Origin of the sequence: Arthrobacter terricola, from assembly GCF_004354015.1 — a bacterium.
Classification (GTDB): domain Bacteria; phylum Actinomycetota; class Actinomycetes; order Actinomycetales; family Micrococcaceae; genus Arthrobacter; species Arthrobacter terricola.
Window position 1 is genome coordinate 1 of record NZ_SMRU01000014.1, and the last position, 56,808, is coordinate 56,808.

Sequence of the window (56,808 nt, forward strand, 5' to 3'; positions counted from 1 at the left end):
GATGAAGACATCGACGGATTCGTGGTCCTTGATCACGCAATAACCCCCAGAATTCCGTTCCGATCTAACAGCGCTGGCATGTCCTGCGGCCCCAGAGTTCGGCATCCACGTTACGGCCGGCCTCCCGCGGTAAGGTCTGCGGCTGGTCTGGTCCCCATTAGCGATCCCCTGGCGCCTATCGGAACCCGGTGACAACACCCCCCGGATCATGGTCGACTGGGGGACAAGATCATGCCGGGCCCGACAGGCCAGCAACCCCGATTCTTACTCATTTAGGGGCCACGAAAAAGGTAACGGGAGACGGCGGAGGGCTGGCTTGCGAGGTGTTACTGGTTGGTAGCGGTGCGCTGGGTGCCGGTGAAGGTGAACCCGACCACGCTGTTCAGGCCCTGGAAGGTGTTGTCCGCGGTGGTGGGCAGGGTGAGGGTGACGCGCAGGTTGTCGGTCTGCCCTGCGGTGAGCGATGACAGGTTGGCCAGGGCGAGGTTCGCTCCGACGGCTGCCCTGGTGGCGAGGACGTTGGTGGTGGTTCCGGAGCAGGTGTAGGTGTAGGCGGGGGCGGTGCCGGCTTCGGTCCAGGCGGTGGAACACTTGTCGACGACCACCTGCAGGCCGTTGGTGGCGTCGGTGTCCAGCTTCGAGCTCGTGGTTGCCGCGGTGGTGAGGGTGATGGCGGAGAGGTTCTGGTTGCCGGCGGCGTTGGTGAGCGTGGCCACGCGCTGGATGGTGTCGCCGGGGACGATGTTGGTGGCGGCCACGGACAGCCGGTTGGCGGCTCCCGAAGCGCCGAGGGCGATGTTGACGGTGCCGGATCCGACGGCGGCGGAAGCGGAGGTGGAGGAGGTGAAGGCGCCGTAGGTGCCCAGTCCTGCGACGCCGGCGGCGGTGCCGACGAGGGCCAGGGAGGCGATGACTTTGCCGGTGGTGGTTTTCAGGTTCAGGCCCATGATCGTTGTCCGTTTCTTGTGTTGTCTGTGGTGGCTGTGCTGCCTTTGTTGTTGTTGATTCCACTGTGATGGACGTGTTTTAGGACGGTGCAAGGGTCTGGTGAGGCTTGGTTCAAGATTCCTTAAAGATCCGCTCAAGGCCTTCCCAAGGCCCCCAGCCCCCGATGTCGGCTCACGTCATGGGCAAGAGCGTCTCGACAAATTCCCCTCCCCGGAGCACGATGGTTTTTAAATCTCGCGCCCAATTCCGACCCGGTATTTACCGTGTCGTCACCGCTCCGCAATGGGGTTTGCCCTGCCTACGGAACTGGCTGGTTGTCCCTCCGGGTAAGGGAGGAGCCTGCATGGCACCAACGTCGTGGCGCCGCACCGTATGCGGGGGATGGGCAGCAGCCGCGAGCTGAAGTTCATAGGGAAAATCAAGGAACCGAGTCACCGTCACACGACGCCATGGTCTCCGGCGCCTGCATATTTCCAGGCTGAATATCAGCCGCTCAGCTAGTTTCCAAAGGAATGAGTCTTATGACTGCTCATCCACAGCCCCTGAAAAAGCCGCGCTTTCGCGTGCTGATCGCCTTACTCGCTGCCCTCGTCCTGCCTATCGCCCTGAGCGGCACTGCAGCGGCCGACGGCGGGAAGTCGCCTCGGAATTGGACCGTCCAGGTCGGTTCCGAATCGCCGGACCAGGCGATCCAGGGAATGTCTTTCCTGCCGAAGAACATTTTCATCAATGCCGATGACAGCGTCACGTGGGAGGCCAATGCAGGCGAAATCCACACCGTCACTTTCCTGGCCGCCGGGCAAACGATCGAATCCACGCAACCCTTTGATCCGTTCAACCCTGTGTACGGGCTGCCCCAAGGTGGCACGAGCTACGACGGGCACTCGTATTACAACTCCGGGGTGATGTCCAACGTTTCGGATAGCGGCCTCCCAGCGGTGGAGACCTATACCCTGACATTCCCGAACACCGGTGACTTCACGTATTACTGCCTGGTGCACGGCATGGCGATGAAGGGTACCGTCCACGTGCGGGATAAGGGCACGGACTACCCATACACGCAGTCGCAGTATGACAACCGGGTGAACCGCGCTGAACAGGCCATCATCCGTGACGGCTACCAGCAGTGGAGCGAAGCCCGCGACCAAGCCGACAACCACACGGTCATCCTGGGCACTGACAACGGAACGTCCATGGTCATGCGGTTCATCGAGGACAACGTTGTGGTGCATGTTGGCGAGAGCGTGACGTTCCAGAACAGCGGCATGGGCGAGCCACACACGGTAACCTTCGGCACCGAGCCGGCCAACCCGTTCGCTCCGCTGGGCGATCCGGGTAACTACACCGGCGGACAGCTCAATTCCGGCATCTTGGCACCGAACTCCACGTTCACCGTGACCTTCAACAAGGCCGGAGAGTACGACTACATCTGCGCTTTGCACGACTACTTGGGCATGATCGGCACGGTGGTTGTGGAGGAGTAGCTGTTGTAGACCATTAGGACCCAATGAGCGTCGTTTTGGCCGGAAGCGGTCAGACGTGAGCGGGCGTTGGGGGATTTCCTGCAGGATGTGAGCGACGGTTGGTCCGAAAGGGGGATTAGGTGAGCGGGCGTCAGAGGCGGTGGGTTTTTTCCGACGCCGGCTCACGTCTGGAGGGTTTTTTCCCGACGCCGGCTCACGTGATGTGAGCGACGGTCGGCCCGAAAGGGGGTTTAGGTGAGCGGGCGTCTCGGAGAGAGAGGAGTGCGTCAGAAGCCGTGGGCGGCTACGTATTGGGCGAGTGTGTCGTCGCGAACCGCGGCGCCCACGGCTGCGAAGGCGCCGTAGTCCGGAATGACAATCGACTGCCCGTCCGCGGAGGTGCCCGTACCTAAATTGGGCAGGGTGAAGAACACCGAAGCGGCGGGGTCGATGGTCCGCATTCCGTAAGCCAGGATGGCCACTGAGACGGGATCAAAACCGCCGTCAACAGTGAGGTCGTTCGCGGCAAAGTTGACCAGGGCCAAGACGCTGACAGGGTCACGGACAGCTCCGGACAACTTACTCAGGAGCGCTCGCATGAAGATCTGGTTATCGCGCACGCGAGTGTAGTCTCCGTCGGCGAAGGCATGGCGTTCACGGACGAACTCGAGGGCCGCTTGGCCGTCGAGGTGGTTCATTCCGGCCGTGAATTGATGCTGTGTTTCGATGGTGGACGTGAAGGCCTGGGGGACGTTGATGTCGATCCCGCCCAGCCCGTCGACAAGAACTTTGAAGCCGTGCATATCAAGCATCACGGTGTGGTCGATGTGGATTCCAAAGAGTGATTCGACCGTGCGCGTTGTGAGGTCGATTCCGCCCAGTCCCAGGCCCGCGTTGACCTTGTACGCTCCGTAGCCGGGGATGTTCACCCACGTGTCCCGCATGATCGAGATCCCGTACACCATGCGCCGGTCGGCCGGAACGTGGATGAGCATGAGGGTGTCCGATTGTTGGTCGAATGGAACTCCCGTGGCAGCAGTCTGCGCGGCTTCCTGGTGCGCGTTGCCGTTGCTGTCACTTCCGATGACCAGGATGTTCATGGGCGCCGCCGGAAGGTTGGCGATGCTCGGCGGTGCGGGTGCCGCGGGTACGGGAGGCGGCGTCGAAGGCTTCTTCGTGGCGGGCGGGGTGGCTGAAGGGGTGGCGGAAGCGCTCGACGGCGTGGGGCCGGCCGTGGTCTGGCCGCTGCGGGTGAGGACCACGGCCAAAACCACGCCAATCACAAGCAGAACTGCCAATACAGATGCCAGCCACAGTCGCCGTCGCCCGTTCATGACCCGGACGCTACCACTCACGCGGGTTAAATACGGGGGAGGGAAGGCGTCATTTCGGATACAAATCGGTTGCGAAGGATGCGCATGTTCCTAAGGGATCGGAGGCTGCGTCACGGGCCGTCCGAAAAGCTGGAAGGGCCGAAATCCTGTGTATTCTGGGGATTACGTAAAATTAGTAAGCTTGCTTAGTAGTTCCGGTTTCCGATGAAAACAATGCCGGAACCGAATCCCCAGAAGGAGGTAGTCATGGCCATTCTAGACGGCCCCCATGCGTATTCCAGTGCGTTGGGCGCCGTCGGACTCATGGCGGGCAGTTTCCACTTCGATCCGCTCACCGGGAAAGCCGAGTGGTCCGACGGTCTCTTCAATTTACATGGCTACGAGCGCGGGGAAGTGGTGCCCTCGTTCGAGTTGCTGATGTCGCACAAGCATCCGGAGGACCGGCCGCGGATCCGGGCGATCCTCGAGGAAGTGTTCCAGAATGGCGGCCATTTCTGTATCTACCACCGGATCGTGGATGCGCGGCAGCACATTCGCCGTGTCATGACGGCCGGCGTGGGACGCCTCAACGACGACGGAATCGTCTCGCGCCTGGACGGCACCACAATGGACTTGACCTCCACAATCCACCGCGAAACCTCGCAAGCCGCGCGGGATGCGGTCGCCGGGGCTCATGCCACCCGCGGCGCGATCAACCAGGCCCGTGGCATCCTCATGGGCTGGTTGATGATCAATTCGGACGAAGCCTTCCAATTGCTCGTCAGTGCCAGTAGCCGCGCGAACGTCAAGGTCGCGGTGCTCGCGAACCAATTGATCCGCCTCGCCGACAGCAATGAGGGACCCAAAGCTGTGGAGGAGTTCATCCGCGCGCTCCGCGGTTGAGGCGTGCGGTTGGGGCGCGGTTGGGCCGAGGTTGCGGCGGGGCCCGGCATAAAGCCAGGGCAAGCAAGTTCCCCTGTCCCCGCGGCTCGAACACGCCTACCATACGGGTGTCGAATCCTCTGCATGGAAGGGCTTGAACGATGACCAACTATCAGCCTCAGAATCTCCCTCCAGCCGGTGTGCCGCTCGACTTGCCGTACTACGGGGCTCCGCCGGTGGAGGCGTTCAAACGTTTCTGGAAGAAGTATGCCGTCTTCCATGGACGGGCCAGCCGCAGCGAATATTGGTGGTGGGCCCTCGCGTCGGCCATTATCTCCGGCCTCATCAACGCGATCGGGTCGAATGGAAGCGGCAGCACCGGCGCTTCAACCGCTTTGGGCGGCGTCTGGTTCCTGGCGACCGTGGTGCCTTCCCTCGCCGTGGGGGCGCGGCGCCTGCACGACGTCAATCTTGGCGCGTGGTTCTTGCTGTTGATTGTTATCCCTGTGCTCGGTTGGATTGCGTTGCTCATCCTGATGATCCTGCCGCCCAATCCGAAGGGCCAGCGTTTCGACCGGCCCATGCAGGCATATCCGCCGTATCCGCAGCAGCCGTATCCGCCCCAGGCTTGAGCCCCCGCCGCCGGTACTCGCCCATGCGGGTGAGTCGCCGACGCCGGTGCTCGCCCTGCGAGGGCAAGACCCCGACGGCGGGTGGGTGGCTCCCGGAAGCCGCCCACCCGCCGTCGTACTCCTTTTTGTGACCCGTCCGAACGCTTGACGCATCTCGCGCCTTCCGCATATTCTGAACGAACGGTCGGTAAATATTTAGGAGCAATCATGGCATCGCAGAATCTGCAGTCTGTGCCCCCTGAGCTGTCCCCCGATGAGCGGGAGCGGGAGCAAGCAGGTCAGGCGTACTTTGACCGCATCATCTCCGAGGACTCGCGGATCGAACCCCGCGACTGGATGCCGGAGGCTTACCGCAAGACTTTGCTCCGCCAGATTTCGCAGCATGCGCACTCGGAGATCATCGGCATGCAGCCCGAGGCCAACTGGATCACGCGGGCTCCGAGCCTCAAGCGCAAGGCCATCCTCATGGCCAAGGTCCAGGACGAGGCCGGCCACGGCCTGTACCTGTACTCGGCCGCGGAAACGCTCGGCCAGTCGCGCGACAAGATGATGGATGACCTGATCGCCGGCAAGGCACGGTACTCGTCCATCTTCAACTACCCCGCGATTTCCTGGGCGGACATGGGCGCGATCGGCTGGCTGGTGGACGGGGCCGCTATTTGCAACCAGGTTCCCCTGTGCCGCGCAAGCTACGGCCCCTACGGACGCGCGATGGTGCGCATCTGCAAGGAAGAGTCGTTCCACCAGCGGCAGGGTTTCGAGATCCTCCTCGAACTGTCCAACGGCACGGAAGCGCAGAAGCAGATGGCGCAGGATGCCGTCAACCGCTGGTACGCCCCGGCGCTGATGATGTTCGGCCCGCCGGACGACGATTCCCCCAACTCCAAGCAGTCCATGGCCTGGAACATCAAGCGCTTCAGCAACGACGAGCTGCGCAGCCGCTTCGTCGGCATGATGGTTGAGCAGGTCAAGGTCCTGGGCCTCACGCTCCCGGATGACCAGGTCCGCTTCAACGAGGAAACCAAGAAGTGGGAGCATGGCCCGTTGGACTGGAACGAGTTCAAAGACGTTCTCGCCGGCCGCGGTCCGTGCAACGCGCAGCGGCTTGAGCGCCGCCGTGAAGCGCACGACGACGGCGCGTGGGTCCGCGAGGCCGCGGCCGAATACGCGCGCAAGCAAGCAGAGAAGGAATACGCAGCATGAACACAAACGCCTGGCCCTTGTGGGAAGTCTTCGTCCGCTCAAGCCGCGGCCTTTCGCATGTCCACGCAGGCTCCTTGCACGCGCCCGACGCGGCGATGGCGCTGCGCAACGCCCGTGACCTGTACACGCGCCGCAACGAGGGCGTGTCCATCTGGGTGGTTCCGGCTGACGCGATTTCCTCGAGCGATCCCGATTCCAAGGGCTCGTTCTTTGAGTCTCCGCAGGGCAAGGATTACCGCCACGCGACGTACTACACCAAGAGCGAAGGCGTGAAGCACCTGTGACGGCCCCGGAAAACGCAGCAGAGACAGACTTTGCCATTGAAGGCCACGGGGATATCTCCGTCGGCGTGAGCGGAGCCGGCGCTTCGGGCGACGGTTCAGCGAGCGCCACCCGCATCACGCCGGGCAATGCCCTTCGCCCGGAGGACATCGCCCTCGAAATCCGCAGGGGACAAGTAAAGCCAAACGAGGACATCGGGGAGTATGCACTCCGCCTGGGCGACGACGCCCTGATCCTCGCCCAGCGCCTGGGACATTGGATTTCCCGCGCTCCCGAGCTCGAGGAAGACGTGGCCCTGGGCAATATCGCCCTTGATCAGTTGGGACATGCTCGTTCGTTCCTCACCTACGCGGGTGCGGCCTGGGGCAAGTCCGAGGATGATCTCGCGTACTTCCGCAGGGAGCACGAATTCCGTTCGGCCCATTTGTTCGAGCAGCCAAACGGGGATTTCGCGGTGACCATCGCCCGGCAGTTCATCGTGAGCCACTACCAGTTCGAACTGTACAAGCGGCTGTCCGGCTCGGCAGACGAAACCCTGGCGGCAATCGCTGCGAAGGCACTCAAAGAGGTGGACTACCACCGCGACCACAGTGCCCAGTGGGTGTTGCGGCTAGCGGGCGGAACGGAAGAGTCCCGCCGTCGTATGGTCCGGGCCTTCAAGCTTGTGTGGCCGTACGTGGACGAGCTCTTCGAGGACGATTCACTCACGGAACGCCTCGCGGAATCCAACACGGGAGTCCTGCCGTCGAGCCTCCGCGCCGAGTTCGATCAGCTCACCGGCGAGATACTCGCCGAAGCCGGGCTCGAGCAGGAACTCAACCTCGCGGGCATCCCGCAGTCGCTCGGCGGTGGCCGGCGTGGCAAGCATTCCGAGCACTTGGGCTATTTGCTCGCCGAGATGCAGGTGCTCGCCCGCGAGCATCCCGGGGCAAGCTGGTGACCGTCGTGTTCGTGCAGGAGTCGAGCGCCAAGACGCCCAGGACGGCCGAGCAGAAGGCGTGGGCAATTGCCGCCACGGTTTGCGATCCGGAAATCCCGGTACTCACCATTGAGGACTTGGGGATCCTTCGGAGCGTGAAGCTGTTCGACGACGGCGGGCTGGTTCCCGCGGTCCAGGTCACTATCACGCCTACGTACTCGGGCTGCCCGGCGATGGATGCCATCCGTGACGACCTCAAAGCGATCTTCCGCAAGGAGGGCTACCCGAGCGTCTATGTGGAACTGGTCCTGGCTCCGGCGTGGACCACGGACTGGATGACGGATTCGGGCAAGGCCAAGCTGCAGGAGTACGGCATCGCTCCGCCCTCCGGCAAGGCAGCGGCCGGCGGCCATTCCGGTCCCATCCGGCTCAAGCTCGCCGTGAAATGCCCGCGGTGTTCGTCGCTGAACACCAAGGAACTCACCCGCTTCGGTTCCACGTCCTGCAAGGCGCTTTATGTCTGCCAGGACTGCCAGGAACCGTTCGACTACTTCAAAGTCCTGTAAGGAATCTGACATGCCCGTTGTCCGCCAAACCGCCGCCGAAGAGGCTGAGGCCACCGGCCGCCGTCGTGCGTCTTTTCATTCGCTGACCGTCTCGGAAGTCCGGCGGCTCACGGAAGACGCCATCGAAGTCACGTTCGGTGTTCCCAAAGAGCTTGCCGGCCAGTACGACTACCTTCCCGGGCAGTACGTCGCGCTCCGGACCACGCTCCCGGATGAGTCGGGCGAGCCGAAGGAAGTCCGGCGCAGCTATTCGATTTGTGCCGAACCCAAGAGTTTCGCGGATGGCAGCAGCGAGATCCGCGTGGCCGTCAAGAAGGACCTGGGCGGTGTGTTCTCCACGTGGGCGAATGCGGAGCTGAAGTCGGGCGACACGCTCGACGTCATGAGTCCCATGGGTGCGTTCGTCTCGAAGCATGGCAAGGACGGCAAAGCCGTTGAGCGGAATGTCATGAATTCCATGAACAATCCGCAGGACATGGCCGGCGAATTCGGCGACGCCGGCTCGTTCGTCGCGATTGCGGCCGGTTCGGGCATCACGCCGGTGATCGCGATCGCCCGCACGCTGTTGGCGGCGAACCCGGAGACCCGATTCGACCTGATTTACGCGAACAAGGCCGCCATGGACGTCATGTTCCTGGAGGAATTGGCGGACTTGAAGGACAAGTACCCATCGCGCCTGGCGTTGCACCATGTTTTGTCCCGTGAGCAGCGCATCGCTCCGCTCATGACCGGCCGTATCGACGCCGAGAAGCTCCAGCAGTTGCTGGGCACGGCCATCCATGCGGAGGATGTGGACGAGTGGTTCCTGTGCGGCCCGTTCGAGCTGGTGCAGTTGTGCCGGGATACCCTCGCGGCCCGTGGCGTTGAGCCTGATCGCGTGCGGTTTGAGCTGTTCACCACGGGTCGTCCGGATCGTCCCGAGGGCAACGCCGGCCGGCCTGTTGTGGAGGACGAGTCGCAGGAGACGTTCAAGATCACCTTCAAGCTCGATGGCTTGACGGGCGATGTCGCGAGCCCCACGCACGCCCGGGAATCCATCCTCAACGCCGCCTTGCGCGTGCGTCCCGACGTGCCGTTCGCGTGTGCCGGCGGCGTCTGCGGAACGTGCCGCGCGAAGCTCATCACCGGCACGGTCACCATGGACGAGAACTACGCCCTGGAGCAGGATGAGCTGGACAAGGGTTACGTCCTGACGTGCCAGGCACACCCCACCAGTGAATCCGTCACGGTCGATTTCGACGTCTAAGGAAGAAACGAATGATCGAGCTCTCCATCGCCAACGGCATCGCCGAAATTGTCCTCAATGCCCCGGAAAAGATGAACTCGCTTGACGAGGCGGGGCTCAAGGAACTGGAAAAAGCGTACGACGACGCTGCTGCCGCCGCCTCGAGCGGTCTGGTCCGGGCGCTGCTGCTTCGCGGGGAGGGCCGCGCCTTTTGCGCCGGCCGGGACATCGCGGGCGTGGATCCGGAAAGTGACGACGCGAAGGCTTACCTCAACGGCTTGGTGGAGCCTTTGTTGAAGAAGATGGCCGCCTTCCCGGCTCCGACGTTCGCGGCGGTGCATGGTGCGTGCCTGGGCGTTGGACTCGGGCTGCTGCTGGCCACGGACGTGGTGTACGTGGCGGAGTCGGCAAAGTTCGGCTCGCCGTTCGCGAAGCTGGGCGCCACCTTGGATTCGGGTGGGCACTGGTACTTCACCGAACGGCTCGGCATGCACCGCACCTTGGACCTCATCTACACCGCGGACCTGATCAGCGGGACGGAGGCCGTTGCGCTGGGCATGTTCAGCCGCGTGATGGTTGACGAGGATCTGTTGCCCGGAACGCGGGCTGTGGTGGAGCGGGTGGCCGAGGGTGCTACCGGCGCGTTCCTGGCCAGCAAGCAATTGGTGGCTGATATCCGCGACAAGCGCATTGGCCTGTGGGCTTCCATGTCCGAGGAAAACAGCGAGCAAGCCCGGCTTTGCAAGACCGAGGACTATGCCGAAGGTTTCAGGGCCTTCCAGGAGAAGCGGGCGCCGGTCTTCAGGGGGTAGGCAAGCCAACAGACAGGCGCCACGGTAGGACCCAAAGGATCCTGCCGTGGCGCACACCCTTGCGATTCGGAACCTAGGCGGCCCAGGCAAACGGGGCGGAGAACGAGTTCTTTCCGGAGTTATCCCACGTCATTCCGAAGACGTCCACCCGGGCGGTGCTGGAGGTTCCCGCTGCCAGGGTGTCGGCCGGGAATCCTACGCCGCTGATTTTCACTCCTTGCCCCGTGGGATCCAGCGGGGACACGAAGTCTTCGACTGCCATGTCTACGGCGCTTCCAATGGTGACGCGGTGCACCCGTCCGTCGTCGGCGTAGGCCATTTCGAGGGACTCCATCCCTGCCATCTCCCCGATCAACGGGGTCAAGCCCTCCATGGGTCCGCCGAGCTGGCCGCCGAAGACTGCTCCGAGGGCTTCGGCCTGTTCGCTCGAAGCGGCGGAATCTACCAAAACTCCGACCTTCCAACCCCCGTCGCTCATCAGCGCGGGAGTGTCGGCAACGATGCAGACCGTCAGGCCACCGACGTCCACTCCGTTTACATCACCCGTTTCCACGTGGAAGGCCAGCGCCACGTTGCAGCGGTCGTTATCCGCCGGTGCGGTCAGCCCGGATGTCGAGCACGGGCAGACCATATCGCAATTGCAATTCTCAAAATAAGTACCCTCCACATGCCACGGCATTTCGGGCTCCTTTCGAAGAGAGGCACCCCCAATCGAAAGTCTCCTCGCGGCGTTGGAGGGTGTCAACGATGGCCACGTTCAGCCGGACAAGGCCAGAGGGACAAGGGCCGAAGCGTCACGCAAGGACGGGAGCCTGGGCGTTGTTGATGATGGGGGAGGGCTTGAATCCCTTGACCACGAGCCATACACCCAAGGAGAGTTCCCATACCGCGATCGGCAGCGTAGCGATACCCGAAACAGGCGAGATGCGATCGATCAGGCCGAACATGACTGCCCCGTTGGAGGCGAGCAGCAGCGGAGCGCCGATGAAGCCCAGCACGGGAAGGACCCGCGGAACCAGGCGGGACTTGTAGAGCAAGGAGCCCAGCAACAACGCGTTCGCGGCCGGGATGAGGCTTTGGCCCAGGAGGAAGAAGCGGTCGTACAGTGCCACCAAGGCTTGGCCGGTGACAACTGCGTCCGCTCCAGCTCCGGCCTCCCGGAGGCTGACGACGGCCAGCAAACACGCGACGCCGGCGACGATCGTTGAGGCCTCCAAGGTACGCGCCGCCACGAATCCCAACGCGAGCGACTGGTTTTGCCTCTTGACCACCGGATACAGCACTATGGCCGTTCCGATGCAGGCGAAAGCGACGATGATCTCGAGGACGCCACCCACCATGACGCCCGTGTCCGGACCGGAACCCGTGACGTAGCCGCGGTCGTGGACCGGCGCGTACAGCGTAAGCGTGGGGATGGAGACAAAAGTTGCCAGGTAGAGCGCGCCGGCAAGGAGTGCGATTTTCCGGTTTCGATCCATGCGGGCGGGTTTCGCTGCTGCAGTCATTGGAGCCTCCAAGGGGTGAGGTGTACGGCGTACACCTTCGATATTTGAGATGGTAGGTGTACGCTGTACACCATGTCAAGGAGTCGCAACGAGACCAGCAACGGCGCCGGAGGGACGGCTGTCCTGCGCCGCGCCCCGCTGAGCCGCGAGCGGGTGCTGCGGGCCGCCGTCGTACTCGCTGACGAGGCGGGAATCGACTCGCTGAGCATGCGCAACCTGGCGCAGGAACTGGGTGTGGCTCCCATGGCGCTTTACAAGCACGTGGCGAACAAGGAGGAACTCCTTGACGGCATGGTCAGCGTGGTAGTGGCCGAGATCGATCCACCGGCCACCGGGCGTGACTGGAAGTGCGGGGTGCGGGAGATGGTCCTTTCGGCTCGTCGTGCGCTTCTGCGGCATCCTTGGGCGCCGCAGGTGATCGAGTCGCGCACGCAGGCGCCGCCGATCGTGCTGGACTACATGAATTCCCTCATCGGGATGTTCCTGGAAGGCGGGCTTTCCGCGGACCTCACCCACCACGCCATGCATGCCCTCGGCAGCCGGATGTGGGGATTCACCCAGGAGGTTTTCCCGACGCCGGCACCGCCCGCCGATCCCGATGCGCAGGCTGTGATGTTCCGCGAGGTCGCGCAGAGGTATCCGCACATCGTCACGATCGCGACCATCGGTTCGCACGATGAAGGCACCGCGCCCGGTGGAGGTTGTGACGACCAATTCGAGTTCGAGTTCGCCCTGGACGTCCTTCTCGACGGCGTCGAACGGCTCCACCAGAAGGGCTGGACCTCAGCGGGCCGCAAGCACAGCTAGGGAGTTGTCACCACTGTCGGCGGACGCTGGCCTTGGTGCCGGTCACCAAGGTGGCTGCCGGAACGTCGTCGGCGACTACCGAACCGGCGGCAATCACGGCATCGCGGCCGATGCTCACGCCGGGCAGAATCGTGGCCCCGGCGCCGATCCACACGTTCTCCGCGACGTCGATCGGCGCGCCCGTCAGCCAGAGCCGCCGTTCTTCCGGGTCCACCGGGTGGCCGTTGGTGATGAAGGTGACCTTCGGGCCGATCATGGTCCTCTCGCCGATCCGGATCCCCGCGTAGTCCAAGAAGGTGCAGCCCTGGTTGATGAACACGCGCTCGGCGAGGTCGAGGCGAAGGCCGTGGTCCGTGTAGAAGGGCGGATAGATGGTGACGCGCGGCGGAAGCGGCCGGCCAAGGATTTGTTCGAACAACTCCGCTTTACCGGCTTCGTCGTCGAACGGCAGGATATTGAGCCTCGAAGTCAATTGGGTGACTTGCAGGACCCGCTCGCTCATGGCGGTGAACTCGGGACTGTGGATACGCATGAAACGGTCGCGGGACATCCCCCGATCCTCTCGCGCCCGCGCCCGATGGATCAAGAAAGCCCCGCGAGCGGAGAGGCAAGAGTTACGGGTCCATGCGGCGGACCTCGATGGGCCACAACCGGGACTCGCCGAGCTTGCCCGCGATCTCCACGGCCCGGGCGGTATCGGCGCAGTCAACAATGTAGAACCCGGCCGCGATTTCCTTCGTCTCCATGAACGGCCCGTCGGTGACTGTGCGCTCGCCGCCGTTCGTTGTGACGTAGGTGGCTTCTTCGCCCAATTCGTGCGCCTCGACGAATTCTCCGTTGGCGCGGAGCTCCGCCTGCAGTGTGGCGTGGGCTTGCATGATCGCGTCCACCTCGTCCTGCGGGAGGGCGTTCCAGGTGTCGAAATTGTTGGGGATCAAGAGGAGGTGCTTCATTTCTGCTCCTTGAGGGTGGTCTCCGCCAGCCTCTTGTTGAGGTAGCGGCGTTCGGTGTCGCTCGGCGCGAGTGCCTGGGCGCGTTGGTATTCGAGGTTGGCCTCGGTGGTCCTTCCGAGGCGTCGTAGGAGGTCGGCTTTGGCGGCCGGCAGCAGGTAGTACCCGTCGAGGGATCGCTTTTGGTCTAGTTCCTCGATGAGGCCAAGTCCCGCCGCTGGCCCTTGGGACATCGCGACGGCGACTGCCCGGTTAAGTTCGACGACGGGCGAGGGCGCAATGCGGGAAAGCGCCTCGTAGAGCGACGCCACCCGGCCGAAATCGGTGCGGTCGAATTCGGGCGCCGCCATATGGCAGGCCGCGATAGCGGCTTGGATACGGTAGCTCCCCGGCGGGGTGCCGTGCTCGACGGCGGTGCGCTCCGCCGTCGTGAGCAAACCGCTCGCCTCGGTGACCGAGGCAGTGTCCCAGAGGGTGCGGTCTTGGTCCTCGAGCGTGACGATGTCTCCGTTGTCGTCGAGTCGCGAGCGTCGGCGTGCGTGGTGGAACAGCATGAGTGCCAGCAGTCCGAGTGCCTCCGGTTGTTGAGGGGAACTGCGGAGCAGGCTGACGAGCAAGCGCGCCAGCCGGATTGCTTCCTTGACGAGCGGGTCACGGGTCAAGGAGTCGGCGCCGGTTGCCGAGTAGCCTTCGTTGAACATGAGGTACAGCACGGCCAGGACTCCGGCGGTGCGCTCGCCGAGCAGCTCCGGCGGCGGTACCCGGTAGGGGATTCCCGCCTCCTTGATCTTGGCCCGGGCACGGACCAGCCGCTTGGACATGGTGGATTCGGAGACCAGGAACGCGCGGGCGATCTCGTTGGTCCCCAGGCCTGCGACTGTTCGTAAGGTCAGTGCCACCCGGCCTTCCATGGGGAGGGCCGGATGGCAGCAGGTGTAGATGAGACGTAAGCGGTCGTCGTCGAGTGTTGGACCGCCGTCGGGCTCTTCGGGCAGTTCCTCGAGTTCCGAGAGGATGGCGAGTTCGCTGAGTGCCCGCTTTTCGCTGGCCGCGCTGCGGAGGCGGTCGATCGCGCGGTTCTTGGCCACGGTGGTGATCCAGGCGCCGGGGTTTTTCGGGATGCCGCGGGCAGGCCAGTCAGCCATGGCGCGAGCGAAGGCGTCTTGTACGCAGTCTTCGGCCAGGCTCCAGTCGCCCGTCACCCGGATGAGGGTTGCGTTGATCCGTGCGCTCTCCGAGGCCGAGGCGGCCGTGATGGCTGCTTGGACCTCCGTCAGCTCGGGCACGCCTGCATCCTTTCCCCCTGTACCTATCGGCTACAGGCCCAGTGGCCACACGGGCCGGATTTCGATCTTGCCGAATTTGGCCATGGGGTGTTTGGAGGCGACTTCCACGGCTTCGTCGAGGTCTGCGCAGGAGATGACGTCGTACCCTGCGATCCATTCTTTCGTCTCGGCGAACGGCCCGTCGGACACCAGCACTTCACCCTCGCGCACGGTGACGGTGGTGGCGTCCTGGACGGGACGCAAGCGGTCCCCGTGCCGGGTGACGCCGCGTCCTTCCATTTCGGCTACCCATTCCTCAATGTTGTCCTCCTCGGCCACGTACTTCGGCGCGGTGGGATCGGTGCAGATGAAAAGCATGTATTCCACGTTCACTCCTATTTCTTGTCGATACCCCTACGACGGATGTGCCCGCCCCAAAAGGACACCCGGTGAAGAATTTCTTTCTGGAATGTATCGGCGGGCCTGCGTGAGGACGCTTGTCCCGATAGTAGTCCGCTGTGAGACTGTGGGCATGGCGAGTTCTATCGAGGTGTCCTGGGAGTTGGACGGCATCACCATGGAGGGCACGGTTGTCCGGCCCGACGGCGATGGGCCGTTTCCGGCGGTGGTTCTGGTTGCCGGCAGCGGCCCGACGGACAGGGACTGGTGCTCGCCGCTGATCCCGGGCGAGAACGGGAGCGCCAAGCTATTCGCGGAGGCGTTCGCTGATGCCGGTTTCGCGTCCATTCGCTACGACAAACGGGCGTCCGGCCCGCGGGCGATCGAGAATGTCACGAAGCTCTTGGGATTCGTGAGCATGCAGTCCCACCTGGACGAGTTGGCCGCCGCCGTTGGGGTGCTCGCTGGCCAGGATTTCGTTGATTCAGCACGGATTGTCGGGCTCGGAAACAGCGAGGGCACGCTCCATGTGCTGCATTACGTCACCAGCCAGCAGAAGTTTCCGTTCGTCGGGATCATCCTTGCGGCGCCCCCTGGCCGACCGATCCAGGCCGTATTGCTGTCGCAACTGGCCCTTCAGTCCGCCCAGGTGCCTGGCGGGGCCGAGATGATGTCCAAGGTGGAGGAAGCGGCGTCGCGATACGCAGAGGGACTGCCCATGAACCCCGATCCCGGCATTCCGGACAGCGTGAAGATGGTGCTCGCCAGTTTCGAGGCCCCGATGAACCTCCCACTCGCGCGCGAGCTCTGGGTCGAGTCCAGCCTGGACTCGTTGGGAAAGGTGCGGATTCCCACCCTCGTGTTGATCGGCCGAAAGGACGTTCAGATCGACTTCCACGCCGATGGGCACCCCCTGCAGGAAGCCGCCATCGGGATGCCGAACGTGACCTTCGCGTTGCCGCCCAACGCCAACCACGTCTTCAAGGAAGATACGCGCAGCAAGGCCGAAGTCCTCGCGTCACCGGGCACGGGCTACAACGAACCCGACACCCACCTGGACCCCGAGAGCCTGGACACGATCCTCACCTGGCTCGCGGATACGGCGAAATAACGACGACGGCGGGCTGGCGCGGGTGGGTGGCGCCGGTTGCGTGGGTGGGGGCTGAGGAAGACAGTCGCTAGTTGATGTATGGTCCGAGGTCCGGCTCGCTTTCGCGCCGGATGCCTGGGAACAAGGTACGGAGTGCCTCGTCAATTGCGATAGCCGGGATAAGGACCAGGCCGACGGCTACGGACAGCATGGTCCACCCCGCATCTTGCAACGTGTCTTTCCCCGAACGTTGTGGCTGCTGCGGTCGCCCGGGAACCATGTGAATTGGATTGATCATGGTTTGAGGGTATGGATCGGGTGAGCCTTACGCCCGAGTGGGAGCTACCTGTTTCGAGAGCCGTAGCACCCGCAACCTTCCAACGGGTGAATGTAAGTGCTGAGTAAGGATACTGAGCTGCAGATGTTGACGTCGTTTGGACAGTGCTCGGAGACTTCCGGTTGGAAGTCACCGGAGACCTCTCGGATAGGCTCATCGAATGAATGAAACTACTCCTCGTCTTGCCAGCTACTTGGACAAGCAGGTGCCAGCGGCTTATCAAGCGCTCAACGCATATGCCGAGCAGGTAAACGCTGCGGCAGACAGGACGGGGATCCCCCGGACTACCTTGGAATTGGTGAATTACCGCGCTTCGCAGATCAACGGCTGTGCGTTCTGCTTGGACCTCCATCATCGTCGCGCTCTCAGCTATGGCGAGACGGAACAGCGTCTGTCCCTGATCCCCGTGTATGAAGAGGTGGAACTCTTCACCGAGTCAGAAAAAGTGGCCCTTGAGCTCGCGGAACAGATCACCCGTATGAGTGTCGAGCATCCAACCCCGGAACTATTCGCACGGGCCCGTCAGGTCTACACGGAGGAGCAGATCAGCGTGCTTTGTATGGCCGGAATCGGAATCAATGCTTTCAATCGGCTGTCGATCCTCAGCGGACATCCGGTAAGGAAAGCCCGGGGTTAGAGGATCTTCGCGGGTTACTCTGCGGTAATTTGCGTCATCTTGAGTTAGATTACCGACGCTTGGAATGGCCGTTCGCGCTTCCGAATATCAATTCGTATGATTACCCCATGACTATGGGGGGATTAGTTCGTAAAGCTGTTATTCCTGCGGCCGGGTTGGGTACTCGATTCTTGCCTGCCACCAAGGCTATGCCGAAGGAAATGTTGCCGGTAGTTGATCAGCCGGCCATTCAGTATGTAGTGGAAGAGGCCGTCAAAGCGGGTCTCGACGACATCCTGATGATCACCGGGCGCAACAAGCGCTCACTTGAAGACCATTTCGATCGTGCGCCTGCGCTGGAACGAACATTGGAATTGAAGGGCGACGAGACTCGTCTCGCCACTGTGCAGCATGCATCCGGGCTTGGGCCTATCCACTATGTCCGACAGGGCGAACCCAAGGGCTTGGGCCACGCCGTGCTTTGCGCCCGGCAGCACGTAGGTAACGAGCCATTTGCGGTCTTGCTGGGTGACGATCTCATTGATGAGGATGACGAGCTTCTCTCCATCATGATTGACGTGCAGTCCAAGACGGGCGGGTCAGTCATTGCCCTTATCGAGGTTGAACCGTCCCAGATCAGCGCCTACGGGTGCGCCGATATTTCGCTTGTTTCCGGGGAGGAGTACGTCCGTGTGAATAGCCTGGTCGAGAAGCCTTCGGTTGAAGAAGCGCCATCGAACCTTGCCGTTATCGGGCGATATGTGCTGCACCCTGCCGTTTTCGACGTCCTCGAAGAGACGGGGCCGGGGCGTGGCGGCGAGATTCAGTTGACGGATGCCCTCCGGACCCTTGCCGCGAGTCAGGGAGATGGCGCCGGTGTTTACGGAGTGGTGTTCCGCGGCCGCCGGTATGATACGGGGGACAAGCTCAGTTATTTGAAGGCCGTTATCACGATCGCTTCAGAACGGGCCGAGTTCGGCGAAGACCTGAGGTCCTGGATGAAGGAATTCTTGGGCTAGGCACGCTAGTAGCGGATTTGTTATGCGTTTTGCATGGATAGGCGCGCGAAGCGGAGGATCCTCAGGATGGCTGGTGCAAGTTCGTCTTCCATCCTGAGGTATGCGTCGGCGCCTTGCTTGTAGGGGTCTGCTACGTCATTGTCGGAGGCTTGTGCGGCGAGGACAAGGTGTCGCACGGAGGATGCCCGTGCCGGTAGGTCTCGCCAGAATGTCAGGTGGTCGACGCTGGAGGTATCGTCGTCGCGCTCTTCAAGGGCACTTACCATCCGAGCAAATTCACGGATCGTGAAGGTTCGCTTGAGAAGGGAAGGGTCAAGCTGGAGGACTTCACCTCTGTGGCTGGATGCCATGGTGAGCACCAAGTCCTGTTCCCTCAGGATCTTCTGCGTGAGCTGGCGGGCCGCAAAATGATCCGGAGAGCCGCCGTATGTTTGGATGACATCCGCCGAGAGGGGTTGGATCGGCTCGCCGACCATCGCCCGAGTGCCGGCGCTTCTGACTTCGAACCCACCGGCGAGGACTTGGTCGAGCCCCGCTTGAAGTAGGCGTTCAGCGACGGGGGAGCGGCAGATGTTGCCGGTACAAACGGTGAGGATCCGAACGGGGCGGGGCAAATCCACGGGTAGTGCTCTCTTACTTACTTGTTGGTGCCGGGTATTGCAGATATTTACATATTGACAGGTGGGCGCGCTTCGGCCGAGGACGCTGAAAGCCTGGCATCAGTGCCGCGTGAGGGCGATTGCTGCCATGGTGAAAGAAGTCAGGGCAAGGACGATCAGGAAAGCGATTGACCACGTCTGCTTACTTATGTAAGGAATCCGTGGAAGTGAGAGCGCATCAAAATTCAAGCTCAGCCTTTTCCGCTTTCGCCAGTGTCTCCCCATGGTCATAAATTACAGCATGAGCAAAGCAAGGAGGGGTTGTTTCCGGATAATCGGAAACAACCCCTCCTTTGGTACTGCTTTAGGCTGCGGTTTCGGCCTTCGCGCGGCGACGAACCACAACTACCGAGGCGGTACCGGCAACCAGCGCACCGGCGCCGACCAAGCCCCAGAGAACCAGGCTGGAGTCGACACCCGTGTTAGCCAGACCCGTGCCGGTGCCGGTGGCGCCCGACCCGGTGTTGGCCAGGCCTGCGGGGCTGACGCCGGCGGCGACCACCGTTGCGGTGACCGTGTGGCCGGACGTAGCGCCGACTGCGGTCAGCTGGTAAGTTCCGGCTGCAGACAGCGTGACGTTGGTGGAGAAAGCGCCCGAGCCGTCAGCAACGGCTGTAACCGTGGTCGGTGCCAGAGAAAGGGCTCCCGGTACAGCCAAGGCGATGCCGCCGCCCGTGCCGGGTGCTGCCGCGCCCTGAGGAGCAGCGGTAAAGGTGATCGTGACGTTGATGGTTTCGCCGGGCGTGAAGCCAGTTCCGGAGAATACAACGGTTCCGCCAATGGTTACTGTGGCGCTGGATACGGTGCCCTGCTGGGCCGGTGCCGGGTAATCAACGGCCATGGCCGGAGCGGATGCGGTGAGTGCGATACTGCCCGCGAGCGCGAGCACTGCAAGTGATTTCTTCAATTTTGTCCCCCTGAGACCTGGTACGTACGTGAGATTAGTACGTATTTCAATTGTGTTGATGCGTGATTTCATCCACCACGGACACGTGAACTGAAATCTGAGACCTACCCGAGAAAGAAGCTATCATCCCCCGAGCGGGTTCCGCAAAGTAAATCCAAAGCTGTTACAAAGGGTTTACACGCTGTCTACCTGGTGGTACTGCAGCTTTCCGTTTGCGTTGGGAGTACAACTTTGTCGGCGGATTCCACAGTTGGAGTGACCACCAATTCCGGCTCGCTATGCTGCACGATCTTCCCGAAAGTGAATTCGACCGTACTGCTTTGGCCGGGAGCTAGTTGGAGAGACAGTGTGCCTACCGGTCGATCATCGTGCCGTTGTGCTCCGAACGGAACCTGTTTCCCATCCTGAGTGGCGGTTTCTACCTGCGCTTGAGATGGACCGTAGGCAAGTACATTTGTCTGCACCGATCCGGCGGGTACGCCATACACTCCCCGAGCGGTGACGTAGTCGGGCAGAGAAGATGCTGCATCAGCGGGCGCTGTATTTGTGCTGGTGATGCGGACCTTTACGGTTCCGTATCCATCGGCTCCACACTGCTCGACTAGTTGAACGGTCTGCTTCAAGTAATAGTCCATTTTTGCGCCGGTGCCGTCGTTGAAATAGGCGCCGAACTGTGCGGCTGGCACACTAGGACCTGAAATTGATCCGCTGAGAGTGTATTTGCCAAGGACGGACTGTTCTGCGGTGTTTGCCGACCACAGGAGAATTCTGCGCTCTTCCACGCCCTTCCCGACCCCGGCAAGCAGGGTCTTTGCTTCGCCCTTACCGGAGGTAAGGGCGCCGAAGACATCCTTTGCCACGACTGAGAAGTAGGCGTCTTGAACCTTTGGTTCTTTGATTTCGGCGTAAACGTCCGAAAGGAGGGTCTTGACCACGTTCTTGCCACTGAGTTCAGCAGGAAGTTTTCCGGCGGTCAGGGCCCGCAACTGCGGGTCCTGAAGGGTGACGGGGCCGGTGGCATCCAAGATGTAGCCCAGAGCGACTGGATCGATCGACACCGCCCCGTCGAGTTTTTCGCCCTTTTTCTGTTCCCACATTTTCAGCGCAGTGCTTGCCGCAGTGGGGAAGTCCGGTGTGAAATTCACGTCCTGCATGAAGGTTCCCATGCGGGAGCTATAGATCCGTTCCTGCTCAGGGTCAACCGCGATAGGCGGACTGAATGTACCGAGCTCGGTGGCACTGCTTTCATCAGAGAGGCTGATTTTGCCCTTGTCTGCGGTGAGGACGACTAATGCTCCAGGAATTCCCCCGGTGGCCCGTACTTCGGCGTTGTTCTGGACGAGAAGCAGGTAGTGTCGCGGCTGGTCGGCACCAAGCATGGCTGGGGCGAGTTGAGCGGCGTCCGAGGCAGTTTCAAGTTCGTCAACAACGGAAGCAAGCTGTTGCTTGGCTTGAGCCAGGGGTTCAGCGATTTGGGGGAGCAAGCTCCCAGTGTCAATGCGATTCAAACGGTCGGCTGAATCGCGCACCGCGCGTGCTGCGGACGTAACTGCAGGTGCCGCTTCACGTATCGGCCCGAGATCTGTACCAGCACCGCTTGGTATCAATTTGTCCCAATTTACCGAGTCATAAACTTTCACCAACGGGGCCACTCCGAGAGTTGCCACGTCGTCCGCGGATCGGGCTATTTCGGATGTAGCTGATAGGTTCGAACCGATCCATGGCGTCGCTGAAGCAAGCGACCAGAGCGGGTCGGCGGCCGCACGCCGGGCAGCAGCCGTGTGCTGTTTCAGCTGTTCTGCAAGTGAAGACGCTTCGGCAACCTGATTTTTCAGGATGCTTTCCTTGAGCTTTGGCACTAGCTGCGTGGATGCTTCCAACTCGTTCTTAATGATGGAAGCTCTTGTTCCGAGCCACAGGATCGCTATCCCTGTGATTGCCAAAAGGGTGGCCACGCTTATCGCAATGGCAAGCATTGATCGACGACGTTTGTCCGAGAGCGGTGCTCGAGTGGCGCGGCTGGCCCCGTTTGCGCCCGCATTGCCGTTGGAGGGTTCAATTCCCGTCACTCTTATGGCCTTCCGAGTCCGCGGTAATGCCATCCGGCAGCACGCCACTTTGCGGCGTCAAGAACATTTCGCCCGTCTAAAATCCGGAGTCCGGCTACGCCGCTACCCACCTCGAATGGGTCGAGGTCTCTGTATTCTTGCCACTCAGTGAGCAAGAGCAACGTGTCGGCTCCAGCCATCGCTGTCTCCAAATCCCGTTCGTATTGCAACTCGGGAAACCGTTTGGCGGCGTTTTCCAGAGCTTTCGGGTCAGTCACCGTCACTACCGCGCCTTGAAGCTGGAGCTGCGCGGCGATACTCAGAGCCGGCGAGTCTCGGACATCGTCGCTTTCGGGTTTGAACGCGGCTCCGAGAACTGTGATGCGATGCCCAAGAAGGCTGCCCCCACACAGTTCGCGCGTTAGTTCAACAACACGAGTCCGGCGGCGCATATTGATTGAATCGACTTCACGCAAGAAAGTCAGGGCTTGGTCCGCTCCAAGCTCCCCAGCCCGAGCCATGAAGGCTCTAATATCCTTGGGGAGACAGCCACCACCAAATCCAATTCCGGCATTCAGGAATTTTCGACCGATCCTGTCATCGATTCCGATCGCGTCGGCCAACCTAGTGACATCCGCGCCTGCGGCCTCACAGACCTCTGCCATTGCGTTGATAAACGAGATCTTAGTTGCAAGGAATGAATTTGCTGCCGCTTTGACGAGTTCTGCGGTCGGATGATCGGTCACCAACCGTGGTGAACCGTTTGCGAGCGGTTCGGCATAGACCTCGTCCAAGACTGCTACGGCAAAATGATCCTCAGAGCCATCAGACACGCCGTAGACCAAGCGGTCCGGAGAGAGGGTGTCGGCCACTGCGTGTCCTTCACGTAGAAACTCCGGATTCCATACCAGATGGGCATTGGGTTCGTGCTCTGCAAGTCGATCAGCAAGCCGAGCGGCCGTGCCTACTGGTACCGTCGATTTGCCGACGACAATGTCCCCGGGGCCGACATGCGGGAGGAGTGAGTCCATGGCTGCGTCTACGTACCGCATGTCCGCCCCGTTCTCGCCTTTTCTTTGGGGTGTCCCAACACAGACGAAATGCACGCTGCTTCCTGCAGCCTTTGACATGTCGCTAGTGAATGACAGTCGTCCGGTCGCTTGAACCTCTCGCAGCAGTTCGTCTAAGCCTGGTTCGAAGAACGGTGATGAACCAGTGGAGAATGCACTGATCTTCCTTTCGTCAACATCGATACCGACTACCTCATGTCCAAGTTTGGCCATGCATGCAGCGTGTACCGCACCTAGATAGCCACAGCCGATGACTGAAATTCGCATTGTTCTTGCCTTCCCCAGAGAGGTCTTTCGCATTGAAACGGTTAGTACGCGCCGTGGCTGCCAAGAACGGCCCTAGCGGTACGCAATAGAATTGTGAAGTCGCCCGCCAACGACCAGTTTTCCACGTAGTAGAGGTCCAACCTGACCGAGTCCTCCCAAGAAAGGTTGGATCTTCCGCTCACTTGCCAAAGACCGGTAACTCCGGGTTTGACCAAGAGCCTGCGATGCACATCGTCCTCATATGCGTCTACTTCACGTGGCAATGGTGGACGGGGGCCGACAAGGCTCATTGAACCGGTTAGAACGTTGAATAGTTGTGGTAATTCATCCAGGCTGTACCTCCGGAGGAAGCCGCCGACACGTGTGATGCGAGGATCATTTTTTATTTTGAACAGCACACCGTTGCCTTCATTCAGGGCTGCGTGCTCTGCCAGCCTCGTCTCGGCATCCGCCACCATGGACCGGAATTTGAGCATTTTGAAGTGGGCACCCTCGAATCCCACACGATCCTGACGGAAGATGACCGGTCCGGTGCTGTCGAACTTCACCAGGAGGCTGACAACAGCCAGAACAGGGGAGAATAGGACGAGCAACCCTGCAGAGACAACTACGTCAAACAGCCGCTTGGCAACTCGTTGACCGGCTTCAAGGCTAGGTGTGGTGACATGCATGAGCGGGAGTCCTGCCACCTGCTGCTTATGAATGCGAGGGCCGGCGATATCAGTCAAGGCCGGCGCCATAATTAGACCAACATTCCGGTCTGCCAATTTCCATCCAAGCTGACGCAGAGTCTTTGGGTGGAGGAGAACCCCAGCCGTGATTGCAACGGCGTCCGCCTCCGAGCGATCTATTGCATTTAGAATCGCGACCGTAGTTGGTTCGTGGCCTAGCACCGGAAGCCCAATAGAATCCAGTTCTTCAGCGCTGGAAGCATGGCCCGGCGTATACGCGGCTACCGGTAGGTAACCTGCATGCTTCTCGCTCGAGAGTGTGGTGGCTAGATGGCTCACCGAACTGGGACCCCCGAGAAGCAGGAGTCGTGACATCCGTCTTCCTCGCTGCCGGTGGACACTCAAATGTTGGCGTAGAAGCCACCGAGCTAGGAGAAGACCAATGAGACCAGCAGGCAAAGCGATTCCAACGTAACCCCGGGCAGTTTCGACGCGGAAAACATAAGAGAAGATCGCGATGAATCCAAACAGCCAAAGGGAAGCGGCGGCAACCCGCTTGTATTCGTCAGGCCCGGAACCGAGGATCCGGCTCTGCCTGGTGCTCCACGCCTCAAGCATGAGCCACCATGTTACGGACAGAAGGATGGACAATAATAGGTAGCTAGAGTCCAGCCCGGCAACCGTAACGCTTGAGTCGAGTCCAAATCGGATGCTGTACGCCCCTGCGACTGCCCAGACAATTACGAAGGCATCAACTACCCTGAGAGTGCGCGCGGTTCGCACTCGCCAATCAGAAACCGTCCCCACCAGAATCCCCAATAAGTAGTTGTGTTCAGTTTTTGGAGTACCCGAGGTCAGGATACAGGGGAGTTGCGCGGCTACTCTAATGTTGCGAATTAGAGGCATCCCGATAGCTGGCACTTCGATTCGGGCGCCTGGTCTTCACTACGTACCGCGGCTCTCGTCGAATAACACCACCGTCGCGCGAGATCCTCGCTCGTTGGGCATGCAGGTAATCTAAGCTGTCGTGGCATCTAAGGGGATACCATCATCCCTGGGGTGATTCGGAACCTCGGATCCAGAAACGGACTGCTCGCGTCCAGTGTCGCCAACTCCTGACGGATGAGCGGCTGACACGGCGTGAGCTAGACGATCAAGCAAGCGTGGGCAACATACGAAAGATTTGGACTCGTTTTGCGTTCGGCGACCAAGGTCAATCGGGCTTGTCGCTGAATCAGAACGGCAATAAATGGGGGTGAGCATGACCAAGTCGATGGCAATTATTGGTACGAGAGGCTATCCGAGCTACTACGGAGGCTTCGAAACAGCCGTTCGCAAGCTGGCCCCGTACCTGGCGGATAACGGGTGGGACGTGACCGTATACGGGCGCGGGGAGCAAACCAAAGCCGCAGACGTTGAGGCCGATCCAAGGATCCGCCGAAAGAACACGCCCGGAATTGAGAGCCGATCCTTTAGTACGCTGTCGTTTGGTTTGACATCCGTAATTCATGCCCTCAAGACCAAACCTGATGTCGTTCTTGTGATGAACGTAGCGAATGGATTTTGGTTGCCCCTTCTCAGGTTGCGAGGCATCCCGACTCTCGTCAACGTGGATGGCATGGAGTGGGAGCGGGCAAAATGGGGCCGAGTTGCGAAAATGGTCTTTCGTCTCGGGGCGCACTTTACGGCGAGATTTGCCGACGAGCTTGTGGCTGACGCGAAGGAGATCCAACGTCGGTGGAAAGCTCAATTCCGGAGGGACAGCACCTTCATCCCATATGGAGGTGACGAGGTTTCGGGCCTAGTTTTAGAGGAAGGGCTGGAGCATCGTTCCTATGTCCTTGTGGTTGCGAGATTTGTTCCTGAGAACACGATCCAGCAATTTCTCGAAGCATCAGATCAGCTTGCCCAAAAATACAAGATCGTCGTCGTCGGAACTTCCGGATATGGCGGTGAGCTTGATGAGATGGCGGAAAAACTAAGCCGAAAGCACTCGAATTTCAAATGGCTTGGAAGGATTAGCGACGACAAGCGACTGTTTGCTCTTTGGGAGCATGCGGGAGCCTATTTCCATGGACACAGCGTGGGCGGCACCAACCCCGCACTCGTGCAAGCAATGGCCACCGGCGCACCAATTGTCGCGCTTGACACCGTTTTCAACAGAGAAGTTCTGGGCGACGATGCTATCTTCACGTCCGACTCTCCAGACGATATTCGCGAGACGATCGAAAAACTGATGGAATCGAATCCACAACAAGAGAAGAGTTCTGAGGCAAATCTCAAGCGCGGCAGGGAAATGTACTCGTGGGATTCGGTTCTCGGGAAATATCGTAAATCTTTGGACAAGCTAACTGAGCATAACTAGAACAAGCAAATGTTGCGATCTAGGACAATGGAGACAAAAATGCGCCTTTTGGTCACGGGATGTGCCGGATTCATCGGAAGCCACCTGGTACATAGATTGCTTTTTGACGGTCATGACGTAATCGGTATTGATTCTTTCACTGAATACTATTCTCGAGAACTCAAAGAGCGAAATAATTCATGGAACATCGGGAACGACTCGTTCACATTTATCGAGGGCGATTTGGCTTCTGTAACCGCTGACGATCTAACTGAGGTAGATGCAATAATTCACTTGGCCGCACAGCCTGGTGTTCGTGCTTCGTGGGCAAAATTTGACGATTATATTAACGAAAATTTACTTGCAACCCACAGGCTGGCCACCTCGGCAGGACAAGCGGGCGTAAAGAGGTTTGTCTTTGCAAGCAGTTCTTCAGTTTATGGCGATGCTCATGAGTACCCAACTCAAGAAGATACTGCGACGGTACCGCGGAGCCCTTATGGCGTGACCAAGCTTGCAGGGGAAAGCCTTCTCGACGCCCATGCTGCAAACTTCGGACTGGAAGTCTTTGCCCTTCGGTTCTTCACAGTCTACGGGCCGGGTCAACGGCCGGATATGGCGATTCAACGGCTGATCAGATCTGCAATAGATGGGAATGAATTCCGCTTGTTTGGCGACGGGCATCAGAGACGAGACTTCACGTTTGTCGGAGACATTGTCGATGCTTGCGTTCGATCTGTAACTGCTCAGTCCGACGGCGGGATAACCCGCCTCAACATCGGAGGATCTGGAGATATCTCCATGAACGATCTGATTTCGTTGGTCGAATCTACCGTCGGTCGTTCGGTCAATTTGTCTCGCCATCCGGCTCAGGTTGGGGACGTTTTCCGGACGGGGGCTGACGGGAGGCAGTCGTCTGAAAAACTAGGTTGGAAACCATCCATCCGGATTGAAGAAGGCGTCGAACGCCAGGTGAAATTTGAACTCGAGCCAGCCTATGCCACTTGGAGGTCGGCATATTGAGTACAAACCGAATTTCGCCCGAGCTTCGGGCACTGCGACTTGCTTTCGGACACCTTATGGCCGCGTTCCTTCTTCCTCCGTACTCGATGAGGCGGGTAAGGGCAATGTGTTTTAGATTGGGCGGTGCGAAAATCGCCTTGGGCTCCGAGATATGCGGGGGAACGCGCATGACGGGAAGCACTGTCCACATCGGGAAAGGCTCATTCATCGGTGCCGACGTACTGATCGAAGCCAATACTTCGGCAGAAGTTCGCGTTGGTGAGAACGTCGCCATCGGCCCCAGGACAACAATATTGACCAGCACCCATGAAATTGGTGAGCATAAGAAGCGCGCCGGGAATGCGGTGGCCAGGTCGGTGAGCATCGGGGACGGCGCATGGATCGGAGCTAACGCAACCATCTTGCCGGGAATATCGATCGGCAGCGGTGCTGTCGTGGCTGCCGGCACCGTCGTTCATAAAGATGTCCCTGGCTCGGTAGTAGTGGGCGGACAGCCCGTGCGACTAATACGCAACCTGAGCGTCACGTCTTGAGCAACATCGGACTGAGGAACCGTTCGGAACTACGGAGACGTCCGGAGAGGTCGGTGTCTGCCTCGAGGGCGGGGTCCGTTACCACCATCCTCACACTCGTTAATGTAATTTTGGGATTCGTATTTCAGAGTGCCATAGCCGCCACCCTCGGACTCTCGGGCGCGTCCGACAACTTCCAACTTGCTTGGAGTATTGTCACTTTTGGAACCATTATCTTCTTCACTCTGGTGCCAATATTGCTGGTCCCGCGGATGGAGAACCCCGAGACCAGGGAAGTGAGCATTGGGGACTGGCCGAAGTTTGCAATTCTAGGTGCTCTGCTCACTATTGCCCAGCTCGTTGCTGCGGAATTGTCCTCACCCCAGCTTGGAGACATCTTACGTTGGTCTGCTCTCAGTCACTTGTTTGCGTCGACTACGGCTGTTCCTTTAGCTGTCGCCTATATTAGGAAGCGCTTCGTCGTTGCCGGGATTGGCCCGGCTATAAACGGAGCTGCACTTTTAGTTTCATTTGTGACCATTGGTGCGGGCGGAAATCCTTCAGCAATTGGCGCATGTCTCGCTTTTGGCTACCTGGCCCAAATGCTCTTTGTCGGTTTCTTTGGACTATATCGAAGCGCACCTCTCCGGCAGTCCGGACAAGTTCCCATTCGCCTGTTCATTTTTCTTGTTGCATTCACCCTACTCTCAAAGTTCCAGCCACTTCTTGAGAGATTTCTCTCGGTTGGAGGCCCAACCGGATCCACCGCCACATTGGGTTTTGGGCAGAAGCTTGCCCAGGGTCTCCTTCTTTTCGCTGCTTTCGGTCTTGCGCTCACGGCAAATGCCACCCTCGCCCGCAAAGTGAAATCGGGCGATTTCGACGGTGCGGCCGACTTGATGGCTAAGACGCTAGTAACCACATTCGTGTTTTCATGCGTCATCTTACTGGCAGCAATCCCATCACGGGATCTTGCGATTCAGATTCTCTTTGTCAGAGGAGAATTCAGCACTTCAGATGCGCATGATGTTTCTGATGTTCTTTTAGCCCAGTTTCCGTGGGTGATTGCATGCGCCCTTACTGGTGCCCTTACATCGTATCTATACATTGAGCGGAACTATCTTCGTGTGGCAACAGCTGCAGTAATTGGGCTAGTGGTCACATACGGAGTTTCGCATGTTCTACAAGGCGATTTTCCGGTGCTTGCCGTTCCGCTCGCGAGTAGTGCGGGGTCTGTGGTGACGCTCCTTTGGGTTTCCTGGCTGGTAATCAGGTCCACAATCTGGCCTTTGTTAAAGGCCAAACTTGGGGATTACCGAGAAACCTTGTACTTTTCCGGCATTGTAACGACGGCGTCATTCATTGCCGCCGTTGTGTTTCGATCGGTCTCTGGGCCCGGCTCGTGGTTTGTTAACCTCGGGCTGACGTTAATTTTGATTCTGTTTCTACTGTGCCTGCGTCTGCTTCGACCTTTGTGGGCGCAGTGTCGTGCGGCAGTTGGGGGGAAGCTGTGAAACAGCAGAAGGTTGTGGCACTGACACTCGGCTCGCGAGGCGCAGCAAGTAGCCGCATCCGGGCACACATTCCCTTGGACCATTTGGAGTCGGGTGGATTGAGTGTTACTAGAGTTATTGCCTCCTCGAAGTTCTGGCCGCTGAGGTTGTTTTTCTCGATTCTTCTAATTCGGCCGGATGTAGTATTTGTTCAGAAGGTCATGCCACCACGTTGGTTCCTGGTCTTGTCGCGGCGAATGTGTTCTCGCATGGTATTTGACTTGGACGATGCAATTTATCTCGGATACCCCGGCGCGTCGCCGCGCGAGGTTAAGAAGATTGATTCGCGTGTGCGCGGTGGGTTAGTTTTTTTCGACCTTGTACTGACTTCTAATGAACTCATTCGTGAAGACCTCGGACTTGGCATGGATCCGAGATGCATTGTCTATCCGGGACCAAGTCCTGATGCCGCTTTCACCGGCGTGCAGGGCGACTTGAAGGAAAAGGTTGTCTTATGGCTTGGCAGTCCGTCAACGATCTCAAATGTGGAGTCGATACTTCCCGGGGTCGTAGAACAGCTCCCTGATGTAAGGATTCTGATTGTGGGGTCCCCTAATGACGGACCCCAATTGGGATCAATCCGTAGGCAACGCTGGACGACTGAAGTCGAGTCAAAGGCCTTGCGATGCTCGTGGTCGGGCTTGATGCCGCTCCAGGTTTCGGCCTGGAATCAACGTAAAGCTGGGTACAAGATCCTAGAGTATCTTTCTTACGGCGTCGTTCCCGTGGTTCAGGATTCACCGATTGTCAGGACGCTGCTCGGTCGCCGCACATCCGAGCTGTGCGAGCTTGTCTCTGGGGACACCCCGCAGGATTGGGCCGCTGCCATACAGCGATCGCTCGATCGCACAACCGACCAGACATGGATTGAAGGTCGGGACGCTGTTTTCGAGACCTGGAGCAGCGTCGGCTTTTCAAGATTGATTATCAGTGCAAAGTCATCGGGGGGATCTTTTGAGTAAGTCAGTAGTTATGGTGTCATCCCAGTACCCGCCGGTTTATGGAGGCGCTGGTCAACAAGCGCAACTTCTTAGTAACGTGCTTGTCAGTCGTGGTTGGAAAGTCACCGTAGTGACGCTTGACCAAGAGGGAATAGGCAGCACAGTCCATGGTGGACTCCGCGTCGTTCGAGTGCTCAGAGGCATTGCCGGCGCCGGAAAGACGAGTCGTGCGCTAACCACGGTCGTGTTAGGTCTGACCGCGGCCTGGCTAGTCTTGAGCAGCCGGCCGTCCGCAGTACACATCCACGGGGCCTATTGGTGGAGCCTTCCCCCTGTGATCGCTGGGCGTGTGGCATCTGCCACCTCGGTCGTGAAAATCACGAGGGACGGCGAGGACGATCCTGGCACCGTGTTTGGGCGCAAGGTGTTTGGAGCTGTGCCCTTGGGATGGCTGTATGGTCTGTCGCTCAAATTGTGCGATTTTGTGGTTGTGCTGAGCGCGGAGGCTTACAACAAGTCGACCGGGCTCGTCGCCTCGGATCGTCTGAGGTTGATTCGAAACGGCGTGGACCTCACGGCTTTAGCCAGAACCCCAGACCGTCGAGAAGCGGCGCGCAAAGCACTTGACGTGAAAGCGGGTGCCAGAGTCACAACCTTCGTTGGCTACTTAGTGGAACACAAGGGAGTGCTCGATCTTCTCGCTGCTTGGAAACTGCGGGAGTTGTCAAACAACAGTGAACTCTGGCTCGTTGGCCCCTATGAAGGCTTTTACCGGGAACTGACTTCAAATGCGATCGATGAAATTCGGAGAATGCAGGACGCTGGTTACAAGATCCGTTTGTTCGGACAAGTAGGCAAGGACGAAATGCCGGAAATTTATTGGGCGAGCGATGTATTCACATTGCCAAGCTACAAGGAGGGAATGCCGAATAGCCTGGCTGAGGCGATAGCCGCCGGCTGCACGATCGTGGGAACTGCTATACCAGGCATTACGGATATCGCCAGTTTTGCTTCCTCAATCCTCGTGAAACCTGGCGATATCGCAGCCTTGGCAGAGGCTTTGGACTCAGCGGAAGCTTCCGCGGACGTTGAGATGCCCGAAACGTCAAGCATGGGGATCGATGCTACCGCGAGTAAGATCGAAGAACTTTATGCTAAAAAGATTTAACATAAAGTTTATTGGATCGCTAGCTGCTATCGGTTTGTCCTTAGGCTTTCCCATAGTCGCTGGTCCGACCCAGGCGACTGTGAGTTTCGCTGTTCTTTTGGCGACTTGCGGGTTTTGCATATTCCGACTTCGCTCATCTGCGGGCCGTGCTCTTGAAGGTTCATCTGCGCTGGTAGTACTGCTGATTGCTGCCATCTATGCAATTGGTCTAGTCGATCGACCAGGCCCGGTATTCGGCATAAATCCGACAGGGGAGGATTACCAGCTCACGGCAATTGGACTTGTCAGTCTGCTGGCGGGCGCCCTTATAACGACCACGTTCCGCCGTCAGCTATCCGCACGGTCCCACGCCCCGGCAGCGTTTCCGCGCGTGGCCTTTGGACGAGACCATCGGCTGGTTGTCATAGCTATTCTTGCAATGGCCGCCGCCCTACTCAATTATGCAACCGGCGGGATTCCTATACTATCCGATGACGTCGACGGCAGCAGATTTGCCGGTAATTACGGAATTCTCGGACGTTTTTGGCCACTCATTCTTCCAATTCTGCAAGTTGTGGTCATAGTTGCCTCTACTCGAATCCTTGCTCGAAATTCTGGTCGGCGGTGGCTCTTCCTTGGATTGCTGGCTCTTCTTTTTCTCCTTCTCAGCGGCGGAAGGTCTCTCTTCGTTATTCCTCTCATTGCGATTGGTCTCCTCACGGTCGATTTTCTCCGGCCGCGCTTCAGGACGATTCTCCTGTCTGCAATAGGAGGCTTCGCGATCATTGGCGCATTCGGCTACGCCCGCACGCTCGGGTCAAGCGGAAGCCAGGCGAGTATCTCGTATCTTGGAACGAGAGAGCAAGATTCGTGGTTTGGTGCACTAGATATCTCGCTACAAACGGGCCCCCGTGTCATGTCGGCGGCCCGAGAGGTTATCCACGACAATTTCCTCTCGGGGCAGTTTTTCTGGGCGGATCTTCAGAATTTTCTCGGACTTCAAGTCAGCCCTTCAGATCGGCTAGTAACCGTGCTACTCGACCGGCAGCCGGACCAAGTCGGCGGTCTGCCTCCCACGATCTTCGGTGGACTTTATCTTGATTGGGGAATGTTCGGAGTTATTTTAGGGGCGTTCGTCATCGGAGGTCTTCTCGAATTTTTCCGGGCACGCGGTCTTGCAAAACTGAATCTGCCGAATATCGTTTGGTCCTATTATTTTCTGGCATATATACTCATGTCCGTATACAGCTATGTCGGTGCAAAGCCGAACCTGTTGTTTGCAGCTGTAGTTTGCCTTTTCGCCTTTGACAGAGATAAGGGTGTCTTCAGTGAGAATTCTAATGGTTTCAAAGTTTCGAGAGTTCCAGGGCGGGGTGGAGGCGCACCTACGGGATTTGATGGGCGGCCTAACTGAGCTAGGACATCAGGTCGAACTTTTCAGTTCGGAAGACGTCCCCGGGAACGGAGGGTTCAGCACCGAAGCTGGCGGTTTTGGTTCAAAGGCTCGTTCTGTCGCGTCATTATTCTGGAATTCATCAGCTCGCAAGTCCTTAGCTAAAGCCATCGAAGGTTTTGAGCCTGACCTTGTTCATTATCACTCCATCTACCACCAGTTGAGTCCTTCCGTCTTGGGAGTTTCTCGAGTTCCGACCGTAATGACTTTGCATGACTACAAACTGGTTGCGCCGTGCTACTCGTTGTATCGAGACTCACGCATCTGCACTGATTGTGTCGGTCTCAGGTTCCCGCTTCCTGCTATTCTCAACCGCTGCGTCAAGCAAAGTGCTGTCGCTTCGGCCGTTTGCTCTTCGGAGCAGGTCTTCTACAAGAACCGATACCTCGAGTCGGTCGACCGGTTCATTGTTCCCTCGGCCTATTTGCAAGGGATGCTTATCGAATCTGGCGTTCCGGCAGACCAAATGGCCGTCGTACCGTGGGGCGTACCTGCCGATAGCTTGAGAGGTGATTCGGCTGAAGCATCGGAACACCAGGACTCACGGTTCTTGCTGTACGCAGGACGTCTCCATGAGTCCAAAGGTTTGCGCCATCTCCTGGAAGCCTGGTCGGCTTTGGAGGTCAAGGGCGGTTACCGGCTACTTGTCGTTGGTGGGGGGCCTCTGGAATCAGAAGTCAAGGCTGCTTCTTCAGCGGATTCAACCATCGAATACATGGGCCTCGTAAATCGGGATCGGTTACTCGATCTGATCGCCATGTCGACGGCTACTGTGATGCCGTCGATAGTGCCCGAGACGATGGGCCTGGCCGCTTTGGAGAGTCTTGTTCGAGGGATCCCTGTTGTGTTAACCGGAAGTGGTGCGCTTTCGGAGCTGGCAGGTGCGGGCGTAATTGAGGTGGACCCGGAAACGTTGGTTACTTCGCTCAGAGAGACTTTTTCGAAGATTGTTAGCGATCCGACCTTCTTGCGCATGCAGCGCTCTGAGCTAGCAAAGCGGGATCTTTCCATGTATACGCAGGCCGCTATGGTGGGTCGCGTTATGGAGGTGTATGAAGCGACCATGCGCTCGTGCACCAATTCAGCTATAGGTGCATGAGGGCGCGGTCTGGCTGTATCAGGATGATCTTTGGGATGGCATTACGGCGCTCGCGTAGTACGACGCAGGCAGTAAGGATGTCGACCTCGGAACCGCTACAATTGCCCTATCCGCACGAATAGAGCCTTTCTGGTGGCATGCCCTCAGGTGGGACTACGTTCATTCATACAGGGGGATCTGGCTTGGACTTACGCGACTACCTACGCATTGGGCGGCGCAACTGGATATTGCTTGTGGCCTTCATGCTCGCGGGCCTTTTGGGGGGCGGGGCGACATCTGTCTTGATTCAGCCCACTTATACCGCAGAGACTCAGCTCTTCGTGGCCATACAAAGTTCCGGGACAGTTCAGGAATTGCAGCAGGGAAACACGTTCACGCAAGCTCGGGTCCAGTCGTACGTGAAAACCGTCACGACGCCTGTCGTGCTCCAACCAGCGATTGACGCGTTGGGTCTCAACGTCACGGCGGACCAGCTTGCAAAGAAGGTCAAAGCCAGCACCGACGTCAACACGGTTCTGATTAACATCTCAGTGTCTGATACGTCGGCGGTGCAAGCCGCAGCAACGGCACAGGCCGTTGCGAATAGCCTTATTAAAGCTATCGACCAGCTGGAGAAGCCAAAGAGTGGTGGCACATCTCCAGTGAGCCTTTCGATCATCACTCCGGCCGAAGCCCCTGCGGCGCCGTCAGCTCCGAATACAAAATTGAATCTCTTACTCGGTCTCGCCTTGGGCCTCGTTTGCGGCGTCGGGGCCGCCATTCTTCGAACGAATCTCGATTTCAGGATTCGCGGCGAAGCTGACCTGCGAAAAGTTACGGACGCGGCCGTGCTTGGCGGGATTGCATTTCAACCCGATGCAGTCCGGAAGCCCCTCTTGACGCAGTCCGCTCCCCAAAGCCCGCGGGCCGAGTCATATCGTCAGCTACGAACGAATCTGCAATTCGCAAATGTTGCCGGACAAGCCAAGACGGTATTGATTACGTCGTCTTTGCCAGGAGAAGGGAAGAGCACCACAGCGACCAACCTTGCTATTGCTCTGTCGCAAGCGGGACAAACTGTGTGCTTGGTTGACGCCGATCTCCGTCGTCCTATGGTCGATGACTACCTCGGCTTGGACAGGAACGCCGGTCTCACAACTGCTCTTGTAGGGGCAGCCGACGTGAACGACTTGATTCAACCATGGGGGGACAGTGACCTCTATGTGCTGACTTCGGGACAGATTCCTCCTAACCCTAGTGAGCTACTGGGTTCCGATGAGATGAAGAATCTCATTACTCGGTTGGAACATGTCTTTGACACGGTGATTGTCGATGCTCCGCCTCTACTCCCCGTTACAGATGCGGCGGTGTTGTCCCAGCACGTTGGGGGAGTTGTTGTCGTGATCGGCTCTCAGAAGATCAAGCATCATGATCTTCGTAAGGCCTTGGATGCCCTCAAGTTGGTTGACGCCAAGTTGCTTGGTGTGGTGCTCAACCGCCTTCCGGTCAAGGGTCCTGACTCGTATGCATACAGCTACTACGGTGGGACTTACGCTTCTGATTCAGCGGGGCCAAAATCTCGCAAGTCGAGTTCTCCCGCCGGAAAAGCGGCTTCTGCGGAGCAGCCCGACGACTTTGACTTCGTGACGGCCCCAGAAGACGCTAGGCCAGCAAGATCTTTCCCGAGAACTCCGTTGGAAGGTTAAATGGTCGCACTGCACAGCACAGGGCTGCGCAGAAGACCGCCTGGGGGGCAGCACAGCATCTGTGCTGCCCCCCAGCTTCTGTCCTGACTTTGCCATATTGGGCCCGTCGGTTTTTCCGGCTCGATGTAAAACTATCGTGGCTCGTTCTTACCTAATCTGAGTCGTGGTCGATACTTATTCAGGGATCTGGCAGGAAAATGAAAATGGAGGACGCTTTGCCGTACGTAGACATCAACCCATACCGGAAACCAACCCGGAAGCCGCTCAAGGTCGGTGGATTGATCGTCTTGCTGCTGGCCACGGCAGCCGTTGTCTACCTGGCTCTATCTCGATAGGCCTACAGTGTCCGCAATCCACTACGTCGTGGGCCTTGCAATCAGGCTAACGGGCTTGGGCATCCTTGCAGGAGTTGGCGTTTTGAGCCTCCGGCTCCGAAGGCCAGGGAAGGCAAAGATGACTCAACCCGCCTGTTGCGCACCCGCTACAACATGCGTTTGTCCTGCGGCGTAGGCACAGCTAGGAACGGGTTGTCACCTTCAGGAACTCGGACCTACCTCGTATCCAGATCCTCAAATACCAGGAACGTCTGGGTGTCCTGAACGCCGGGCATCGACTGAAGCCGGTCGAAGATGACGCGGCGCAGGTGGATGTTGTCTGTGGCGCGAACCAGGAGGATCACATCGAAGTCGCCACCCACGAGGGCGATGTGCTGCACCTCGGGAATGAGGCGCAGTTCCTCGCGGAGTTCGCGCCAGGAATGCTGTTGAACCTTGAGGGTGACGTAAGCCGACGACTTCAGGCCAGCCTTGATGGGATCTACCAGCGCCGTGAACTTGGTGAGGACACCTTCGTTCGTTAGCCGCGAGATTCGTGTGTACGCGTGCGCCCGGCTGATGTGCACGTTCTCCGCTACTTGGGTCACGGACATGCGCCCGTCCCTGGTCAATTCAGCGATGATGTCCCGGTCTACTTGGTCAAGGGGAACCTCCACTTGATCCGTTTCGGACTCGGCCATCGCGCCTCCAATTCGTCCACAGCTGAGTCCGTTACCCAGCTCACATTTGCAATTTGTCTTTCAATGTAGTGCTTTCCAGCATAACTTTCCACGATTGCGACCGGGACTGGATACGAAACTTCTCCAAGGAACATACTGGAATCAAATAGTGGAAACAGAAGGACGGACCAATGACGATCTCCGCAGACCACAAGGAACAAGGTCTGGCTGACGCTCGGCCGGACGAAATGGATGAGAACGAGCAAGCGTCCGAAGTTCGGCGCAAGTTCGGAATCAGCGTGGAAGACTACATGCTGCCGGCCCGCCACCAGATCCAAATGGTGGACCCTTCCGGCGCACTCAACCCGCAAGGCGAACAAGGCGCTGAACCCGGCCACGAGTACCCGATTCCGGGTGACACCGAACTCATGGCAGCGTATGAACAACTTGTCGTTGGGCGCCGAGTTAACGACCAGAACTCGGCCTTGGTCCGGCAAGGCCGCATGGCCGTCTATCCGTCCAGCCACGGCCAGGAAGCGTGCCAAGTCGCCGCCGCCCTGTGCCTTCGCGAAGGGGATTGGCTGTTTCCCACCTACCGGGACGCCGTCGCTGTCATGTCCCGCGGTGTAGATCCGGTAGAAGCCATGACGATTTTCCGCGGCGACTGGCATGGTGGCTATGACCCCGCCAAGCACAAAGTCGGTATCCAGTGCACGCCGCTGACCACCCAGTTGTTGCACGCTGTCGGCGTCGCCCATGCCGCTAAGCTGCGCGGCGAAGACACGGTAGTACTCGCGATGTGCGGCGACGGTGCAACCAGCGAAGGCGACTTCCATGAAGCCCTTAACTTTGCCGCAGTCTTCCACCTGCCCGTCATCTTCTTCGTCCAAAACAACAAGTACGCCATTTCCGTACCGCTGAGCCATCAGTCTGTTGCGCCATCGCTCGCGCACAAGGCAGTCGGGTACGGCATGGCCGGCGAACGCGTTGACGGGAACGATCTTGTTGCGCTTCTTGCCGTACTGGACCGGGCTGTGAAACTGGCCCGCGAAGGATCCGGCCCGCTCCTGGTCGAAGCCCACACATACCGGATGCAAGCGCACACCAACGCCGATGACGCCACCCGCTACCGCGAAGACAGCGAAGTCGCAGCATGGATGGCGAAAGACCCGATCACGCGCATGACTGCCTACCTCGGCGGACGTGGCTTGCTCGATGACGAAGGCTCGGCTCGCATTGCGGCTAAGGCTGAAGGCGTTGCCACCCAGCTTCGCGAAGGTTTGGGGGAGGAAGTTCCGGTAGATCCGCAGAACCTCTTCCGCTACGTCTTCTCGAAACCTACCCCGCAACTCAAAGAGCAGTCAGCCCTGCTCGCCGACGAACTCGCCCGCGAAGCATCCAGCCAGAAGGAGGCAGGCAAATGAGCCCGGCCGTCAGCACATCCTCCGAGGCCACCGAGACTGCAGCCACCGGCGACGTCAGCTCTGCAACCGCAAGCGCAGCAGCCAGCGCGGCGGCAGTAGCCGAAGCCTCCGGCCCCCAGACCATCACAATGGCCAAGGCCCTCAACACTGCGATGGCCGACGCCATGGAAGCCGACTCCTCGGTATTGGTATTCGGTGAAGACGTGGGCCGCTTGGGTGGCGTCTTCAGAATCACCGACGGCCTCATGGCCACCTTCGGCGAACAGCGCTGCTTCGACACCCCGCTGGCGGAGTCCGGAATTGTCGGCATGGCGGTCGGCATGGCCATGAATGGAATGCGTCCCGTCATTGAAATGCAGTTCGACGCTTTTGCTTACCCGGCCTTTGAACAGATCGTCAGCCACGTAGCCAAGATGCACAACCGCACCAGGGGCACGGTCAAACTGCCCATGGTCATCCGTGTTCCCTACGCCGGTGGGATTGGCGGGGTGGAGCACCACTGCGACTCTTCGGAGTCCTACTACGCCCACACCGCCGGCCTCAAGGTTTACACTCCAGCCACCGTGGCGGACGGCTACCGCATGCTCCGCGAAGCCATCGACTCCGACGACCCCGTCATGTTCATGGAACCCAAGAAGCTCTACTGGTCCAAGGATCAGGTGGACCTGGATGCCCTTCGTGCCGAGCACGCCGCCCACGTTTCCGCCGGTTCGAGCAGCGAGGGGCGTGCCGCCGTCGCACGCCAAGGCACCGACGCGACGCTCATCGCTTACGGACCGTCAGTCCCGACCGCGCTTGCCGCCGCGGCCGCAGCTGCTGAGGAAGGCCGCTCGCTCGAGGTGATCGACGTCCGCTCGATCGTGCCGTTCGACGACGAAACGGTCTCGGCGTCCGTGCGTAAGACGGGACGCGCCGTCGTGATCGCCGAAGCGCATGGCTTCGCCTCGGTGTCCTCCGAAATCGTTGCCCGTGTGCAGGAGCGCTGCTTCCACTACTTGGCTGCGCCGATCCGCCGGGTCACCGGCTTCGATGTTCCATACCCGGCTCCGAAGCTGGAGCACTACTACCTTCCGAGCGTCGACCGTATCCTCGACGCCGTTGACGACCTTCAGTGGGAGAACTGACTATGAGCGCAGATTTGCAGGTATTCCTCCTTCCGGACCTGGGCGAGGGACTCACTGAAGCCGAGCTCGTGAACTGGCTTGTGGCAGTCGGCGACGAGATCCGGGTGGATCAGCCGATCGCCGAAGTGGAAACCGCGAAATCCATGGTGGAAGTGCCGTCGCCCTATGCTGGCATCGTCGCCGAGCTGCACGGTGAGGCCGGACAAACCCTCGACGTTGGCAAGCCGCTGATCTCGGTGGCTCGGGTGGGTGCTCTGGTTCCGGCTGGGTCCTCTTCTCCTGAAGCCGAGTTGCCGGCCGATACACAGGCAGCCGCCGCCCCGGCCCCCGCGCCATCTGCAGCTTCGGTGGAAGCGGAGGCGTACAGGACCGAGGAGAAGGCAGGGTCCGGGAATGTCCTCATTGGCTACGGAACCTCCGGTAGTGGTGAGGCTCGGCGCACCCGGCAGCGGAAGGTTACTGCTTCTGCCGTGGCTGTGGCAGCGACTCCTGATTTTGCCGATTTGTCCCTGGCTCGGACGCGGATTCCGGGGAAGCTCTCAGCGGTAATTTCTCCACTGGTCCGGAAAATGGCACGGGACCATGGCGTCTCCCTCGATACTGTGGCTGGCTCGGGGGAGAGCGGCCTCATTCTTCGCCGCGATGTCGAGGCCGCTATCGCCGAACCGGCGGCGGCGCCGGTGCCACCGCGCCCGGAGGTTGCATCCCGAACCGAAGATTCGACGCTCGACGTAAGAACCGGCTTGGCTGTCGCATCCCGTACGCCTGTCCGCGGCGTGCGGAAGGCTGTTGCAGCGAACATGACCCGCAGCCGGTCGGAGATCCCCGAGGCGACGGTTTGGGTAGATGTGGATGCTACTGCTCTTTTGGACATGCGCGCTGAACTCAAGAAGAAGGACGCCCAAGCGACTCCCGGCCTGCTTGCTTTCATTGCTCGTTTTGTCACGGCCGGGCTAAAAAAATTCCCGGAGCTGAACACTCGATTCGTCACCACTGAGGACGCTGCCGGCGGAGAGTCGCAGGAGATCGTAGCCTTCGACGGAGTCAATCTCGGTTTTGCCGCGCAGACAGACCGTGGGCTCGTTGTTCCGTCGGTTCGGAACGCTCACTTGATGAGCGCAAGGGAACTGGACGCGGAAATCCGCCGGCTTACCGCCGTCGCACGCGACGGAAAAGCTACACCCACGGAATTGGCCAGCGGAACGTTCACCCTGAACAACTACGGAGTGTTCGGAGTTGACGGTTCGGCGGCGATCATCAACTACCCTGAGGTCGCGATGCTCGGCCTCGGCCGAATCATCGATAAGCCGTGGGTGGTCGATGGTCAGTTGGCCGTCCGTAAGGTGACTGAGCTGACGTTGGCGTTCGACCACAGGGTGTGCGACGGCGAGACCGCCGCAGGATTCCTCAGGTACGTAGCGGATGCGATCGAGAACCCGGGGACAGCGTTGGCGGATTTGTGACGCGTCCGGCATTCCTGCTCGCCAAACGCGAACCTCACACCCAAGTTGGCTTGTCGGCCACCATAAGTCGGTGCCCGTAGGGTTCAGGGTTATTGCCCCAGGATCGCCACATGACTCTGCCCGCAAGATCCGGGCCGACAATGCCTGATCCCTCAGTTCCGGTGACCGCGGTTGGAATCTTTGAAAGCAGATGCCACGAGGCTCCGCTATCTCCGGTTCCCACTATGTAAACCGAGTTACTTCCGGATGTTCGGTCCACGATGGCCACGATGGCTTCGTCGCCATCGTGAACGTACGGTGCGCGCCCATAGGTGAATGGCGCCCGCTCACCGGCAACGGATGCCCATGCTACGCGGGGTGTTGTCCCGTCTGAGCTGTTGAGGGTCCAAATACCGGCGGCAAACGTCCCCCTGTCCGGCGTAACTGCCAGTCTGTCGGCAAACGGTATGATCAAGGTCGGTTGTTGGTAAGCCGAGTCCGCCTGATAAAGAGGGTCCGTTGTGGGTATGGGAACGTTCGTCCAGGAGATTCCCCAGTCATCAGAGAACGCCCACATTGAATTGTCATTATCCCCTTGAGACGACCAAATTCGGTTACGGAATTGGTCATATTCCGTGCCGTGGAAGTGCGCGTTTTTCTTGTGATCCACGTTCTTTGCTGTTTTGATGTTGGACCATGTCAGCCCACCATCTCTTGACATCCACAGAGAATGGACGGGCTGGGGAATATCGGTTGAGTACTCGCCAACGAGTAGGATAGTTTTCCCGTCTGGACCTGGTTTCGGATGAGAGATAGAGAGTTCGTCTGTCCCATTGATCTTTCTGACCTTTGTGAAACCTGCAGTCGCGGAAGTCGAGAACCATATTGATCCCCAGTTCCCCGGCTTGGTCACATCGCTGCTTGTGATCACAACAAAGCCTGCAGTCGTCCTGCCTGTCCATAAAACATATTCACCCTCGTCCACGAGGTGGCCGAAGTTCTGGCCCAGCTGCAGTGTAATTCCGCCGTCGGTCGTCCAAGCAAGCGTCCGGTAGCCAGTGGCTGGCGTCGTGGGGTCATCAGTGTGGCCGTAGATGGCTCCGTCAATGCCGACGCTATGGGGGTAGAAACCGCGATCGAGGCCGCGCCACGAGAGAGGGCTTGCCGGTAGTCGAGGGGCTGTCGAGGTGGTTTTTACCACAATTCTGGGGGCCTCAATGGCCGCGGTCACCGTCGTCGAGCCCTGTTTTGGGAAAGCAGTCGGCAACGCTCCACTGACACCCGAGGTTTTGAATCCGAAGGCCTTCACCGGGACACCTGCTGCCGCCGCTACATCAGAAACGCCGGACCTCATTGCTAGAACCCCCGGCGGAGACCAATCTGGGCCCAAGGTCCGAATAATTGGTTGTTTCGATGGGGAAACCTGGACGACTCCGCCGATCCAGTAAAGTCCGGGTTCGAGCGTCAATGCCGATTGGCCGCGCCCGAGAGTCGAACCAATATCAGCGGCAAGGTCCCCCGAGTCGTACATAAGGGTGCTCGGGTAGAAGCTTCCGGAATCCGCATATATTCCAATCCGAAACTTAGCGCCGGGTTGCCCTCCAGTAATGAATTCGCAAACCACTTCTTGCAAAGTGGTGGTCGACTCGATTTCCCACGGAACCACGGTCAGGGTTGTGTTCGCTAAAGAGTTGCCGACTGGGTTTCCTGCCCGAAGCTCCGAGTCGGCGGCAAGTGCCAACAGTGTTGTTGCCCCAATCGCGGCGCCGATACGAAGGAAAGTCTTCCGTCCCAGGCCTACGTTATTGTCGTCTCTAGCAGGGCGAATCAAGCCTCGCAACACAGTCACAGACCGTAGTATTGCATGACGCTCGATCAACAATCGACTTACGACACTTTTAGAATCGAGCCGAATGGTTGACTGCTAGATCACACCCAGTCGATGCCGCAGCTGATAGTAAGGTCTTAGTATCGGCGGTTGGTTTCGACAGCGCTGATTATAACACATTACTCTAACTTTTCTGATGGACTTAGCGCCGCAGTTCTCGCCGCCTCGAGGTCCTGTCCCAGTTCGTAGTTCTGCTGCCTAAGAGCATTGTTTTCTTGCATTAGGGACGTGACCTGAATGTGCAGATCGGAGATTAGGGAGAGTATTGCCGTGGGATTCATGCTATTGCCGTCCATGTGTTGGCCGCCGTAGCGACATAGATTCGTTGGTTCGCGATGAGAGGCGTATCTTTTCGGTAGTAGTAGTCCCCGGCTACGGAAGCGGAGATGTTCGGCGCGCCGTTTCCGGAGTATATTGCCGAGCCGAGGCCAGCGGTCGTACCGGGAGTAACGGCTCCGGTCGCACCATTCATTGAGGCGAGAGTCGTAGCGGAACCGTTCGCAGCGAAAAAGCTCGTGCCTTGAGTGACCAAGTTTCCCTGGGCATTGACGCGGACGCGAAGATTGGATCCACTGTCAAACCATTCCGTAAGGTTCTTCGCCTGCCCTTTCTGAGCATTGATGCGCAGAGCGGTGGTGTTTGGCGTTTTGGGGTCGAGCATGAGTTGACCGTTGGTAGTTGCGGTTGATCCCGACGCAATGACAGCTCCGGTGATGGTCGTTCCAGAAAATGCCGTGTAGGTGACAATGGTTCTGTTCGGCGAGTCCAACATGAACGTGCCGCCGGCGGCCGGTAGGGATGCCCCGCCGCTAACGATCAGTGTCTGCGGCGTTGTAGTAAGTAAATATGTGCCAACGAGCGCTCCGTAGGTTGTAGTGGGTTGCCCAACCTGAACCAGCGACGTCGATCCGTCAGTGTCTCCACCATATTTTGCTTTGAACGCTGTGCCGGCTGATCGACCAACGCTGAGTTGGGTCTCGGAATTGGCTGGGTCGACGACGTACATTCCGAAGGCATTCGAAGCGCCAGAGCCGACCTGCTGCCAGTAGGCCACATACTTATCGATGGTGCCTGTGGCGCCTGGATCCGTTTGGGTGGAGGTCTTGAAACCAAAGCCGGACGCGACGTGCGCTTTGCCGAGGACGTTCAATCGGGATCCCATGCCGCCCACGGGTGCGGTATCGCCAGTAACTGCCTGGACGGACCCTTCAATCCGAACGTTTGCTTCCCAGCTGACGACTGGCTTTGTTTGCACCCAGCCAATATTGCCGTCGTCTTTGAGATAGGTTGAAGACGAACCGCCTTCTGCGCTGTCATCTGTGGTTGGGCCGTAATAGAGCGTGTTTCCGAACAGGCCCTGGGTTGTCTTTAACACCGGGCTTCCTGGAGCGCCGAATCCGAACCTCTTGTACCAACCGACGCCGCCCGCAATTCCGGATGGCGCCCCCGTGCCAGCGAACCCCATACTTCCGGCATCTCCAAATATTGGGGTCGCAGGATATGTTCCAGAGACGTCCTGCACCTGATACAGCCCAGTGCCGGACGCAACCACTGAAACATATGTTGGACTCAGTTTCCAGTCGGTCGACGTATAGCTCGCTGCGGAGGTAAATTTTGTCTTTGCTGTGACGATGTCACCGTTCGGATTTAGGACGGCTGCACCTGCGGAGTAGGCAGTGTCGGGCTGCCATTTAGGAACATATATGGCGGACAGGTCACCGAGGCTGAGCGCACCAGGCGCAGTGCCGAGTTGGGCCGCTTCGGCGGGGCTTCCATCCAGACTTGATAGCGTGAGGACGCCAGTTGCAGCGGTTGCCAGAGCCCCAAGTCTAAATAGACCTCTGCGTTCGACACCTCGGCCGTCCGTCAGGGGCGTCTCTTCTACCCCAGATTCCTTACACATGGTTCACCACCAAATCCCAGAAGACATCACAAGACCGGTTGATTAGCCAGGCTGGTTGCTGTGGCACTCGCCCTAGCAGTCGAGGGTTCCTTCCGGATCCTCACTGGTTAATCAGTACGTGTAGAACGCTAAATGTCTGGAAGTGCCTAAACCACAGTAGGTAGTACGCGACTTTTCGCCCTCGGTACTTGCTCGCTGGCACTTAGGTACGCACTTTCGTACCCCGCCAATTTCCTCCTTACTCGCCGATGCGCTAATTAATCCAAGCAATTGTCGATCAGTGTGGCCGGGCCGTGCGAGTGGTGGATCGAGCCTAGACGCCCGTAATGACCGGCAACTATCGAGGTGTCGGCGAAGCAAGGCTCATGAGTTCGGGCTAGTCGGGCCGAAAGTCAGGTCTGGAACCAAGTACCCAAAACCTTATGTTGGCGACAAAAGGAAAGACGTTGGAATTAAGGGAACCTTAGAGAAAAGCTTGCATTTTCCAGGGGCTATCACCGGCGATTTGATGGTGTGGTGAGTCGAATTCCTTGCCTGAGGAAATCATCAGCCTGCTTTGTAATTGATTATTTGTCTATTTTGAGAGAACCCGATGAACCCGACAGGGATCGACCTTCCCGCCGTCGCCATGGACTCGGCGCATCCCCAACCTCAAGCCACAACAACCCGCAGCACCACGTTGTCGCCTTCCTCGCTCAGCGTCAGCTCCGAAACCAAGGCCTGAAGTGTCGTCATCCCGAGGCTCAGGCCGGGCTGGGGTTGGAGCCGGCCCGGCGAGCTGATGGTTACCAGGATTTCGCCTGCAGTCCGAAGTGGCTGATCTGAATCGGGCGTCGACATCGACACCCGGACACTGTTTCCTTCGCCGTGTCGGATGGCATTGGTGAAGCCTTCGGACAGCACCTCGATGATGGCGTCGGCCCTGGCCGGGTCGTCGTCGCACAGGTTCCAGACTTCGGGTTCGATTTCGCACGTCAGGTTCAGAACTCGCTCCCACGTGCTCAAAAGGTCCTGAATCCGAGCGGAGGAGTTTGCTGATGGGTCGCTCGGCTCGGCGAGGATCTCGTTCTGGGCGCGGTCCACTGCCTGGGACAAGATGTTCCTGACAGAGGAAGGATCTTCCGTAACAAGTCCGCTGCCCGGCCCGGCCATCGCGAGGGCACTGGCGATCAGGTTTCCCTGGACGCTGTTATGCAGGACGCGGGCAACCCTTCGTCGTGTGTGGAGCAGTTGTTGGTGCGTGCGGTCGGCGAGCCTGAGTTGCTGGTTCAAGGAGTGAGCCAGGATGAGCTGGTGCCTTCGGAGCTGACGATCGGCAGCCTTAAGAACCGAAATGGTGACGGCGGTCAACGGGTAGGCCCACAGGGCATTCCAGTAAAAGACCGGCGCAAAACCGAACATGTCCAGCAGCAGGCAAGTCACCGACGCTGAAACAGCAGTGGCGCATACGTAGCAAAGAACCATGACGGAAAGCCGCCGCACCGTATCAGTGGTCCGCCGCGTCAGCCGGGCGGCGGCGATATTGCCAGCGAGCAGGATCACTCCGGCCGCCACCCATTGAACCAGGAGGAACAGGGCACCGTACTGTGTCAGCAGCCGCACCCCGACCAGAATCGCGAAAAGCAAGACCGGTAATCCAACCGGAGCAGGCCTGACCGACCGCACCAGGCCGAGCACGCTTTCCGCACGGGAAGGCGAACGCGGAACGGCGGTCGCGACCGGCCAAGGCGTGTGGTCGTGGAAGAGCCGATGACTCATCGGCCGAACCACCTCATCGGCGATTGTCCGCAAAAGGTGAGAGGCCCCGGACCGGTCGAGTGCCGCCGTCGTACTCGCCGAGAAAGCCGCCTCAAGGCGCTCTGAAAGTTCGCCGACGTAGCTGCTGCGTATTGAGCGCAACTGGTCTTCGTCGAACCCGAGCTGCGCCTGGATAGTTGCGCGGGCCTTCCGGAGGCGGCGTTCGAGCAAGGCGTGCCCGCGGACGGAATCCACCAGCACCGCGAGCACCGGGAGAACCACCAAAGCCGCGCCCGCATTGATGAGGACGCGCGCCCAGAGATCCTCGCTGAGGTCCGCGATGTTCAAAACCCCCGCTGCCCCGGCTACCACGAGCGGGCGGCAGGCGCCCAGGAACGCGAAGGCGCCGAACGCCGTCGTCATCCTGCTCCCGGGGCTGGAGCGCGCCGTGATCAGAGGGCGGAGGAGAAACCCCAGAAGCCCGAGCACAAGGTGCGCCGCGAAGATGAGCGCAGTCCCGTCCCCCTCCTCGACCAGCGTGTTCGTCCCGAGGAACATGTTCATCACCGTCAGCGCGATAGGCAAAGTCAGCAGCCACGACCACAGGCTCAACGCATTCCTGCTGCCGATCGCACGAACCCAGCGTGCGGGGGAGCGGCCGCTCACCTGGAACGATCGTCAGGGGCCGGCCACCCGAAAACCCGCGCGTACAGAGCGGCGGCGGCAACTCTCGGATTCATGCTTGGACGCCGGTTCAGGCCGAGGGCCTCGAACGTGCGCGATACCGCCTTTTCCACAGCGCGGACACTGCTGCCGCGCTGATTGGCGATTTCCGCGTTGGACCAGCCCTCCGAGATCAGGCGCAGGATATCCAGCTGCACGGTTGTCAGCTCGCCGACCTTCGCGGCCTCGGCCGGCGGAGGCGGCGTCACGGTTACCGCGTGGTCCTCAAGCGTCGACTTCACCGCGCCGACTAGGCCGTCCACCGAATCGAGTGACGACTTATTCACGAACGTCGACCCGGCCGGCAAATCAGGAAAAGCAGCTTCCGACGGATAATTGGTGAGGAAAACAACCGCGCAACCAGGCGAAAGTGCCTTCACGATTTGCGCCAGCTCCACCCCATTCGGCCGGGCGCCCAGATCAATGTCCGTGACAAGGACATCAGGATCAAATGTGGATAAGGCGGAGATAGCTTCAGCCGCGGACGCGCAGGGGTGAACTTCGAATTCAGCGCCCTTCAGGGCCTCGGAGACGAGCGCGCGCATGAGGGATTGATCTTCGACCACAAGCACCCGGCGAACCCACCCAGTATCCCCCACTGTTGAAGGCTATCCCGAACGGGTTCCGGATTATGCAGCAGCGGCGTTTTGGTTACGACTCAGGATGAATTACGACGGCGGCGCGCTGGCGGTACGCTTCCATGTCCGCCTCTTCGATGCGGAAAGACTTCCCGAAACGGGCAGCGGGCATCTCACCGGAGTGAACCAGGCGGTACACAGTCATCCGCGAAACATTCAGGTATTCCGCGACATCGGACACTGTCAGATAGCTCGAAGTGGGCTGTGCCGCCGAAGCGCTCTGCGTTGTCTCTACGAAAGGATCCGCAGACATCAAATTCCTCCTCAAGCGACGACCCCCTGAACGGCGGGGGAGAAGCAGGAGGAATCGAGCGCATGGCCGCGAAACCCCGTCCCCCTGACGGACCAGCTTAATCCGTCGTTGGTCGCGTCGGCCGGTGGTGTTCGGTTGTTGCGACAACTTCCGGCAGTTGTGGCGGGGGTGGTTAGCGGGGGCGTCAGTGTCGGAGCGCGAACGTGACCACCACGACGGTGGCGACCGCAAGGATGCCCAGCCCCACGTAGGCCAATTTCTGCTGGAACCGCTTCTGGCGCTCGCGGCGTTCATCCCGAGCCAGGTATCCCGTTTTGTAGTTCCCCATGCCGGGATCATAGCTCTCGCGGATTTCGGTTAGCTGGGAGGGGTTCGGGTAACGCGACTTGGGGTGTTGTTGGGGTGGGTTGGGGTTAATGAGGCGACGGCATGAATTCCTCACGGATCATCGGATTCGGGGTCCTCGCTGGGGGAAGCGCGCGCATGCCCCGCCGTCGCCCGTTTCCTAGACGCTTTTGCTCTTCCCTGGATTTATTGGATGATGGATCCATCAAGTAGTCAATTGAAGGGTGGTGACGGTGGGGTGGTGTTTTCGGATTTCCGAGCCCCGTTGTACGAGGTCAAGGCGAACCTGTTCAAGGGCCTGGCGCATCCAGTGCGTATCCGGGTGCTGGAGCTCCTTTCGGAAGCACCCGAGGTGTCGGTAACGGACTTGTTGTCCGCGACGGGTCTGGAGGCGTCGCATCTGTCTCAGCACTTGTCGGTGCTGCGCCGCTACCACCTGGTCGTTTCCGAGCGCCGAGCCTTGCAGATGTTTTATTCCTTGGCGTATCCGCAGGTTGCCGAGCTGTTGACGGTGGCCCGGTCTCTGCTGGGGGACATTTTGCGCACGACGCGGGACCAACTGGAATCCTCTGACGCTGTTGCTGCGCCGGCCGGTTCCAAGTGAAAATACTTTCCGTGGCCCGGGCGCTCCTGCCTGGTCGCGCCGATTACGCCCTCCTGCCCGTCTCGTGGCGGGTGGATTTGCTGGCCGGTATGACGGTGGGCATTGTGGCGCTGCCGTTGGCATTGGCGTTCGGGGTCAGTTCCGGTGCCGGCGCCGCCAGCGGCCTGATCACGGCGGTGGTCGCCGGGCTGGTCGCCGCTGTGTTCGGCGGCTCCCATGTGCAGGTCTCGGGCCCGACCGGAGCCATGGTCGTGGTCCTGGCCCCAATCATCGCCGCCCATGGGCCGGGAGCGTTGGCCGCGGTCACGGTCCTGGCCGGGGTGATCGTGCTCATCGCCGGTGTGTTGAAGCTCGGCAGGGTGGTGTCGTTCATTCCGTGGCCGGTGATCGAGGGTTTTACGGTCGGGATCGCGGTGATCATTTTCCTGCAACAGATCCCGGCGGCGTTTGCCTCGAACGCGGGGAGGTCAACGAACGCCGCAGTTTTCGCTCTTCAGGCCCTGGGCGGGGTGGACTGGGGTGCCGCCGTGCCGGCACTGGCGCTGGTCGGGGTGGTCGTGGCCGTCATGGTCGCTGCTCCCCGGATCCATCCGCGCATTCCGGCTTCCCTGGTGGCAATCGTTGTTGCCGGCATCATCGCTGAGGTGTTTTCCCTTCCGGTAGCACGGATCGGAGCACTGCCCGGCTCCCTGCCGACACCGCTCCTGCCCGTCTTGGATCCGGGTACGGTGACGGCGCTGGCCGGGCCGGCCGCAACGATTGCCGCGCTTGCTGCGATCGAGTCGCTCCTTTCGGCCCGTGTCGCGGCCTCGATCTCCGATACCGGCCCATACGATGCGGACCGGGAACTGTTGGGCCAAGGCTTGGCGTCCATCGCGTCCGGATTTTTCGGCGGCATGCCGGCCACCGGTGCGATTGCCCGGACCGCAGTGAACATCCGATCCGGGGGCAGAACCCGGCTCGCTGCCCTGACCCACGCCCTCGTACTGCTGGCAGTGGTTTATCTTGCCACGACCGTGGTATCCCGGATCCCCCTGGCAGCACTCGCCGGGGTTCTCATGGTCACGGCCACCCGAATGGTGTCCCTGCCCGCGCTGAGGGCCGTGATCGGTTCCACCCGTGCCGATACCGTCGTGTTCTTCACTACCGCCGTGATCACGGTGTCGTTCGATCTGATCGAGGCCGTGGAAATCGGAATCGCCGTCTCGGCGTTCTTCGCTCTGCGTTCCCTCGTGCGTTCGTCCGGAGTGCACCGTGAAGAAATTCCTGGCCCTGCCCGGGAGGGGGATGAACACATTGCGGTGTTCCGCCTCGACGGGGCCTTGTTTTTCGCCGCCGCCGAACGCGTCCTGGACCGGGTCAATGAGATCAGCAACGTCGATGTGGTGATCATCCGGATGTCCCAGCTGCAGATCCTGGACGCGACCGGCGCCCGGGTCATCACCGAGATGGTTCAAGCGCTGGAACGGCGCGGTATCACGGTTCTGATCAAAGGTGTCCAAGACCGTCATCTCCGGCTGGTCACCAAAGTTGGCGTCATCGATTCCCTGCGCCACCACAAACACCTCTTCACGGACCTCGCACGCGCCGTCGAACACGCCCGCAGCCACGTCAACCGTCCAGGACCGCGCCCTGGCATCGGCACGGGCGGATGAAACACCCTCGACCGGCTGCCACGCCCCACGAAACGGCACCGCCCGGCCAATTTGCCGCGAAGCCCCACGCCATCTGCCAGATTCAGGAGTCACGATGACAGCACCCATCCACACCCGACCATCCCGCGCCGCCGGAGGTTCCCGTCTTCTCGGCGTCGGCTCGTACCAGCCCTCCCGGACCTTGGACAATGAAGAGCTGAGCCGGCTGGTGGAGACCAGCGATGAATGGATCCGCACCCGGGTCGGTATCCGGGAACGCCGGATCGCCGATACCGAAACCGTTGCGGACATGGCGATCCGTGCAGGGCAGGACGCGCTTGGCCATGCCGGAATCAGCGCCGGAGACCTTGATCTCATCGTCGTGGCCACCACCACGGCCCAGGACCGCTCGCCCAGCACTGCGGGGCGGGTCTCGGCAGCGCTCGGGGCAAACAGTCCAGCCGTGTTCGATCTGAACGCCGCCTGCTCCGGGTTCACCCATGCCCTCGCCGTCGCCGACCAAGCCATCCGCTCCGGCGCGGCAACGACCGCGCTGGTGATCGGCGCCGAGAAACTCAGTGACTTCACCGACTGGACCGACCGCACCACCTGTGTCCTGGTCGGCGACGGCGCCGGCGCGCTCGTTCTCACCGCATCCTCCACGTCCGGGGTCGGGCCGGTCCATTGGGGTTCAGTGCCTGCCCTGTCCAGCGCGGTCCGGATCGAGGAGCCCGGCATGCGTTTCCAGCAAGAAGGCATGTCGGTGTTCCGCTGGGCCATCAGTGAGGCAGCCAAACACGCCCTTGCAGCGTGCGAGGTTGCCGGTGTCCGGCCTGAAGAGCTCGCAGGGTTCGTCCCCCACCAAGCCAACCTTCGCATCATCGAGCCCCTCGCCAAGCAACTGGGCATCCCGGCGGAAATCACCGCGTGCGACGTCGTGACTTCAGGGAACACGTCCTCGGCCAGCATCCCGATCGCCCTGGCCAAACTCATCCGCAACGGCGACCTTCCACCCAACGCCCCCGTTCTGCTCTTTGGCTTTGGCGGCGGCTTCGCCTACGCCGGACAGGTCATCCACACCCCCGCCACCTGAGCCGCGCACCCAGCACACATCCATACCGCGCATTCATTGACTCGAAGAAGGACCAAACCTTTGACCCTGCTAGAAGAACTTCAGGAAAAAACCCTCGCCGCGCACTTGCTCGTGCGCTCCGCCAAGGAATGGGACAACCTCGCCGCCAAAGCGCACGAGGCACTCACGCACGGGGAAGAAAACCACCACGACACCGCCCGGAAGTTCCACCTCCTGGCTTGGGCATCCGTCGCGCGGAACCTCCTCGCGGATCCCTTCGAAGGAGCAGGGATCGCCACCAGCCCCGCCACGACGGACTGGGGCATCGCCACCTTGACCACGGGAAAACGCAGCTGCCAGCCACAGCTCATCCACCCGGTCACCGATCCTGCCGCAGCGCCCCGGTTGCGGGACTTCGACGACGTCATGGCTGAATACACCGAATGCCTGAGCTACCTGTCCGGTGCCACCACCTCCCCGGCAGAGACACCCGCCCGCCAATAATGAAGCCGAGCTACGTCAAAGACTGGACCACCCTCGCGGGCACCACAATCGAAATCCGGTACCAAGGAACCATCGTCAACCACGGCTACGTCAAGCCGTCACCCCCGACGGCACCATCCTGTGGCTGCACACTCCGGGACAAGACAGAAAACTCTACGAAAAAGCCGAACACTACGAAGTCTGGGCCACAAGCACCCCGCTTACCGTCCAGAAGCACGAGAACAAGGGCACACAGCTCGGCTAATCTGTGCCAAGACCACGGTCTTTAGGTCAAAGTTCCGGAGCTCATGCTCATGCCAGATGCTCTTTAGCTGGAGGGGCCGTAAGTGGGGTCCCCAGCTCTGGATTCATTGCTGGTCATGGCGTCGACCCTTCCTTTGAAGTTGCCTCGGATAGCGGATTCCTAAAGTGAATTGCCCGTCCTGAAAAGTGGTCCCAGAATGTCGCCAGGTCAAGGCGGATGTTTTGTCCTTCCGTGGGGTGGTGGCTTGAAGGCCGGTGGATCCGCATGTGACCGGAATCGGTTGTTGCCGCCACGAGGGCAAGGTGGCCCGATGTGCCAGGAGACTCGAAAGACGGTCCGATGGAAACGATCAGCGCCCCAGGTCTGCCAGCGGCTTCGAGAAAATCGTCTTTCGTTGAAAACCGCAAACAGTCAGTTTCAAGCCCCTGCCTTTGGCCGTGTCCGGCAAGCCCGGCATGTTGCCACCCGGTCCGTTCGCTGTACGCACCGTCGTGGAGTAGATCCTCGGTGAGCATTGCCGGAAGAATCGGCAGATCGGGGAGGAAGTGGGCGTAGACCATACGAAGGCAAGCAACACCACATGACCTGGCGTCCCAGAACTGTGCCACGGACTGGGTGGGGTAGCCGAGCGCCCGCCAGTCGTGGCTCACCATCGAGCTAAAGAACGGAAACCCCTCCGGCGTCATTTCCGGCGGAATTTCAGTTGGCTTTTCCTTGCGTACCACCCGCACCGCAGACTCACGCGCGCCGTCCCCCAATGCTGTCATTCGCAAGGATCCCAATTTGTCGTCGTACTTCAGATTTCAATGCAGGCTACAGCAACAGGGACGAGGACGATGGCAAAGGCGCAACGCGGGGTCAGTTGGCGCCCATTATTCGGGCCAACATGGGCCATAAGTGACCCCGCGATTGATGGTGCGACTATTGGGATCCTTGCCACGACCGGCGCGACGGGCGATACCAGGGCGATCTTGAGCGTGTGTTCCGCTGGGTAGACTTCATTTGGATCGGGCCGGCTTTTGCTGACGACCCGACGATCGAAACTTCCTGGGGGGATTCTTTTCTGTGCGTTTTTCGCGATTGGCCGGTTTAGCCGCGGCCGCTTCTGTTCTTTTGCTCGGGGCTTCGCCCGCGTCCGCTGATGAAGCGCCGGTAATAAGTCTTGATGGACCGCCCGTTGGTGTTACCGCCGGTTCGGATGGCACGGTTTATGTGACTCGCTACGACTTTTCAGGCGGCCTGTTTGTCTTGCCCTCGGGTGCCAAGGCGCCGGCGCGCACGATCCACACTGGAAATTTTCCGTCCTCGGTAGCATCCGCTCCGGACGGAACTTTGTACATCGTGCAGAGCGGTAGCCCCGGAACGGCGGAAATCGGGGTGCTTCCCGGCTCCGGCGGCACCATTGCGGATGTCATTCCAGTTTCGCCCGGGGAGCACGGGCTGACCGTTGGACCAGACGGCTCGCTTTTCGTTACCAACCCGAATGAAGGCACGGTTTCTGTCGTCCTTCCCGGCACGAAGGTGGTCGGCCGGACGATCACAGTCGGCTCGGCCCCACGTAGCGTGGCCGTGACGAAGAACGGCACAGCATTCGTCACCAACGAGTACTCCGGCACCGTTTCAGTCATCCCTGCAGGTTCGGTAAATGCGACCCAGACTATCGACGTGGGCAGCAAATCGAATCCCCACGGAATCGCTGCGGACTCGAGTGGCAACGTGTATGTCACCAATGTCCTCACCAACGAGGTAATCGTCGTCGATGCCTCCAAGGCAACCGTGACCCGCAGAATTCCTGTCGGCCGCTCGCCTCAGGAAGTCTCTGTCAGTCCGGATGGCTCAATTTACGTCACCAACAGTGAAGACCGCACAGTTTCCGTCATTGCATCAGGCGAATCCAAAGTCACCAGGACCATCTCGGTGGGGAAGGAACCTGGCCGCCTAGCGGTGACCTCGGAAGGCACGGTCTACGTAGCAAACCGACAAGACAAATCTGTGTCAGTACTCGCGCCAGAACCAGCGCGTGCAGGAGAACCGACGGCGGCGCCCGCGGCCGCATCCGGGACGTCTCGCGGCCACTCTTTCAACACTGGTAAAGGCGTTCTCATTGGGGGAGTGGCAGTAGTCGTTTTGGGTGCCATCGTCGCGATTGTCGTTGTGCTCCGGAGGAGGGCGGCGGGCAGGGCAATCGGATCATCGACTATGTAGTCGATGGCTCGCCGGAAAGCGTTCGCGCTGGTGTATTCGGGCGATCCGTTGACCATGCTCACGAGCTGTTCTCCTGCTTCCCAACTTTACGTTTTGGTCGTTTGGTGGCTTTGCTGATCGTCTGAGCAAGCCGCGACATCTCCGCGATCTCTCGACTTTCTGCAGCGAGCCGCTGTATGGCTGGTGACTGGACCCACCTCGCGAGCTCCTCAGCCGCCTTCATCGCAGGCGAGTTCACGATCTCTTCTGTGCGCTGCGCGGCGGGTGCGACCGGCATCGTACCGGCGAGTTCGACAGCTCGACCGATTGGGGCGGAAATACCGGACTCCTGGAGGAACCGCGCGAGCAGAGCCTCACCGTCGCCCATACGTACGCCGTAGTGCTGCGCGTGGCGTCGAAGGACAGCACTGAGCTGCTGGTCATCGACCTCCCGTCGAATGAGCGCGTCCCGCACGACGCTGGCGAGGTGCCCTCCGTCGACATGGCTTGCCGCGAGATCGGCTACGGTCCGCAAGACCGACGTCACCGGAAGGCCGTCCACGGTGGTCCAGTCGCCCGAGTTGAGCTCATAGCGATGGAGCCGGGTGTCCGGTCGCCGCGTTTGTTTGCGTGTGCCACTGGTGAACTCGAACCGGTCAGCCTCGAGATCTCCGAGTTCGTGTACGGCTGCGGCAGACCGGTGTGAGACTGCGATCGGGTCCTTGCCGCGAAGGCGTTCGCTGGTGCGTCGATCCGGGTCGAGAGCGAGCCACGCAGCACGGATGCCATCTAGCGGCGACGGCGGAGTTCCCGTCACCCGATAAACGCCGTGCGTCATGCGTTCGAGCGGCCCTTGGCTGGCAAGCCGAGCGACGGTCTGGGCTGACGCGCCGAGACCGCGAGCCTGTGAGGTTGTGAGGTTGTAATGAGTCCCCACTGCTCAGCCGCAAGGTCAGCTAGGTCTAGCACCGCAGTCATCATTCCTCCTCATGAATACTGCAATAGTTTTGCAGTATTCAACGCGTGTATTGCAGTAGCGATCGTCACCAGTTGACGGCTGAGCCCTCGGCCGTTTCGCGGCGCCAACATCGTTGTGTTCTCGCACAGCAAGGTCCTGCTCCTGGCGGTACAACATCATCGACATTCCTACGGTGCTTCCTTGCCGTGCTTTTGAGCCGAGGCATACCTGGCGACAGACAAGGTTGCTGCCAGGACGAGCGCTGCAGAACCGCTTTGGATTAGGAACAGCGCGAGGCGCGAATACGGCACTGTTTCATCTGCAAATGTCCGAACGTGGGACACCGCGAATCCCATGGCCGCCTCGGGAAAGATCAAGAGCACCGCGGGGACTGCGTAAGCGATTAGTACGAAAACTGCCATCCTGAGGGCGCTTGAGGATAACCCGGTGCGTCGCATGAGAACCGAACAAGTTGTGGCGCTCATGCCGCTCCACAACGTGAACCAAATGACATGGCCAAGGTTCGAGCCCGCTTGGAAGGCGGCATAGGATTCGAAGAGTCCCAATCCGGTGTGCTGGGCTGACTCGATGAACACTGCGTGTGCGCCCAGGAGCCACGGGATCACACAGGCCAGGACAATTGCGGCTTTTCTGACACGGATTCTTTCTGTGCGAAATCCTTTTAACTTGCTTCGGCTCACGTCGACGCGGTCAGGCATGCGGCTCACGGTAGGCGTGCACCAATGGGTGCTCGCGATCGAGTTCGATGGCGCGTGTTCGAGCGGCCTTCTCCCTTCGGTGAAGAACTACTTCGTTGAGTGCGTAGGCAGTGAGAGCCGCGAGAGGTAACAGGAGTCGGAGCCACAGGTCCCAATCGGTCATAAAGAGGGGCGCTAGTGATGCAGTGAAGATCGGCGGATGTGCACACCGGAACCATTTCATGATTTCCCCGTTCAGAATTTGTGCTTTTAGCGGTTTCATTGGTCGATCGCAAAGAAGGCCGCGGTGGGCGATTTCGCCGTCGCCCACCTCCGGTTTACATGTTCTTTTTCTTTATCCGAGTTTGACCGCTGGACCTGGTTCAGGAATGGACGTTCCAACGGACAGAGGCATGACGAAGACCGTTAGGTTCATTGTCAGTGCGAAGGTACTGACCAGCATTGCGAAGGTGTAGCTGTTCCGGTTGTGGCCGCGTCGTCCCGCAAGTGCCAGCACCAGGGAAATCAAGGACAGCGAAGTCCCCACGAGCGGATGAAACATTGCCATTAGGCCGCCGACGACACCGAAAACTGTGCACAGGCGGGCCCAACTCATCTAGCGCCTACTCTTACGAGCATGCCCTTCGGATCCACGGAGGACTGGGACTCTCGGTCGGAATCCACGGAAGCTGGGCCGGAAATGATGCGGCGGTCCATCGTTGAAAAGCATGCAGGGACTGGGACATAAATACATAGTCTGCGCAATTGAGGCTCCTATTCATATTGGAGCCCCCCTGAGCGCGACTGGCGTCGTGCGTTGAACTCTA

General features: G+C 59.8%; 56 protein-coding genes. 31 read left to right on the forward strand and 25 right to left on the reverse strand.

The genetic code is table 11. The annotated features are described in order from the left end of the window. Positions 1–326: 326 nt before the first annotated feature. Positions 327–947 (reverse strand): TasA family protein, encoded by a 621-nt coding sequence (locus E1809_RS12700; protein ID WP_133204605.1) that lies wholly within the window; start codon positions 945–947, stop codon positions 327–329. A gap of 522 nt (positions 948–1,469) precedes the next feature. Between E1809_RS12700 and E1809_RS12705 the strand changes: the two genes are divergently transcribed. Continuing rightward, positions 1,470–2,432: a plastocyanin/azurin family copper-binding protein gene (locus E1809_RS12705; RefSeq protein ID WP_133204606.1), complete on the forward strand. Its 963-nt coding sequence runs from the start codon at positions 1,470–1,472 to the stop codon at positions 2,430–2,432. A gap of 266 nt (positions 2,433–2,698) precedes the next feature. Here the strand turns inward: E1809_RS12705 and E1809_RS12710 are convergent, their stop codons facing one another. Continuing rightward, complete coding sequence (locus E1809_RS12710) at positions 2,699–3,745, reverse strand: LCP family protein (RefSeq protein WP_133204607.1); 1,047 nt, start codon at positions 3,743–3,745, stop codon at positions 2,699–2,701. 246 nt (positions 3,746–3,991) lie between these two features. Here E1809_RS12710 and E1809_RS12715 point away from each other — a divergent pair, with 246 nt between their 5' ends. The 8 genes from E1809_RS12715 (at position 3,992) to E1809_RS12750 (ending at position 10,245) form a co-directional block, all read left to right on the forward strand. Beyond that, positions 3,992–4,627 (forward strand): PAS and ANTAR domain-containing protein, encoded by a 636-nt coding sequence (locus E1809_RS12715; protein ID WP_133204608.1) that lies wholly within the window; start codon positions 3,992–3,994, stop codon positions 4,625–4,627. 140 nt (positions 4,628–4,767) lie between these two features. Then, positions 4,768–5,238, forward strand: coding sequence for a DUF805 domain-containing protein (locus tag E1809_RS12720; RefSeq protein WP_133204609.1), 471 nt, complete (start codon positions 4,768–4,770; stop codon positions 5,236–5,238). Positions 5,239–5,445: 207 nt separating this feature from the next. Next, positions 5,446–6,441 (forward strand): 1,2-phenylacetyl-CoA epoxidase subunit PaaA, encoded by a 996-nt coding sequence (gene paaA / locus E1809_RS12725; protein ID WP_133204610.1) that lies wholly within the window; start codon positions 5,446–5,448, stop codon positions 6,439–6,441. Continuing rightward, complete coding sequence (gene paaB, locus E1809_RS12730; RefSeq protein ID WP_133204611.1) at positions 6,438–6,725, forward strand: 1,2-phenylacetyl-CoA epoxidase subunit PaaB; 288 nt, start codon at positions 6,438–6,440, stop codon at positions 6,723–6,725. The genes paaA and paaB overlap by 4 nt, the downstream gene beginning before the upstream one ends. After that, positions 6,722–7,663 (forward strand): 1,2-phenylacetyl-CoA epoxidase subunit PaaC, encoded by a 942-nt coding sequence (gene paaC / locus E1809_RS12735; protein WP_133204612.1) that lies wholly within the window; start codon positions 6,722–6,724, stop codon positions 7,661–7,663. Before paaB ends, paaC begins: the two co-directional genes overlap by 4 nt. Beyond that, positions 7,660–8,208: a 1,2-phenylacetyl-CoA epoxidase subunit PaaD gene (gene paaD / locus E1809_RS12740; RefSeq protein WP_374102637.1), complete on the forward strand. Its 549-nt coding sequence runs from the start codon at positions 7,660–7,662 to the stop codon at positions 8,206–8,208. The genes paaC and paaD overlap by 4 nt, the downstream gene beginning before the upstream one ends. A 10-nt stretch (positions 8,209–8,218) precedes the next feature. Next, positions 8,219–9,454, forward strand: coding sequence for a 1,2-phenylacetyl-CoA epoxidase subunit PaaE (gene paaE / locus E1809_RS12745; protein ID WP_133204613.1), 1,236 nt, complete (start codon positions 8,219–8,221; stop codon positions 9,452–9,454). A gap of 11 nt (positions 9,455–9,465) precedes the next feature. Beyond that, positions 9,466–10,245 carry an enoyl-CoA hydratase/isomerase family protein gene (locus E1809_RS12750; RefSeq protein WP_133204614.1) on the forward strand — a complete coding sequence of 260 codons (780 nt, stop codon included), beginning with the start codon at positions 9,466–9,468 and terminating at the stop codon, positions 10,243–10,245. A gap of 73 nt (positions 10,246–10,318) precedes the next feature. Here E1809_RS12750 and E1809_RS12755 read toward each other — a convergent pair whose 3' ends face one another. Then, positions 10,319–10,924 carry a DUF1326 domain-containing protein gene (locus tag E1809_RS12755; RefSeq protein ID WP_133204615.1) on the reverse strand — a complete coding sequence of 202 codons (606 nt, stop codon included), beginning with the start codon at positions 10,922–10,924 and terminating at the stop codon, positions 10,319–10,321. A 115-nt stretch (positions 10,925–11,039) separates the two neighbouring features. Next, the gene (locus E1809_RS12760) at positions 11,040–11,750 is read right to left on the reverse strand and encodes a DUF4386 domain-containing protein (RefSeq protein WP_235835575.1); all 711 of its coding nucleotides are present in this window, start codon (positions 11,748–11,750) and stop codon (positions 11,040–11,042) included. A gap of 72 nt (positions 11,751–11,822) precedes the next feature. Between E1809_RS12760 and E1809_RS12765 the strand changes: the two genes are divergently transcribed. After that, positions 11,823–12,557, forward strand: a complete 735-nt coding sequence (locus E1809_RS12765) for a TetR/AcrR family transcriptional regulator (RefSeq protein WP_133204616.1) — start codon at positions 11,823–11,825, stop codon at positions 12,555–12,557. 7 nt (positions 12,558–12,564) lie between these two features. Here E1809_RS12765 and E1809_RS12770 read toward each other — a convergent pair whose 3' ends face one another. From E1809_RS12770 to E1809_RS12785, 4 genes are all read right to left on the reverse strand, one after another. Then, entirely contained in the window at positions 12,565–13,107 is a 543-nt protein-coding gene (locus E1809_RS12770; RefSeq protein WP_133204617.1) for a sugar O-acetyltransferase, read from the reverse strand. 64 nt (positions 13,108–13,171) lie between these two features. Next, positions 13,172–13,510 carry a YciI family protein gene (locus tag E1809_RS12775; protein WP_133204618.1) on the reverse strand — a complete coding sequence of 113 codons (339 nt, stop codon included), beginning with the start codon at positions 13,508–13,510 and terminating at the stop codon, positions 13,172–13,174. Further along, entirely contained in the window at positions 13,507–14,793 is a 1,287-nt protein-coding gene (locus E1809_RS12780) for an RNA polymerase sigma factor (protein WP_235835576.1), read from the reverse strand. The genes E1809_RS12775 and E1809_RS12780 overlap by 4 nt, the downstream gene beginning before the upstream one ends. A gap of 30 nt (positions 14,794–14,823) precedes the next feature. After that, complete coding sequence (locus tag E1809_RS12785) at positions 14,824–15,150, reverse strand: YciI family protein (RefSeq protein ID WP_133204723.1); 327 nt, start codon at positions 15,148–15,150, stop codon at positions 14,824–14,826. Positions 15,151–15,304: 154 nt separating this feature from the next. Here E1809_RS12785 and E1809_RS12790 point away from each other — a divergent pair, with 154 nt between their 5' ends. Further along, on the forward strand, positions 15,305–16,282 hold the full coding sequence (locus E1809_RS12790) for an alpha/beta hydrolase family protein (protein ID WP_133204619.1): 978 nt from the start codon (positions 15,305–15,307) through the stop codon (positions 16,280–16,282). 67 nt (positions 16,283–16,349) lie between these two features. On the opposite strand, the gene E1809_RS27065 is transcribed toward E1809_RS12790, so the two are convergent. After that, positions 16,350–16,559, reverse strand: coding sequence for a hypothetical protein (locus tag E1809_RS27065; RefSeq protein ID WP_133204620.1), 210 nt, complete (start codon positions 16,557–16,559; stop codon positions 16,350–16,352). A 199-nt stretch (positions 16,560–16,758) separates the two neighbouring features. Here E1809_RS27065 and E1809_RS12800 point away from each other — a divergent pair, with 199 nt between their 5' ends. After that, positions 16,759–17,235, forward strand: coding sequence for a carboxymuconolactone decarboxylase family protein (locus E1809_RS12800; protein ID WP_133204621.1), 477 nt, complete (start codon positions 16,759–16,761; stop codon positions 17,233–17,235). A gap of 107 nt (positions 17,236–17,342) precedes the next feature. Then, positions 17,343–18,233 carry a UTP--glucose-1-phosphate uridylyltransferase GalU gene (gene galU / locus E1809_RS12805; RefSeq protein WP_133204622.1) on the forward strand — a complete coding sequence of 297 codons (891 nt, stop codon included), beginning with the start codon at positions 17,343–17,345 and terminating at the stop codon, positions 18,231–18,233. Positions 18,234–18,253: 20 nt separating this feature from the next. Here the strand turns inward: galU and E1809_RS12810 are convergent, their stop codons facing one another. The 5 genes from E1809_RS12810 to E1809_RS12830 form a co-directional block, all read right to left on the reverse strand. Next, complete coding sequence (locus E1809_RS12810; protein WP_133204623.1) at positions 18,254–18,853, reverse strand: arsenate reductase/protein-tyrosine-phosphatase family protein; 600 nt, start codon at positions 18,851–18,853, stop codon at positions 18,254–18,256. Between the two features lie 343 nt (positions 18,854–19,196). After that, the gene (locus E1809_RS12815; RefSeq protein ID WP_133204624.1) at positions 19,197–19,799 is read right to left on the reverse strand and encodes an LPXTG cell wall anchor domain-containing protein; all 603 of its coding nucleotides are present in this window, start codon (positions 19,797–19,799) and stop codon (positions 19,197–19,199) included. Between the two features lie 185 nt (positions 19,800–19,984). Next, positions 19,985–21,868, reverse strand: a complete 1,884-nt coding sequence (locus E1809_RS12820) for a DUF4012 domain-containing protein (protein ID WP_235835577.1) — start codon at positions 21,866–21,868, stop codon at positions 19,985–19,987. 2 nt (positions 21,869–21,870) lie between these two features. Continuing rightward, positions 21,871–23,184 carry a UDP-glucose dehydrogenase family protein gene (locus tag E1809_RS12825; RefSeq protein ID WP_133204725.1) on the reverse strand — a complete coding sequence of 438 codons (1,314 nt, stop codon included), beginning with the start codon at positions 23,182–23,184 and terminating at the stop codon, positions 21,871–21,873. A gap of 41 nt (positions 23,185–23,225) precedes the next feature. Further along, the gene (locus tag E1809_RS12830) at positions 23,226–24,761 is read right to left on the reverse strand and encodes a sugar transferase (RefSeq protein ID WP_133204726.1); all 1,536 of its coding nucleotides are present in this window, start codon (positions 24,759–24,761) and stop codon (positions 23,226–23,228) included. A 355-nt stretch (positions 24,762–25,116) separates the two neighbouring features. On the opposite strand from E1809_RS12830, the gene E1809_RS12835 reads away from it, so the two are divergent. The 10 genes from E1809_RS12835 (at position 25,117) to E1809_RS27730 (ending at position 35,947) form a co-directional block, all read left to right on the forward strand. Further along, positions 25,117–26,220, forward strand: coding sequence for a glycosyltransferase (locus tag E1809_RS12835; RefSeq protein ID WP_133204625.1), 1,104 nt, complete (start codon positions 25,117–25,119; stop codon positions 26,218–26,220). 39 nt (positions 26,221–26,259) lie between these two features. Next, a complete protein-coding gene (locus tag E1809_RS12840) occupies positions 26,260–27,222 on the forward strand; it encodes an NAD-dependent epimerase/dehydratase family protein (protein WP_165962300.1) in 963 nt (320 codons plus the stop codon). Between the two features lie 167 nt (positions 27,223–27,389). Then, entirely contained in the window at positions 27,390–27,755 is a 366-nt protein-coding gene (locus tag E1809_RS12845; protein WP_165962301.1) for a DapH/DapD/GlmU-related protein, read from the forward strand. 110 nt (positions 27,756–27,865) lie between these two features. After that, the gene (locus E1809_RS12850; RefSeq protein ID WP_133204628.1) at positions 27,866–29,248 is read left to right on the forward strand and encodes a lipid II flippase MurJ; all 1,383 of its coding nucleotides are present in this window, start codon (positions 27,866–27,868) and stop codon (positions 29,246–29,248) included. 260 nt (positions 29,249–29,508) lie between these two features. After that, a complete protein-coding gene (locus tag E1809_RS12855) occupies positions 29,509–30,249 on the forward strand; it encodes a glycosyltransferase family protein (protein WP_165962302.1) in 741 nt (246 codons plus the stop codon). A 10-nt stretch (positions 30,250–30,259) separates the two neighbouring features. Continuing rightward, positions 30,260–31,396, forward strand: a complete 1,137-nt coding sequence (locus E1809_RS12860; RefSeq protein ID WP_133204630.1) for a glycosyltransferase family 4 protein — start codon at positions 30,260–30,262, stop codon at positions 31,394–31,396. After that, positions 31,380–32,789: an O-antigen polymerase gene (locus tag E1809_RS12865; protein WP_235835578.1), complete on the forward strand. Its 1,410-nt coding sequence runs from the start codon at positions 31,380–31,382 to the stop codon at positions 32,787–32,789. Before E1809_RS12860 ends, E1809_RS12865 begins: the two co-directional genes overlap by 17 nt. Beyond that, complete coding sequence (locus E1809_RS12870; protein ID WP_133204632.1) at positions 32,716–33,927, forward strand: glycosyltransferase family 4 protein; 1,212 nt, start codon at positions 32,716–32,718, stop codon at positions 33,925–33,927. The genes E1809_RS12865 and E1809_RS12870 overlap by 74 nt, the downstream gene beginning before the upstream one ends. A gap of 182 nt (positions 33,928–34,109) precedes the next feature. Next, positions 34,110–35,612: a polysaccharide biosynthesis tyrosine autokinase gene (locus E1809_RS12875; RefSeq protein WP_133204633.1), complete on the forward strand. Its 1,503-nt coding sequence runs from the start codon at positions 34,110–34,112 to the stop codon at positions 35,610–35,612. 203 nt (positions 35,613–35,815) lie between these two features. Beyond that, positions 35,816–35,947: a hypothetical protein gene (locus E1809_RS27730; protein WP_268908680.1), complete on the forward strand. Its 132-nt coding sequence runs from the start codon at positions 35,816–35,818 to the stop codon at positions 35,945–35,947. 215 nt (positions 35,948–36,162) lie between these two features. On the opposite strand, the gene E1809_RS12880 is transcribed toward E1809_RS27730, so the two are convergent. After that, positions 36,163–36,627: an Lrp/AsnC family transcriptional regulator gene (locus tag E1809_RS12880; RefSeq protein WP_133204634.1), complete on the reverse strand. Its 465-nt coding sequence runs from the start codon at positions 36,625–36,627 to the stop codon at positions 36,163–36,165. Positions 36,628–36,797: 170 nt separating this feature from the next. On the opposite strand from E1809_RS12880, the gene E1809_RS12885 reads away from it, so the two are divergent. From E1809_RS12885 to E1809_RS12895, 3 genes are read left to right on the forward strand one after another with little or no spacing between them, the layout of a single operon-like run. Then, positions 36,798–38,030 carry a thiamine pyrophosphate-dependent dehydrogenase E1 component subunit alpha gene (locus E1809_RS12885; RefSeq protein WP_133204635.1) on the forward strand — a complete coding sequence of 411 codons (1,233 nt, stop codon included), beginning with the start codon at positions 36,798–36,800 and terminating at the stop codon, positions 38,028–38,030. Continuing rightward, the gene (locus tag E1809_RS12890; RefSeq protein ID WP_133204636.1) at positions 38,027–39,154 is read left to right on the forward strand and encodes an alpha-ketoacid dehydrogenase subunit beta; all 1,128 of its coding nucleotides are present in this window, start codon (positions 38,027–38,029) and stop codon (positions 39,152–39,154) included. The genes E1809_RS12885 and E1809_RS12890 overlap by 4 nt, the downstream gene beginning before the upstream one ends. 2 nt (positions 39,155–39,156) lie before the next feature. Beyond that, positions 39,157–40,617, forward strand: coding sequence for a dihydrolipoamide acetyltransferase family protein (locus E1809_RS12895; protein ID WP_133204637.1), 1,461 nt, complete (start codon positions 39,157–39,159; stop codon positions 40,615–40,617). Between the two features lie 34 nt (positions 40,618–40,651). Here the strand turns inward: E1809_RS12895 and E1809_RS12900 are convergent, their stop codons facing one another. From E1809_RS12900 to E1809_RS26695, 6 genes are all read right to left on the reverse strand, one after another. Then, on the reverse strand, positions 40,652–42,445 hold the full coding sequence (locus tag E1809_RS12900; protein WP_133204638.1) for a hypothetical protein: 1,794 nt from the start codon (positions 42,443–42,445) through the stop codon (positions 40,652–40,654). Between the two features lie 316 nt (positions 42,446–42,761). Then, positions 42,762–43,859: a hypothetical protein gene (locus E1809_RS12905; RefSeq protein ID WP_133204639.1), complete on the reverse strand. Its 1,098-nt coding sequence runs from the start codon at positions 43,857–43,859 to the stop codon at positions 42,762–42,764. A gap of 1,179 nt (positions 43,860–45,038) precedes the next feature. After that, positions 45,039–46,736, reverse strand: a complete 1,698-nt coding sequence (locus E1809_RS12910) for a sensor histidine kinase (protein WP_133204640.1) — start codon at positions 46,734–46,736, stop codon at positions 45,039–45,041. A 50-nt stretch (positions 46,737–46,786) separates the two neighbouring features. After that, positions 46,787–47,446 carry a response regulator transcription factor gene (locus E1809_RS12915; RefSeq protein ID WP_133204641.1) on the reverse strand — a complete coding sequence of 220 codons (660 nt, stop codon included), beginning with the start codon at positions 47,444–47,446 and terminating at the stop codon, positions 46,787–46,789. Positions 47,447–47,498: 52 nt separating this feature from the next. Then, positions 47,499–47,738, reverse strand: a complete 240-nt coding sequence (locus E1809_RS12920) for a helix-turn-helix domain-containing protein (protein ID WP_133204642.1) — start codon at positions 47,736–47,738, stop codon at positions 47,499–47,501. Positions 47,739–47,922: 184 nt separating this feature from the next. Continuing rightward, on the reverse strand, positions 47,923–48,066 hold the full coding sequence (locus tag E1809_RS26695) for a hypothetical protein (protein WP_165962307.1): 144 nt from the start codon (positions 48,064–48,066) through the stop codon (positions 47,923–47,925). Positions 48,067–48,276: 210 nt separating this feature from the next. On the opposite strand from E1809_RS26695, the gene E1809_RS12925 reads away from it, so the two are divergent. The 4 genes from E1809_RS12925 to E1809_RS12940 all read left to right on the forward strand — a co-directional run bounded on the left by E1809_RS12925 (position 48,277) and on the right by E1809_RS12940 (position 51,897). Beyond that, a complete protein-coding gene (locus E1809_RS12925) occupies positions 48,277–48,687 on the forward strand; it encodes an ArsR/SmtB family transcription factor (protein ID WP_374102636.1) in 411 nt (136 codons plus the stop codon). Positions 48,688–48,689: 2 nt separating this feature from the next. Next, positions 48,690–50,342 carry a SulP family inorganic anion transporter gene (locus tag E1809_RS12930; protein ID WP_165962312.1) on the forward strand — a complete coding sequence of 551 codons (1,653 nt, stop codon included), beginning with the start codon at positions 48,690–48,692 and terminating at the stop codon, positions 50,340–50,342. 94 nt (positions 50,343–50,436) lie between these two features. Continuing rightward, entirely contained in the window at positions 50,437–51,414 is a 978-nt protein-coding gene (locus E1809_RS12935) for a beta-ketoacyl-ACP synthase III (protein ID WP_133204644.1), read from the forward strand. Between the two features lie 60 nt (positions 51,415–51,474). Next, positions 51,475–51,897, forward strand: a complete 423-nt coding sequence (locus E1809_RS12940; RefSeq protein WP_133204645.1) for a hypothetical protein — start codon at positions 51,475–51,477, stop codon at positions 51,895–51,897. A 357-nt stretch (positions 51,898–52,254) separates the two neighbouring features. Here E1809_RS12940 and E1809_RS12945 read toward each other — a convergent pair whose 3' ends face one another. After that, a complete protein-coding gene (locus tag E1809_RS12945) occupies positions 52,255–52,908 on the reverse strand; it encodes a hypothetical protein (protein ID WP_235835579.1) in 654 nt (217 codons plus the stop codon). A gap of 298 nt (positions 52,909–53,206) precedes the next feature. Here E1809_RS12945 and E1809_RS12950 point away from each other — a divergent pair, with 298 nt between their 5' ends. After that, positions 53,207–54,346: a Vgb family protein gene (locus E1809_RS12950; RefSeq protein ID WP_456236604.1), complete on the forward strand. Its 1,140-nt coding sequence runs from the start codon at positions 53,207–53,209 to the stop codon at positions 54,344–54,346. 58 nt (positions 54,347–54,404) lie between these two features. Here E1809_RS12950 and E1809_RS12955 read toward each other — a convergent pair whose 3' ends face one another. The 3 genes from E1809_RS12955 to E1809_RS12965 form a co-directional block, all read right to left on the reverse strand. After that, positions 54,405–55,262, reverse strand: a complete 858-nt coding sequence (locus E1809_RS12955; RefSeq protein ID WP_328591590.1) for a type IV toxin-antitoxin system AbiEi family antitoxin domain-containing protein — start codon at positions 55,260–55,262, stop codon at positions 54,405–54,407. Between the two features lie 209 nt (positions 55,263–55,471). Further along, complete coding sequence (locus tag E1809_RS12960) at positions 55,472–55,768, reverse strand: hypothetical protein (RefSeq protein ID WP_133204648.1); 297 nt, start codon at positions 55,766–55,768, stop codon at positions 55,472–55,474. Positions 55,769–56,336: 568 nt separating this feature from the next. Then, positions 56,337–56,549 (reverse strand): hypothetical protein, encoded by a 213-nt coding sequence (locus tag E1809_RS12965; RefSeq protein WP_205754176.1) that lies wholly within the window; start codon positions 56,547–56,549, stop codon positions 56,337–56,339. Positions 56,550–56,808: the final 259 nt, after the last annotated feature.

Bases quoted from the DNA above. Each gene is read 5' to 3' on its own strand.
- E1809_RS12700 (WP_133204605.1), bottom strand. From the start codon at position 947: ATGGGCCTGAACCTGAAAACCACCACCGGCAAAGTCATCGCCTCCCTG.
- E1809_RS12705 (WP_133204606.1), top strand. From the start codon at position 1,470: ATGACTGCTCATCCACAGCCCCTGAAAAAGCCGCGCTTTCGCGTGCTG.
- E1809_RS12710 (WP_133204607.1), bottom strand. From the start codon at position 3,745: ATGAACGGGCGACGGCGACTGTGGCTGGCATCTGTATTGGCAGTTCTG.
- E1809_RS12715 (WP_133204608.1), top strand. From the start codon at position 3,992: ATGGCCATTCTAGACGGCCCCCATGCGTATTCCAGTGCGTTGGGCGCC.
- E1809_RS12720 (WP_133204609.1), top strand. From the start codon at position 4,768: ATGACCAACTATCAGCCTCAGAATCTCCCTCCAGCCGGTGTGCCGCTC.
- paaA (WP_133204610.1), top strand. From the start codon at position 5,446: ATGGCATCGCAGAATCTGCAGTCTGTGCCCCCTGAGCTGTCCCCCGAT.
- paaB (WP_133204611.1), top strand. From the start codon at position 6,438: ATGAACACAAACGCCTGGCCCTTGTGGGAAGTCTTCGTCCGCTCAAGC.
- paaE (WP_133204613.1), top strand. From the start codon at position 8,219: ATGCCCGTTGTCCGCCAAACCGCCGCCGAAGAGGCTGAGGCCACCGGC.
- E1809_RS12750 (WP_133204614.1), top strand. From the start codon at position 9,466: ATGATCGAGCTCTCCATCGCCAACGGCATCGCCGAAATTGTCCTCAAT.
- E1809_RS12755 (WP_133204615.1), bottom strand. From the start codon at position 10,924: ATGCCGTGGCATGTGGAGGGTACTTATTTTGAGAATTGCAATTGCGAT.
- E1809_RS12760 (WP_235835575.1), bottom strand. From the start codon at position 11,750: ATGACTGCAGCAGCGAAACCCGCCCGCATGGATCGAAACCGGAAAATC.
- E1809_RS12765 (WP_133204616.1), top strand. From the start codon at position 11,823: ATGTCAAGGAGTCGCAACGAGACCAGCAACGGCGCCGGAGGGACGGCT.
- E1809_RS12770 (WP_133204617.1), bottom strand. From the start codon at position 13,107: ATGTCCCGCGACCGTTTCATGCGTATCCACAGTCCCGAGTTCACCGCC.
- E1809_RS12775 (WP_133204618.1), bottom strand. From the start codon at position 13,510: ATGAAGCACCTCCTCTTGATCCCCAACAATTTCGACACCTGGAACGCC.
- E1809_RS12785 (WP_133204723.1), bottom strand. From the start codon at position 15,150: ATGCTTTTCATCTGCACCGATCCCACCGCGCCGAAGTACGTGGCCGAG.
- E1809_RS12790 (WP_133204619.1), top strand. From the start codon at position 15,305: ATGGCGAGTTCTATCGAGGTGTCCTGGGAGTTGGACGGCATCACCATG.
- E1809_RS27065 (WP_133204620.1), bottom strand. From the start codon at position 16,559: ATGATCAATCCAATTCACATGGTTCCCGGGCGACCGCAGCAGCCACAA.
- E1809_RS12800 (WP_133204621.1), top strand. From the start codon at position 16,759: ATGAATGAAACTACTCCTCGTCTTGCCAGCTACTTGGACAAGCAGGTG.
- galU (WP_133204622.1), top strand. From the start codon at position 17,343: ATGACTATGGGGGGATTAGTTCGTAAAGCTGTTATTCCTGCGGCCGGG.
- E1809_RS12825 (WP_133204725.1), bottom strand. From the start codon at position 23,184: ATGCGAATTTCAGTCATCGGCTGTGGCTATCTAGGTGCGGTACACGCT.
- E1809_RS12830 (WP_133204726.1), bottom strand. From the start codon at position 24,761: ATGCCTCTAATTCGCAACATTAGAGTAGCCGCGCAACTCCCCTGTATC.
- E1809_RS12835 (WP_133204625.1), top strand. From the start codon at position 25,117: ATGACCAAGTCGATGGCAATTATTGGTACGAGAGGCTATCCGAGCTAC.
- E1809_RS12840 (WP_165962300.1), top strand. From the start codon at position 26,260: ATGCGCCTTTTGGTCACGGGATGTGCCGGATTCATCGGAAGCCACCTG.
- E1809_RS12845 (WP_165962301.1), top strand. From the start codon at position 27,390: ATGACGGGAAGCACTGTCCACATCGGGAAAGGCTCATTCATCGGTGCC.
- E1809_RS12860 (WP_133204630.1), top strand. From the start codon at position 30,260: ATGGTGTCATCCCAGTACCCGCCGGTTTATGGAGGCGCTGGTCAACAA.
- E1809_RS12865 (WP_235835578.1), top strand. From the start codon at position 31,380: ATGCTAAAAAGATTTAACATAAAGTTTATTGGATCGCTAGCTGCTATC.
- E1809_RS12870 (WP_133204632.1), top strand. From the start codon at position 32,716: ATGGTTTCAAAGTTTCGAGAGTTCCAGGGCGGGGTGGAGGCGCACCTA.
- E1809_RS27730 (WP_268908680.1), top strand. From the start codon at position 35,816: ATGGAGGACGCTTTGCCGTACGTAGACATCAACCCATACCGGAAACCA.
- E1809_RS12880 (WP_133204634.1), bottom strand. From the start codon at position 36,627: ATGGCCGAGTCCGAAACGGATCAAGTGGAGGTTCCCCTTGACCAAGTA.
- E1809_RS12885 (WP_133204635.1), top strand. From the start codon at position 36,798: ATGACGATCTCCGCAGACCACAAGGAACAAGGTCTGGCTGACGCTCGG.
- E1809_RS12890 (WP_133204636.1), top strand. From the start codon at position 38,027: ATGAGCCCGGCCGTCAGCACATCCTCCGAGGCCACCGAGACTGCAGCC.
- E1809_RS12895 (WP_133204637.1), top strand. From the start codon at position 39,157: ATGAGCGCAGATTTGCAGGTATTCCTCCTTCCGGACCTGGGCGAGGGA.
- E1809_RS12920 (WP_133204642.1), bottom strand. From the start codon at position 47,738: ATGTCTGCGGATCCTTTCGTAGAGACAACGCAGAGCGCTTCGGCGGCA.
- E1809_RS26695 (WP_165962307.1), bottom strand. From the start codon at position 48,066: ATGGGGAACTACAAAACGGGATACCTGGCTCGGGATGAACGCCGCGAG.
- E1809_RS12925 (WP_374102636.1), top strand. From the start codon at position 48,277: ATGATGGATCCATCAAGTAGTCAATTGAAGGGTGGTGACGGTGGGGTG.
- E1809_RS12935 (WP_133204644.1), top strand. From the start codon at position 50,437: ATGACAGCACCCATCCACACCCGACCATCCCGCGCCGCCGGAGGTTCC.
- E1809_RS12945 (WP_235835579.1), bottom strand. From the start codon at position 52,908: ATGACAGCATTGGGGGACGGCGCGCGTGAGTCTGCGGTGCGGGTGGTA.
- E1809_RS12960 (WP_133204648.1), bottom strand. From the start codon at position 55,768: ATGAGCGCCACAACTTGTTCGGTTCTCATGCGACGCACCGGGTTATCC.
- E1809_RS12965 (WP_205754176.1), bottom strand. From the start codon at position 56,549: ATGGCAATGTTTCATCCGCTCGTGGGGACTTCGCTGTCCTTGATTTCC.